Below are 53057 nucleotides of genomic sequence, written 5' to 3' on the forward strand. Positions count from 1 at the left end.
TTTCGTAATGAGACAACGTCATAATTGGTTCAATATTGTACTTATTCATTTCTTTAACTAGATCCAGATAATAATCTAGCCCAGCTTGGTTAGGTTCTTGGTCATCGCCATTGGGAAAAATTCTCGCCCAACTGATTGAAAATCTGAACGCTGAAATACCCATAGCGGCCAATTGCTTAATATCTTCATGATAATTATGATAAAAATCTACTCCGTGACGTTTAGCCCAATTCTTCGTTGAAAGATCAGACATAGCCTCTTTAACTTGCTTACTACTAATTGAATTAGCAGCTTTATAATTAGTGACATCTAATTGAGGACGATATCTTAAACAATCAGCAATTGACATTCCTTTACCGTCTTCATTCCAGCCACCTTCCACTTGGTTGGCAGATGTAGCAACTCCCCATAGAAAATTAGGATCAATCTGATAACTTTTCATAAGAGCCTCCTACTACGCTAACATCAATAAATTATTATTTATAGTGACTTCATTCTCTGCTTTTGGAATCGGCGATACCTCTAAGAAATCATTACTGTTGAGTACAATAACCATAACTGTGGGATCATAACCTGATTTCTTAATACCTTCAACATCGAATTTTAATAATTCTTGACCAGCAGAAAATCGTTCACCTTTTTGGACTAATGTTTGGAAATACTTTCCTTTTAATTCTACTGTGTCAATTCCCACATGAATCAACAAATCAGCATTATTATCTAGGTGAATCCCGATGGCATGTCCAGTTGCAAACGAAGCTGCTACTTTACCATCAGTTGGTGCAATCACTTTTCCAGAACTAGGGATAACTGCAATTCCTTTGCCCATAATGCCACTGGAAAAAGTTTTATCATTAACTTCACTCAAGGCAATTACTTTACCTTCAACCGGACTCTTGAGTGTTTGTTTCGCATTAGTTTTTTTATTAGCGTTATTTTTTTCAAATTTAAGATCCGGGTCATCTACCGGATCCTCAAACCCAATCAGCCAAGTAGCCACAAAAGTTACTAAACTGGAAACCACAATTGTCATAATGGCAGGCAATATGAAATTTTCAGTCTTTAAATAATTCATAGGTAAACTTAACAGACCGGGTGTGACATAAACAAATGCCTTCATTTTCATAAATCCGGCAAATATTCCGGCAACGGCGCCACCAATCATGGCTCCATACATTGGTTTCTTTAATTTTAAATTAACACCAAACATTGCCGGCTCAGTGATACCACCCAAATAAGCGGTAGCGCTGGATGACAAGGCCAAACTTCTTAACTTTTTATTCTTAGTCTTCAATCCCACTGCCAAATTTGCAGCCGCTTGAGACATGTTCGAACACAGAGCTGCTACTCGAATAATCGGATCATAACCTTGGGAAACTAACAATTGAATACTAATCGGACTTAGGGCTTTGTGAACTCCCATCGAAACTAGCCAAGGATAGAGTCCAGCTAACAACGGAATAGCAATCATACCCACATTGTTGTACAAAAACATACTGCCATTAGCTATGCCTTTAGAAATCAAATTAGCTACTGGTCCAATAATTAAGAATGTTAATGGTGCTGTAAATAGAATTACTAACATTGGCTCCGCAAACACCTTAACGACATCAGGCGTGAATTTCTTAACTACTTTTTCAATATAGGACATCGCCCATACTGACAAAATAGCAGGAATAAAAGTTGAGGAATATGATACAAGATCAACTGGTAAACCTAAGAACTGTACTGGTTTACCAGCAGCTGCCATCGCCACCCAATCGGGATTAACTGTTACCAATCCGATAAAGGCTCCTAAAATTTGATTAGAATTAAAAGCCTTAGCGGCGGAGAATCCAATAAAGGCTGGCATGAAATAATACCCAGTGTCAAATATCAGATTCAGCATAATATAGGTTTGGCCTTTGGATGATAATACACCCATCATATATCCTTGGCTTTACCAACTGCTTCTTGAACTTTACCCCGCCAATAAAGGAATAGCTGGCGAAAGTATTCCTGTAACCGTTTCGATTACCCTATCCACTAGGTTTTGTTTCTTCAACGTTTTCTGAGAATCACACGAACTATTAGACACATTGTCAAAATCTAACATATCAATTAATTTGTTATAAACGTCTTCAACTCGGCCTCCAATAACAATCTGATACTGTCCAGCACGTTTTACCAGTTGTAATATTCCTGGAATATTTTCGATCTTTTTATCATCTGCCTTTGATTCGTCGTACAAAACAAATCTCAATCGTGTGGCACAATGAATAACAGATTTAATATTCTTCTTGCCACCAACACCCTGAATAATTTGCTTATCCATCTGTTCATATTCCATGATCTTCACTCCCGGGTTTATAGTGATATTTTCACGGTAACAATAATCTTTTAAACGTTATTTCTTCAAGTAATACGCATAATACAATTCCATCAATATTTTTAAATTTTTACGCAAAAAAACCTACTCAGCCCTCGTTAAACTAAACGGACTAAGTAGGTTTACGTAGTTCCTACATATTTCATCGTGATCCCCAATCACTCATTTACTATCCAATTCGTATTTATGGTAGCGCTTACTTAATTTAGAGTCAATTATTTATTACTTCACCGATTATGAAAAATTTTTGTATTTCTAGTATCTTTTTACTTGCAAATTTCAATCTAGTTTTTCCTTGTAGACTTTCTCCTCAATTTAATACAATTAATAAAAACTTAAAGGAGGCAGATCATGCAGAGGCTAGGAATCAAAAAAGGAATATTCTCCTTAATAATCTTTATAGTCATCGTGGAATTACTAGGAAGCTTATCTTCGGCTTTTGCTGGTAACATAAAACTTAAATATAATATATTGAATTTACCACCACTGTCGCCACCAGACTACATTTTCGGTATTGTTTGGCCGATACTTTACTTTTTGATTGCAATCGCAGGTTATCTAATTATTTTCTCAAATCGGGCTCCTAATCGCGTGAAAACAGCCTCATCAATTCTTTTTTGGCTACAATTGTTTCTTAATTTCATTTGGTCAATTGTCTTCTTCAATGAACATTACATTTGGGGATTAATAATAATCTTAATATTAGATATCGTCGTTTTCCTGTGTATCGTATTTTTCAGACGGATCAATCGGCTTGCCAGTAACTTATTAGTTCCTTATCTGATCTGGATATTATTTGCTACCTACCTGACAATTGGCGTAGCCATGTTAAATTAACTGTGAAATGTCGAATAATTAATTTTGAATAATTAAAAATTATACCCATTTTAATCCGAAAAAAGACATCAATAAGCAAATATTGATGTCTTTTTATATATTTATTTAAACAAATTTATTTATAATTCATTGAAAATACACCATCTACATCATAATATATACGTAAACTATGAGTTTTAAATTGGGGTGAGCGTTTATTTATGAATAAACCTTTCAAATTTCAGCTAAATAACAAAATCATTTTTTCAATTTTATACTTATATTTCTTCATTACGTATCCCTAATTATTCCAGCTGGTGACGATTTCTTTTGGTGGGGCAAACCGGGACAATATCTATTAACACATCTTTTCTACGGATTGGATTCTTCCTTTGGAGATAGTTCTGATGGTCGCCATCTAGGTAACCTTTTAGAAATTTTAATCATGCATAGTTCTATTTTTGCAGCTATTTTTATGCCAGTATCATTACAACTTTTATCTGGTGTTTATAGTACTTAACTGGCCGCACTAAAATTTCTTTGATTATGGCTTTAGCTTTGTTTACTCCCTTTCTATTCATCTTGTCACCAATATTCATTCGTGAATACTTTAGTTCATTTGTTTTTTGTATATTCTAGGAATTATTTATGTCAACAAGGTTATCGCAATTGTCGATTTAACCACTTTGGCTCATAAAATTTTTCAAATTATCATGATTGGCATTGTTCTTCCTACGCATTAGTAATGTTTATGTTGATTGCTAACCACCAATCCAATATGAATCGTGTCCAGGATCCTGATTTTCTCTATGAATACGAGACCTTAAAACACAAAGTTCCGTACCCAGGCTTTGTTTCACAAAGCGATGAATTGATGATGCAATCCCCGGTCTATTGGCATAACCGTTTGAATTATAAGTTCAATGATTACTTTTTCAACGGTAATTATAAGTAACATTTAAAAAGCCGTATTCCCTTGTATTTAAGGAATACGACTTTTTGAACACATCTAATAACTTGCTGTTACATTAATATCATCAAGATTTAACCATTGATTATTACCAATTCTATAAGCTACAAAACTCAATGGTATACCTGAACCATAAGAATAATATCTGTCTGTTAACCATGAACTGTTAGCAGGTAAAGTCTTATCCGTTTTATGTCCATAAGAATCATAGATAGGTGCATTAACACCATTCTTTACAGTGATCACTTTAGCATCTGATGGTGGATAATTATCTACTTGTCCTGGCAACTTTTGAAGTCTTACTTCAAATCCGAAGGCTGTTCCATCGGAATTATTTGCCATCCATTCGTTTGTAGCAACTCTATAGAAAGTTGTGTGAGTTCCATCATCTTTTACACCATTGTAAATTTGTTTATCTGTTGCCCATGAAGATGATGACCCTAAAACCCTATTGCTAATTACTCTAAAGACTCCATCACTACCTTTGGCATAAAGCTTAACCATGCTATCTCTAGTGTTGATTACTGTTTTATAGTCACTCTCACTAGTTTGATATGTATCGGTTTCGGCTGCTTGTACAGATTGTGACTTAATACCAAATAGCATAAAGAGACTTAAAGAGAGAAAAAGGACGATTTCTTTTTTCATTTTCATATTTCAGCCCTCCTATGTAAGTGATTACATTCTATGATGGTTTACTAAAAAGTTCAAGAATTAATATCATTTTGAATTCAATTAATAAAAAAAGAGACACCCTTTTTAAAGGCATCCCATCTTTTACACACTCATCCGTACAATATGTACTTCAAATAATTATTTAATTCCAATAAGGAGAGTACAGGATTTTAAAAAGCCTATATATCAGACCCTATTTGACATATGCGCAAAATGTGCGCAAAGCCTTATCTTTTGTTATGTTTTCCTACCTATTATATGGTGAAAACATTTAGAATTGATAGTCTTTCAACAGCTCAAATTATATCACAGCTATATCTTTAAAATTAAGTTTTTTAAATAGCACAAAAAAGCCCACCACCTAAATTAATAGATGATGGGCTCTTCTAACACTATCAAAGTTAATCCAAAACCAAGGTAATTTACAGTATTGTCCACGTCAATGAACACCTTTAAATTAACGCATATTATTTAATTTGTCTAGTCTTTACTATTCAAATTTTGATCCCGATGTGTACTCGAGTGGAATAAATTCATTAGTTGCAATCTTAGCCATTGGAATATCATTGATAACTTTGAATCCAGCGGTTTTAAAGGATTTACCAGTGCTGACAGACGCATTCTGTACCCTGTTTCCTTTTGAATCAAAGACAGGTGCCGGTGAATCGCCCATATATTTAACGATGATAAAATCCTTAAAAGTCGTCTTTGAAACGGGAACAAAAATATCGGTAGCAATTTGGTAATTTGGTTCATCATTAATCATAACAATATTTGAACTCTTCCAAGTTGAGCCAGCTTCGTAAATTTCAGGTCGTTCAATTCCTAATCTATCTACTGGATGAGTTTGTTCAGTCAATTTGATAACGTTTTCTACTTTTGGGTGTTTAGGTTCAACTGTAGGTTGCGTGGTTGCTTCAATTTTAGCTGGTTGTTTATCAAAGATTCCCCAGTCGTAACTCATGTCTTGAGAGCCACCGCCCCAATTCGAAGTGTACTGCCAAGCTACAATGTTACCTCTTGCTCCACAATCACTTGATCCATAACTTGCTACCCAAGTCGGGTGCTTATTAGCATTTAAGATGCCTTGATTGAACCAACTAGCCATGCTATATTGAAATACATTTGTATAGCCTTGTGTTTCAAGGTAATTAATGAAAGTATCAACATAGCTCGCTACGTTTGAAGTATTTAATGTGGAATCCTCAACATCAACACAAAGTGGTGTATCTTTTCCAAAGCCTAAATTAACAACCGATTGTTCAAAGAATTTAGCTTCATTGATCGAATCGGCAACACTTGAAGCTAGAAAATAATGATAGAAACCAACATTCATTCCAGCTGCTAAAGCATTCCGTGCTTGATTGGTAGATTTAGGATTTAAATAGTTATCTCCATCAGGACTACCTTGGGTAGTCTTGATCATAATACCAGATACGCCAGCATTAACTACTGATATTTGCGTTGCTAATATCCTGATTAACTTTAGCCATAGCTGTACTCTGATTGCTTTGCATATCCTTGATAGCCGCATTTGAGCTATTCTTTAGATCTGGAGTTTTAACTTCGGTCAAATCAGATTGAACGGTATTAAGATCGTTAGTTTTATCTTTCGACGTGTCATATACTAGTCCGAGTGAACCCGCTATAGTTAACACCGTATTGACAATTCCCATAGCTTGATTTAATTCTTCTCCTGTAATCTCCCAGCCAAATAGATGCCCAACTTGTTGTACCAATACTCCTACAAGTGACAATGTGGCCTTGATAGAAACTGCTGAATGTGTATCTAAAGTTAATTTATTTTTCAATTTTTATCACTCCTATTTCTTAGTTTCTCCAAATTATCTGTAATCCAATTTGGAAGTGGAATACCCATAATTCCTAAATTTTCTACAATTGAAATACCATATTGTCCGGTAAAATTTGTTAAGCACTGGAATATCAAGTCCACTAATTTGCAACAATCTACTAAAGGATAAAAAGTACCAGCCATTTTCGGTATCAGTTAAGAACTAATTGATATTTTCCTCCCCGTAGTTGAGTTTACTCGCTCATTAGAGCTCTTAAAGAATCCTTTTAAAAATCCAGTAGCTAGATCAACTAAAATAATAATAATGAATGTTGTGAACCAAGGATTCTCAGTCAACTTTTCAGCAGCAACCCACCATTCCATAAACCCGATGTGCGGTGCTGGTGTTGGTGCATACATATATATTTCATCTCCTAATTTTTTTGTACTAAAAAAGGAACCAGTTTTAGCTAATTCCTGTAATTTTTATTGAAATATCTTTACCAGCCGTATCTTCACCTGTCACATCTTTTTCGCCTTGTCTCAAGATAATTGGTTCATTAATGCACGAACTCCAAACTAAAGGAGTCCCACGAGTTCCACGCATATATAATGCATCTGGCGTATCAACACAATCGTAATATATTTTCATATACTAGCCCGAGTGATCCTGCAATTAGTAGTACTGTATTAACGATTGCCATAATCTGATTAATTTGATCTGAAGTTATTTCCCAACCTAGCAAATGTCCTACCTGTTGACCAAATACTAGAATCAAAGAAATTAGTGATACCCACCATGTCTTTGAATGTGTATCCAAAGTTAATTTATTTTTCATTTATTCATCTACCTACCTTATCTTCCACTCTTATTAGTCTTTTCTCATGGTCTGTAACCATTTCGGAAAGCGTATGATTATCACTCTTTGTTTCTTCCTTAAATGATTTAAATTCACTAGATAAATCTTTGATGTCGTATCTTAATGGTTTAATAATTGTAATATTTACAAACCAGGTTAAAACTCCAATAAAAATTGAAAATAGTGAAAAAAGTGCCAACCATTCAGTTAGTGAATATCCCATTATTACGTGTGGTGGCATATATTCATCTCCCTAAAAAAAGACTAGCCAAACGGCTAGCCTTCTTTGTTTTCTTGATATTCTTGTCCAGTGATGTATTTATAATCATCTTTAGATATAATCATAGGAACATAATCCACGATGTCAGCAGCCTTGAGTGTTCCCCATCCGAATTCCATCTTTAGTAATTCCGTCATTTTTAATTACTCCTTAAAATTATTCCAACCTCCACCACTACCAGTAAGGGAGCATGCTTTTATTGGCTACTTAGCTGTAATGGTTGCTCCATTAGTTGTAGCTGTGGATGTTACATCTGTTGGTGCTTCAGGTGCTGGTGTTAGAACTGTCCAGCCTTTTACATCAACTTTTTCTGATTCGAGACCTGTAACTGAATCCTTAAAAGTGATTTTATAATCGCCATCAGCAACTACTGTACCTGCTGCTAGTCCTGTAACAGCAACACTAGCTACACCGATTTCACTTTCGCCAACTTTATTTCCTGCCTTATCATAAATAACTTCAATATCCTTTGAACGATCTACTTCTGCCATAATTAAATACTTCCTTTTTTTATTTTTATTGTGCTGAAATTACTGCTCCGTCTACTGTTGCTACAGACTTAACTTCTGACGGTGTAGTTGGAGTTGGATCAATTCCCATTACTTTATCTAACTTGATGGTTAGATCTGCTATCTGCCTAGTTAATTCAGTGGTAACCAAGTTTGAATTAGCTTTATCTTCGATATATTTTTTGGTTAAAGTTGTCAAGGCCATTTGAAGTTGATCTTTGGTTAAACTGTCATTTAATTGTTCTTTAGTTAAATTGGTTAGTGACTTTTTAGTTTCTTCATCTGGTGTCATGCCTGTTGAAATGTGAACTAATTTATTATCAGATTGTCTGACTGTCCACTTAAACATTTCATCGATTGAAAAGGCTGGATCACTATTCTTAATTAGTGTCCAGCCTTTTTCCTTTGCTTGATTTTCTGCTGCATAATTGCTCGTGTTATTGACTCCGACAATATTTCTATCATCATCTAAATAAACTGAAATTTTCATTATTGTACCTCCTAATTTTTATAAGTATTCACTTGAATTACTGGGATTTTGAAATCACCATCCGTGTAATCACCAAATATATGTGCAGTAAGATTAATACTAAGCGTTGTATTAGGAAGTACCTTAATTGATGCTCCTCCAAAGCTTTTAATGGTGAAACCTGAAATGTTATTATAGAAGTCATCAATTTTTTCCCAAGAGTTTCCATCACTAAGTTGGGCTTGAACTTTTTTACCAATATATTGTGACAATTGGTCAGAAATATCAATTGAGCTATTAACAACTAATTTTTCTTTAGGAATCTTAATTGGTGTTAAACCGACTGATGATAAATCAAAACGAATATTACGATTTCCAAAGCTTGGGCCACTGAGAGTATCTGAAGTTAGATTGCTTAAAGTGATTAAAAGGCTACTTAGCTGTAATGGTTGCTCCATTAACTGACCCGATAGCAAAAACCTTCCAACTGCTGAACCACTAAACAGATTTAAAGTGGATGGCAATTGTGTTACTTTTCTCTAAGAAGAGCCCCCACACCAATTGCTTCTACAGGAGTAGTTCCTCCAGCGTTACCGCCTGTACTGCCACCAGTATTGTTTGATGAGGAGCCAAACCATTTTGATTCTAAAGAAATATAGTTTGTATCTATATCTTTTTTTACAGTGTGAGATACGTCTTTTTTCTCATCAATTATTTTATTTCCAACAGGCATCATGTTACTGCTTTTTTGTGCCTCATTATCAATTACATTTACCATTAATCTGCCCCCAATTCTGATTCTATATATTGCCAATGCTTTTCAATATCAGGATCAACTTGACCAATAGCGAAATCACTATTTAAAGCTGTTTAAATCGCTTGTAAAAAATTTTTGTTTTTGATAGTCTTCTATATAACGGATATACGGTTTTTGTAGTGAGATATCTTGGCCAACACTATATCATCTATATTTTAAATATTATTTATTAACAAATCTGTATATGACTTTTGAAGCTGTCCTAACTCGTATAAAGCTCTTTCACCCTCCCCCCAATATTCTTTATGAGGGAGTTCATCAGGATAATAATTACTATCTTCTAAAATTCGCACATTGAAAAATAAAGTTTTAACAACATTTAAATTCTTATCTCTAAATTTGAAATAGGCGTTTCGATTATCTCCCGCATAAATTGTTGCCTTTTTTGGTTAAGAAAAACTGAACAAACCTGATTGTAGCTCTTTAGTATCAAAATTATTCACTTGTATTATTGGAATATCTGCAGAATCTTCCCCAAAAAAATCTACATGACAGCCTGTTAGATCAATTTTAATCGTGTAATTCAGCATCAGCACAACAACAGTAGCCAAACCACTTTCGCTGTTCTTAGCCAAAAGAATTGGCATAACCCGTTTTGTGATCTGTCGCATATAAACACTTTGAGGACTGTTCATATTGTTTTCGTCAGATGAATCTAATCTGTCTAAATAAAATGCTTCTTCTTTACCAATATCAAAAATCATAATTTGAAGATTTGGTAAATCTGTTGTTACATATATTTTTTCACTTCCTTTATAAAATTCTCCTGGCTTTTTAACTCTGAGAGAAGTAGAATTTACATTTTTTAAATTATCTATTTGTCACTGCAAGACATGTTCTTTGTTGGCTATCTCATCTTTTATAAAATTTTTATCAAAAAATTTACTAAAAAACTGCGCTGTTTTAGCAGAAAAAATTGTTACAACACACCCTTAAAAGTCGCTTAACATATCTTTAAGCTTTGCAAAAAAGTTTCTTTGATCAGTTTCATATTCATACAATGAATTGATAGATTTCTGAATCTGATCATTATTGCTATTTAAGCTATCTTTAAAATTGCTATCAATTACACCATTCCATTTATCTAAATCAACATCATGCCAATAATTAGAAGACTCAGGAACTGGTGGGAATACCGTTTCATCAGTTACAGCTTTAAAGTTATATACTTCTGAATCAGTAGTGCCATCAGAATTTTGCTTTGAAATAATTACTTTTTCACCATTGTCAAAACTTAAAACTGCTGTCTTTCCATCTTTAGACTGCATACTCAAGCCTGGAAACTCTGATTTAACTACTCCGTCTGGTAAGTACAATTTATCACGCCCCCTGTCATCTAATATTTAATTTCAAACAGACATTTTAATAGCGCCTCCCCTTTCTGTATTATCTCACATTTTTACTTTTAATTTGCCTCATATTCTGATTCTATATATTGCCAATGCTTTTCAATATCAGGAACCACTTCACCAATAATAAACACACTTTCTTTTAATTCAGACATTTCACCGTCTGAAAATTCGTAATATTCGTTAGTTGTAATAATTTCTACAATCCCATTTTTTGAATCTATAAATGTTGCCCGTAGGTATCCTTTTGGGATATTTGCGGGTTTATTTAATGTATTTTCATCAAAATAAAAAGGACCCGAAGTATCAATTAACTCCATGTCCTTAACGTATTTCGCATAAGTATTATTTTGATTCATTAAATCTTTAATATGATTGTCTAAGTCAATCACGGCTAAATAATGTGTCTGTGGATAATAAAACTTTTTAGTAATTGGATCAGCAATTATATGTATATTTTCCACTATACCTCGTATACTTTCTGTGTAAAATAGGGACTTGCAATAATTCCATTTGAGATTGAAAGCGCTCCATTGTATCTAGCGTTAGCTAAAGAACTTTGAACTGATAACTCATAGTCTGATAGTGTTTGGGACGTATTATTTAATGTAACCTCATAAGTATTTGCAAAATATAGCGGTTTATATAAAATACTCACGAGTGTGCCCCAAAGAATAAAATTCTGTGTTTCTATATCACAATACACCATATCCACAATATTGAAAGTCTCATCTCCAGAATAAGTCATTGTGATATCCACAGTTGGCTCTGTCTTCATTTGAGATAGTGCATATTTTCTCATTTCTTCAGGGTCTTCAATATCGTTGTTCGTAACGGCTGGGCCAGGACGTTCACCCCACTCTTGAATAGATTTTTCATCTCTAATTATAAAAGGATGAAAGTAATCAGTAGAATGGTCATCTTCTGCATTATCATCATCTGACTTCTTAACTTCCGTTGGTTCAACATCTGTATCACCAGTAAATACGAAATTATCGGCACATACCCACTCATTAGTTGCTACACGATCCCATGTCTTACCGTTATCCCCATCAGTAATCTCACCGTCTTTTTCCCATTGTGTTCCGTTAGCAATTTTTCTACCCACTTCATGCCGCGGAGTCCAAGGAGAATCATAAACGATATATAGAGTGGGTGTTTCTTCTGATGCACATACAGCGGTTTTTGCTTTGAAATCTTATTTATCCTGCATTACATATAGATGGTTTCAGTTTTGATCCCATGATTTGCCTTGAGCACCATCGGAAACAGATGAACTAATTACCCATTGAGTTCCTGGTGCTAGTTTTCCACCCGTTTTGTTTTGATGTGTAAAGTGTATATCATACACATAAACGTTATATGCAATATCAATTCGAGACACAGCCTCAGGTCCTTAAACAATACCCTGTCCTTTTACAGGTTATATAGTATGATTCTCGGGTTACACGCTTCCCTCTTTATCAATTTTTGTGTTTTGAAAATCAACCCACTTATGAGTATCTTTCGCGTTATATGAAATATCTTAAAAAACTTTTTTGTTATGAATTGCCCATGTTGACCCATTGACCAAGTGATTAACTATTGAATCAGGTTTCAATGGATCACTTAACACAGGTGCACCCCCTGAAACCATTGTATTGACTGTACCAATAGCATTTCCTACTGGTAGAACTTTGCCACTAGAAGTATCTTCCTTTAGTGAGTCTGTGGAAGTCTTAATTGTTCCTTGTCCGGTCACTTGAGTAATAATGTGATTTTCTGGTTGAACATCGCCGTTCTTATCAAATACAATGTACTTTTCGTTAACCCAACCATTGTTTGATACACGGTCCCATGTTTCACCATTAGCTACTACCTTAGAATCCATTACCCATTTAGTTCCGTTAGGCAAGTTCTGGACTGCATTAGTAGGCTTATTAGGATCATCCACAACAGGAGCACCATTAGTTTCCATCGTATTGATAGTCCCAATAGCTGTACCAATAGGAGAGGTAACTGGTGCGTTAGCTTTGCCGTAAACCCTAGCAATATTTTGAATTTCTGTGGTATCAATGTTAGCTGTGAATGTAGGCGTGTTGTTAATGTATCTAAATGACTTATTAACCTTATGCTGCCAATCATTCATAGGAATTAAAGTAATATTTTTGTTATCAGCTACAACAACTAAATTAAATTTTTCAATACAATCATTTACACATTCAAGCCCTGATTTTTCACCGTAGTCTGTGAATGTTAATTTATCAGTTGTACCAGAAACTTTCCAAGTAAACCCATGATTACCGAGTTCGTTTTGATCAAAAACGAAGCTCATCAAATCGTTGGCTGAAAGTTTTTTAGTACCTTTGATCTTATCGTATTGATAAACATATTGGCAATCAAACCAGATATGTGTGGCTGAAACAGTTCGTTTGAAGTCATACCCCTCATCGTCCTTTTCGGCCTGCTTGATACGATATCTTTGACCATCAAATACAATATAATTTTCATTTTGCAATAATTGATAGCCTATAGAATTATCGTTAATCGCTGTGAAATCAATTTGATTGGTCTTATTCATTTCTTCTGAATTGCTCAATGATCCTCTATCAATGCAAGTAAGAGTTTCATCATACTTGTCTTCTCTATCCTGAACTCTATATTTTTTAAAATTAATCATAGATATATAAAAGAAAAATCATATGTGACAGTGCCACTAAAGCCTGCCAAGCTGAAATCATTCCAACCTTTCTTTAAATTGATGTGACCGTGATTAGTTTCTATTTCGCAAGAATCACCATTAAGCAGTGGGTGCACACCTTTTAAAACTAGAGAATCATTTGAAAAAATATTTGAGTTCATAGAGAAAACATCTTGGGTGGTTATATTAGTCAAGCTAGGACTACCAGACCCCTTAAAAATAATATTTAATTCATGATTCTGTTCATACGGTTGGATATCAAAATCGCTGGGATTAAATATTTTAAAGGTTCCTTGAGAGTGAGTGTAATTCAAATCAGTTGTTGAAAGGTTTAAATTATTAGAAATTAAATCTTCCTTACTTGGATCAATTGGAAAGTCCGTTGATCTAGCCACTGAATACATATAAGCACTAGGAATATCGAACTCTACTGAAAAAGTTTTATCGTAAAATCCAACATCTGTATATGAAAAGGGCTTAGGTATTCCATAAAAGCAACGGCCAATATCATAGCTTTGAAGAACTCTCTCTAAACCTATTTAAAAGCACTTTTTAAAAATTACATGGAAGCGATTTTATAAATCAATTCCATCATCAACTCTCAATAAAAAGTCGGCTTTTGCTGTGCGTGAGGTATACAACAGAGGGCCTGTGTGGACTTGCCCATCTACATCTATATTTCTCTTTAGATTAAGACCCGTCTGTGGTGAACCTTCTATAAGTCTAGTAAATATCAAATCATGATAATTACTAATTTCAAATTCATTTTGTCCATCGGATTTAATTAGTAATGAGTTCTGTCTGTAATGTCCATCTGATAATCTTTTAGGCAAACGCTGTACCTCCCTTTCCTTGGAACTTAGTCATTTTTCGATTAGATAACCCAATTTTATCTAAAGCATTTGATATCACATTTTATTATATGACACCATTTGAAATCTCAGAAGCCATTGAACCATCAGCAATTTTACTCAATAATTTAACCATGACTTGTGTCATCATCAATTGTTGTTGTTGGTTGCTTTCAACTCTGGCCGTATCAACTGATGTAGTTACATTATTATCATCAGGACCGCCAATTGTATCTTTAGCTTTTTGAAGAATTTGAATTGCTCTCATCTTATTATTAAGTGGAATCATAACTTCCGGACCAGCATCGCCACCGATGATACTTGTAGGTTTAGTAATAAATCCACCGTCGTACATAAACCTTGGACCACTTGGACCTGATGCTTGCCCACGCTATTCCCCGATTCCCCCATTATAGCCCATCCCCATATCCATACGCCATGTTGTAGTGTTATATCACACAAACAACATCTCTAATAGTGTGTAGATAATAGTATGTCCTGGCATAGCGTAGTTTAAAGAGGTGGGTGGTATATATTGGAGAATCACAGGTGAGGGGAGATCTGCTTTAGTATTCTTATCACAATTTATTATAACGTTAGTATCAACCTCTTTTTTAATAGCTATGTTTCTCTCTATCATATCCATTTTGAAAGCTGATATTTGCTGGTGTATAAGCGCAGCAGCGTTTTTAATCATTGGACTATACTTTAAAAGTGCTCTAGCACCAACAGCCACTATAAAGTCTATATCCGATAATGTTTTTTAAAATGGCTGTGAAATAGCCTTCAGGAAACCATTTGAAATAGCATTTCCAAAACGACTAATAAACTCATTTCCATTAAAATTAGCCTTTTCAAAGTAAGGTTTCTTTAAAAATGGAACTGGGTCTTTTTTTAGTTCATCCAAATGTTCAAATACATAATCGGTCATGTCTTCGGACGTTTTATTTGTATCACCTTTACCAGTTGCATGGTGTGGAAGGTTAGCTACCATTCCCATAAATTGCTCTGATAAAAGGTGTGGAAGGATCGCTGTGTCATCCCATAAATAGAGCTCTTCTTCGCCTTATAAGCCAACGGGAAAAATTACATTAGTTTTGACATGAGCGATCACATATCTGCGCACACCCACAAGATCTAATACCCCCCCAAGAATAACAACAATACAAACAACATATTTTTCTATTTTCAGTGATTTCACAGCGAAAACTACAATCAATGATATCTCCCCGAAAATCCCTTTTTTAATTTCTGATGTGACCTTACTTAGTGTTATTCTTGCGACCCCATGTAGAAAATTAAAAGGGGTCATAAAAGAACTTGTAACAGATTTTAACCACGAACTCCATTTATTTAAATAGTCGCTAGAAAAACTAGTCTCTTTCTTAGAAATCGAGTTCATTTTAGAGCTGTAATTACTTACAACTGTGGCTAATGTCTCTTTTTCTTCAGAATCTATATGAGCCCACATCTTTTTCCAAGTCTTCTAAATGTTGATCTAAAAAGTTTTTAAGATCTCCACAACATTATCCGTCACAGTCTTGAAATCTTTATCAAAGGTAACATTAGAGGTTGCCTTATTGGCCTCAGTTATCTGCGATTTTAGAATTTTACCGATATTCTGATTATTTAAAGTCTTAGTTAAGTTTTGAATATCTTTATCCAAATTGGCAAATGGATCAGATTTACTATACGTCTTAGTAAATTTATTAAGCTCTTGAAAAGTTTTTTGAACATCTATAAGTGGTATCGCGAATATACTCCGCGTCTTTATATTACTTTTAATAAAACTCGCCACTGTCTTTATTTCTCTCACAAGTATATTTTTCTTTAAATCTTTTGCCATGGAATCTAATTTATCTGTAATATTACTATCTTTAAGGGTTTTCTTTAACTTCTTTAAATCACTATTCAACTCAGAAAATGGATCTTTCTTCATAAATTTAGTGGAAGATGAAAGCTTCTTAAATGCACCAGCTACATTATTAACTGGTTTTACCATATTTTTCCATTCTTTAGACTTACCCTGAATTGACTTATCAATTTTAGATAGTTCCTTAGAAGGACTGTTATTTTTAAGGTTTAACTTAAGGCTTTTAATAGCTTTTTCGTAATCTTTGATAGCTGGCACCATATCTTTAACATTCTTAATATCTGTTTTAGATACATGTGTCGTTGCTACATCTTTGATTGCTTTCGCAGTGGAAGTCGTCTTTGGCTTTTTCTTATCATTCTCAACACTTATACGCTGGTTCTCATATCTCTTTATATTTTTATCATTTAGATCCAAAGCATCTTTACTAACGGATGAATGAAACCAATTATATTCTCGCTTATTTGCCTTATATTGATCCTGAGCTTCTTTCAGACGCTTCTTAATATCTGATTTGGAGCCCTTAGGGGATGTATTTCCATGATCAAGATAGTTGCTAATACCTGGTCCAACATTTTTACCAATTAAATCTCCGAGTTGTGCCCCTAAGACTGCTGCTTCTGGTCCCAAAAAAATTCCTGCAATACCTGCATCTAACGCAGAACCAATACCTCCACCGATATTTTTAGCTTTATCAGTAAGATTTAGAGCTTTTGTCGCACCTATAACAACAAATCCGACGTGTTCTACTCACATAGCGATAAAATTTTTTCACCTTCGAGAACCAAAAAGCGTTTTTTATATAATTCATATAGATCTGTTTTCAGCTTTTGTTAAAGTGCCCTTAGAAATATTCTCACCTGTTTTTTCGACTTTTTCACTAGCAGCATTTTGAATTCCTGAGTTCTTAAGTTTCTTACTTAATCCACCGAAAGCATCCGCAACATCGTTGATTTTAACTGCAAAATTAGCTACTTTATCCGCTACCCAAATGCCAGCTAATAGACCCCCAATAGTTTTTAGAGCCTTTACGTGCATAGCTATGCCACTTAAATACTCGTTTAAATTTTTTTGTAGCTCCTCGGCCTTTTTGCCATTTGTAAAAACTTGTCCAAATGCTTTACCTATACCCATAATAATTCCAAAAAACGTATCCCAAGCACCAGGGTCTATATCTTTAACTTTTTTTCCACACAAATGTGTAATACCTTTTAGATCATTGGAATGTTTGCCTAAGTAAGTAAAGAAATCAGCTACTTTATCAGTTAGATTTCCAACCCATTTGCCAACACCTTTTACAGCATTTCCAAACTCTTTAGTACCTGCTGCTTTAGCTAACTTGTCACCAATTTGTGAAATGGCTGACTGCGGCGCTCTCAAAAGTGTCATTGATATCGCATTGACAGATTGCTTTACTATATCTAATGCAACTTTACCTGTTTCACTATTCTTTTTAGCTAGTTTACCAACATAGTCATTCTTTGCGGAATCAGCAACCTTTTGGTTCAATTCGCCTAACTGTTTAGCATTATCAGCCAAGATTAAACCAGCTTGTTGACCTGTTATACCAAATAAATTATGGAAAATATCGGTTTGCTTGTTCTTACCCATGCCTTGCATCTTGTCATGCAATAAACCGAATATGTCAGTCATGGACTTCATATTACCTTTATTATCGGTAAAATCTTTGGTACTTAATCCTAATTCTTGAAGTGCAGAAGCACCTGTCTTAGTTGGCGAAATCAAACTATTAATTTCTTTTCGTAACAGTATACCCGCTGTCTCTGTCTAAACCACATTTTTTTATAAGATCCCTATCGCTCTCGAAGTTTCACTTAAACTGTATCCGGTTATAAGAGCAATAAAACCAACATACGACATACCAACACCCGACTCTATAAATTCTGTGTCTGTCATATCGGCTGCATACGCTAAATCATTAACAACTTTTTTAGTATTCTTGATCATTCCTGATGTAGATGTTGTTTTCATACCGAATGCTTCAAGCGTTTGTGATGATACTTTTACAACGTCCTTGAAATCATCACCAGAAGCTACAGAAGCCTGTTTTTCAGATCTTATAACACCCAATGCTTTTTTTGTCATATATACACGTTAGATTAAGTCTTTGTACACATGTGCTATTTCTTGTTGAGATATCATACACTATAGCGTGTATTTTTGACCGTCCTCTCGCACTCTAGACACTTTCATTGTAGCTTCCGCTATCTTTTCGACCCCCGTCACAGCCAGTATAGTAATCTGTTTGTAGCTATTTACAAGTTCAACAGATTTTTTAGCCCCTCTAACGAATATAGCAGTAACTGCTGCACCCGCTATACCTGCTGTCATAGCCATATTCTTCATATGACTTATACTATTTTTAATACTGCTATTCATATTGCCAATAGCAGTTTTAGAAGTAGCAGCCGCTTGCCTAATACCAGTGAAATGTGTACCCATTCCACCTAACTCACTGCCTAACTCACGATAGCGGATGAGTTTTAGAGAATTTTGTATCACAAGTTTTATAACACGTTTAGTCTGTGTAGCATATTCCTTAGATGTTTCACCAGATTCTTTTTTAACACGTTCTAGCTCGCTTGATTCCTTTGAATACAGAGAGTTTAGCTCTTGAATACGTGCTTTCAGCGGCGTTCTTTCTGGCGCATATCTCATATTTTTTATCTCTTGCGTTTTGTAACGCACAACAAGTGATTGAGAAATGTTTATAGCATTTTCCATTGCTTGTTTTTGGTCTTTAATACCAGTCGTATACAAGTTCAAAGTAGATTTAGCACGTTCTTGTTGCATAACCATGTTATTTAATTGACGTGTAGCCGTATTGACCTGATTAGTATATTGACTAAACTTTTGACTACCTTCTGTAGTAGTTCTATCGAGGTTACTCATTTCAGACTTTAATCGGTTAAGATAATTAGTCTGTCCTTCAATAGCTCGCCCTAATCCTTGGGCCTTTGCTTGATACGCTGATAGATAATCAACATGCGCTCGTTGCACTTGCTCTTTATTTTTCCTCACAGATTTTAATTCTTTCACTATATTTTTTAGAGACTGGAGGGAGCCTTCAGCTTGTATTGAATCAATATGGATCCCTGTATTCAGTTCCATATCTTTTGCCATTTATATTTATCCTCCTTTCTCTAAAATTGAGGAAACACCACCCGTTTTAATAAAGTCGGTCAAACTCATAGGACCAACAGAATTATTGGTGTTATTAGATTCACGTTTATCGTCTAAAATTTCTGCAAGTACAAAAAATGGCTGAGACTCAACTGTTTCTAAGTCCCAACCTGTTTCTTGCATAATTTGTTTTTCGTAATTTAAGAAATCTTGATAGACGGTAAAAGGATCTACTTGCTCCTCTTGTGTGGCTTTTTTGGGTCAATATCCTCATCATCCGAAGTAACACCGTGAGCGATTCGGCCTGCCAAAGCACCTGTTTCTGATGTAGTCATGTCGTCAAGCATTGATACTTGCTTAGGAGTCAATTTCAAAATTTCCTTAATAAAATTAACTGGAACATTTTGTAAATCTAATGCAGCTTTAGAAGCTGTATCGAAACTGTTCATAATTTGCTCAGCAACTTCACGTTCCCCCAAATCTTGAGTTTATATTGTGTCTGTTTTATCCTCTACAGCTATCATTTTTTTTCTTTTAACTCTTAAGTTTGTGTAATATGCGTAAGAAAGTCTCAAATTTTTGTTACTTTTCTTGACCGTAAAGCGACGGCCGAACGCATTGATGTATACGAATTCTTTAGACATTGATTAATCTTTCCCTTCTATTTTCCTGTTGAAGCGGCTGGTGTGCTTGGAACATTTGGAGCAGGAGTAGCACCATTTGTTGTTAGTGGCATAACAAAAATCTTTGTTTCCCACTTGCCTGCATCGTAATTCTTTCCATCCTCCAAGGCTTCAAAGTATGCGAATCCATCAGAATCACGATCAGTAGCACTGAATGTAAGTTGTTCTTTATTATAAGCTGTTGTATTTGTGTTTGTCTTTGGAGCAACTGTTGTGATATGAACTCTTTCTATAACAAACTCTAAATGAGCCCCTATGTTTTCGTCTGTTGCGTCATGTGAAATCATTTCAAAAACACTATATGGAGATTCTGTTTTTTTACCAACATCAGAAATGCCCCCGTAAAATGGTGTCTTTCCCAAAATCTTTTGTCTGACCTTTTGTGATATTGCGATAGAAAGAAATTATACAAATATCGCACCATGACCTTTAAAACCTTCTTTCCATTCTTGATCAGACCCATAAACAGGTGTGATAGTTGGTGATAAATTTGAAATTGTCGCACTAACTACTGAACCCCCTTCTTTGGGTTCAATTGTAAAAATTTTGTCCTTGTCAATTGTTTCAGTTTTATCGGTATAGATACCGACATGTTCTTTTTCAAAACCTGATAATGCCATTTAAATGCCCTCCGTTTTTTCGTATTTCATGGTTCTAGTCAAAAAGCCCGTATCTGGATCAACGTTCGGATATGAGTCGTATTGATAGAACCAATTTTTTTCTAATTCTTGATTAATGATTGATTCTGTAATATCTGGGCTAGTATCTCCACGATAAAAAATTTGTATTTCTATCCGGCTATCTTTAGTGGTAGAAACATCACTAGCTCGACCTGAGTAGATACTGTTAATCTCAGATATAAGAACCGCTGTTTCGTCAACTTCCGTAAAATCCTGGGGAATGTTTTGGATAAAAATGTTGGACGGGTTAATTTTTAACTCATCCAATTTTTTTAATAAAATATTTTTAACATCTTTTGAAATCATGCTAGTCTCCTAACATTTCTTTATATTTTCTAGCCTCTGCTGCTAAAACTAAAGCCTTCGTTTCATTTATAGTTCGTTCTTGAAAGTGCAATCCCGATATATATTTAGTGGTGTGCTCACTGGCACCTTTACCACCATGACCCATGTAGCCGTCATTAAGAATTCTAGCTACATAGCCAAAATGACCAGGAGTTTTCTTGAAGCCTACATAAGTAGCGCCATCAGTGCTCTTGTATTAAAGACAGATCTCATCCGCTTATTTGATATTTGCTCTGCGTGTGTGTGGACCCTTATGTAAACTACTGTTCAAATTATTTTTAAGACTCTCTTTATAAACTTCTGCTCCTGCTTTAGTCATAGCTTTCTTTTGACTAGGAGTTAAAGATAAATTAGATAGTCCTCTCTCTATTTTTACGCCCCTCTCAAGATATTCCATTTTTATCTATTTTCTTTAGTGTTATTAACTCAAAAGCACGTGGTGAATCGTCAAAGTCGGGGGAACTACCAAAATATATATACAACTGGTTCATAAAACGCGTATATTTAACGCTTTTTAAACTATCACACTGATCTATAATTATTAACTCTAAGTAAAAAGTATTTGGAGAACCTAAAAGAGTAATCTGCTGTATCATCGACATCGTATATATTCCACACCAAAGACTTTTAATTTCTTTAAAATCGGGTCTATTAGTCCCCTGTGGTGTTTCTACGAATCCTGCTTTGCCTAAACAAACTCGATATTTCAATCTACTAGGTTTTATTTTGTACACTATCGGTCTCATGTTTTTCTTTTTCTTATAAATATTTGCCGCGAAATTGAGCTATAATTGAATCAAGAGTCATAAAAAGTGTTGTTATACGTCCGGTCATACCAGATGATCTAAAAGTATAATACGAGCTTGCCAAAGCGATTACAGCAATCTCATAAGACTGTTTAACAGAATCAAGCTCATAAAATCCTTCCATAAGACCGTCATCATTACCAATTGCACCTTTAACATAACTTTCAGCAGCGATTAAATTGCGATTCAAAATCATATCCTCTTCTTCGTCAGGATCAAGTCTTAAACTTAATTTCAAGTCGCTTAATAGTGAATCATCCATGATTACTTACCAGCTGCAGTCGTAGTACCAACATTAGAAGTATCAGCAGCAGTAGCAGTTTTATTATCAACTGTTAAGAAGTAACCAGCGTTTTCATCAGCCTTCACGATGTCATAACGAGTACAATCTTAAAGATAGTGACCGTAGACAGTATCATCAACCCATCTAGCAGTAATTTGTGCACGATCGGCATAGAAAACGGCACGATTCAAATCGCCAATAAACGCATGAGCATCGCTCTTAGCCCAAAATAGATCATCATCTATTTTATATACTGGAATACCGAAAATAGATGCCCCAGAAGCAGTCTTAACATCAGTTTGTAGTAGGTAACGACCGTTTCCGTCTTTTAAAGTGTCTAGCCATTGATAGAAAGAACGTGGTGCAACAATTGAGCTATTATACGCTTTCTAAAACTACATGTTAATAATATGTATAATATCATCAAGTGTCTTAACAGTTAGTGGTTTAAATGATTCAAAGATTGCTGCAATATCGGCATTAGTTGTATTAATCTTTTGTTCGTTAGCATCGTTTACTAAGAATGGAATCAAATCTACGGCTGAATCATCGATACTTTTTTGAGAAACTGGTTCTGCAACATGTCTTGTTACAACCTTGAATCAAATTTCTGTAAAGTTTGGTTTTGCTAGTTCAGTTCTCTTCCACATTTGAACAAGTGTGTTAAATTTAAGTATAGTCTTCATACAGTTTGGATGAAAACCAATAACAGTAGTGACACTCTTATTATTTAAATATCCACATAAATCTACAACATTTTTAACTTTATCGTGTGGTATATAAGAAATCGATGTAGGAATTGTTGGATTAACATCAGCAGATTTAATACCATCTAGTGCATCACGTGTTAATTCTGTTGGAATAATTAAATTTTTATCCGTGCCTTCTGAATTTTGATGTTTATGAGAACGAAGAGTACCGCCAGAATGTAGATAATCATTGTTTTCTGAACGCTTTCCCTTATGTGGTTTTTTCTCTTCTTTCATCATAGTGCGCTTGTCGCCGTGTTGGGGACACCTTTTTGAGCTATCTTCTTTGTCGTCATTTTTAAATTCACCCAATTCATCGTAAAAATCTATGAGACTTTGAGTTTGTTAGAAACTTCTAGTAATTTCTTTAAGTACATTGCCCTTTTTGTTTTTATTTTCGTGAGTATTATTCTTAGAAAGAATAAATTCTTGAGCTTCTTTAATTTGTTTTTGAAGTTCTTCTTTTGTCATATAATTCTGTCTCCATTCTTAAAAGCTCCAATTCGTTATTTAAATTGGAGTCTTCTTTCTTATTTTTTTTGCTCTCAAATTCTGAAAGAGAACGTTTAGAAACTGATTTCTTTTTGTATGCGGGCATTGGTGTAATTGATAACTCGAATAAGTCGCCAATCTGCGTGATACGACGTGTAGCGGTATCTTTATCCAAGTTAGACCAATCATCACCATCAATAGTGAAACCAAAGCTACATCCCTTTATATTCCCTTTTCTAATTTTCTCGGAAACATCTTTTCCAAGCGGTGTTATAAGAATTTGAGCTATAAAAAACAGCTCTGTGTTATCCAGTGAATGAGACAAAGTGGTTATCTCTGCTCTTTCAAATATTTTCTCTATATTGATATTATAGAGTCGCTGTATTGTGCATATATCCACATTGTCTAATGCTGAACGATCAACGTACTCAATGAATCCGCCTAAGTTTTCACTTGGCTGGACAAAAACAATTGCATACCCTGACAACGTATTAAAATTATCATCTTCTGAGCGTTTTTCAATCTTGAAATTACTGTTATTGATCGCCCGTTGTTCCACTGTTTTCTTTGTCATCTGTATTATCACCTCCTTTCAGTTTAGATACTCCCGATTGAAACGGAATATCCACAAAAACGATGTCTTCTTGTGTAAACAAATCAGTGACACCACGAATTAAAATCTTTTGAGCAGTTTTATAACCAATAACTCTATCAGCAACAAGCCCTCTAACACGTTTCTCAACTTGTTGCCTGTCAATATCAGAAATATCATTAATATCGTAGTCAATCTCACCATAAAATTTCTTCTTAATTTCTGAAACAACTCCACGAATATAACGACCAATTGTTTGAGCATATTGGATAGCCACCATTTCAATATTTGAATGTTCCGATTCACTACCTAAATAATCTTGAGGAACTCCATATACCTTAGCTATCTGCTCACTGGTCCAATCTGTGGAAGAAAGTAATTTAGAAATATCACGATTTACTTCAAGTGCTTGATAATCCTCCAAGTCATCTAAAACAACGATATGACCACTCTCCGCCCGCCTCTCGAAATCTCTGCGAACACTCTTTTTTGTCACACCTTCAAGAAACCCACTTATATTGATCTTTAAAAGACCAGTAATGTTTAGCCCATTCTTCATCGCTCCTAACGCCAAGCCTTTATTAGCGTCTTGAAGTTGCATTTCTTTAGATAACGCTCGTAATGGTGAAATACCAATCAAACCACCATCTAGCGAAACACTTTTTAAATGAATAATTTGATTAGCAGGAACTGTATTCAAGTTTCGCTTTTCTGTGTCAGGAAAATTAATGTCATAGGTTAGCTGAGTCCCATCTGCCGATTTATAAATATCGACTTGTTATGTTTTCAAATATTCTAAGTGATCACTTCTACCTGATTTATCGCCCCAAATTAATGCATAGGCGTTACCAGATAACAGCATTTGAGCGTACATTGATCGCCAAAAAGAAAAACTATTAGTTAATTGACTAGTATTAGTTAACACCTTTTTTGTGTATATAATAAGATTTTTAATATGTACGCTAGCCATGTCTTCCGCCAATTTATTTACAACTGCGAATACATCAGAATTTTTTAAAGCATCCCTAGCAGATACAAAATCAGAATTAAAAACAATCTTGTTATCTTTAATCGAATAAGTTAATCCTGTATATCCACTGCCTAAAGATGTATAAGGCTCCTTAGATGGTCTTAATGATCTAAATATCATTTATTCACCTCCTTTCTATAGTAGGCGGTTACTTAGTAGGCTTATTCAAAATTAATGAAACAATTATTAAAGTAGCACTCAAAACATATTTACATATCAGCTTCACAAAGTGGTATGTATTTATATCAACAATTAAAATTGCCAATAAAAAAAGCACTGTCTCTAATTTAATTAGAAGCCAGCGCTTAAAAATATTAAGTTTTGCTATTAGATTTTTAAACATTTGTTTCTTTTTTTAAAAACTAAATTTACCTGAATTCAAATATTTCTTAATATCGTCATCAGAATATCTAGAGAGTGGATCGTCACGATCTCTCATGTCATTGAAGTAATACATTGCTTGATACATCGCATCAATTAAAGCATCAACCACATCAATCTTTAATGACTGTTTGGACTTTCCAATCTCCATACCTGCCCTATTCTCACCAACTTCAGCATTCATTAACGCTTTCTTCATAATTTCATCGTCTTCATGAGAAATATTTCTGTGGAAGAAACTATCCTGAATATATTTAATTGTCTCAGAAAAAATGTAAGATGTGTTTTTGATCGCCATAATTTTCATAACAGTCTTATTGTTAAGTGTTAGTGAGGAGTTAAGAGTTTTTAACACAATATACCCAAAGTAAAAAACGTTCATTTTGTTCTCTTATACAAATGACATAACCCATGTGTAGTCTTTATCTATAATAATCAGTCCACTCTCTTTGTTTAAAATCGTAAAATAGTCTAATTCAACAATTTTGCGATACACTATACCATCTGACTTTTCCTTTGCTGAAATGGAACCCATTAACTTCCACGGAATGAATGAATGCTGCATGATGTGGTAACGTTCCATTCCGTTTTCTTTATAAGGAAATATAAATTAAAACGATGTTTTATCGGATGTAAGACTGGCATCAAAGCCGATATATACGTCTCTACCTTTAATATCAAAATCAGTAGTAGAAGTAGTAGCTTCCCAGTCGTCTAAATCAATATAGGAATTGGTTTTGTAATCTAACCATAGATTTAAATTTTTGTTAGCAAATCTAAACTCTTCACCCGACAAGCGCTTATCATCAAGTTCTTGCTTCAACCCTCACATCAAATTATTATGTTCGCTTGGCAATAATAGCAAAGGAATACTTATCGCCCAATTTTGAGGCTCATTCATTTCATCTTCACTATCTTGAGACCAAATCAAAACTAATTTACGGTCGCCCTCTTCATGTTCGTCACGTTCCATAATTTTAATGATGGAATCTTCTTCCTGCTTAAAAGGAACTGTAGAATCGGGATAAGCAGTAGAAATTTGAGTGAACTGCGAATTAGGAACTTTAACTTGACCAGATGTAATTTTACTAGAAACAACAGAATGATTTGTCTCTCCAGCTTCATCATAAACGGCAAACAAAAAGGTGTAAGAATCAAATTTCCCTCTCTCTGCTGATAGCTGTAATAACCTATTATTAGTTTTGCGCTGGATCACTTTATTATATTGAACGTCTAAATCAGTTTGTTTCTTTAATTCATTAAATACAACATTCTTATCAATGATTTTATTCATCATCGTTGAAATATAACCATAGATCTTTCTTGCCTGATCAGTGATGTTTGAAGTAACCATGAGATCTTGATTATCCAGTCCCATAGTTTCAATTAAATATGAATAGCAAGCAATGATAGACATTAAATGACTCATCTCTTGTCCACGAGAAACAAAAATAATAACTGACCCGTAACGTTTATTTTGTGTTTTGATTTCTCGCCAGCCGAACATTAAGCAAAGTATAAAATTTTGCCAATCCATTAAAGGAACTGGCTCTCCTGTATCAACGTTGGGACAAATGTCCGCAAAGTTTAAAACTTGTTGACACTTTTCAACATCATAATAATAAGGATAGTTATAAGTTGAATCTTCAACGCATTGAAGGTCTCTCAACTGTCTATACGCTGCAAGTTTCATATTGTACCCAGAAATAACTTCCAAATCTAGGACCTTAAAAGCATATTTTGTTCCTTCGTCTTTATACTTTTCTTTTATATCTCAGATGTCTCTTGACCGGTATTTTCACAAAAGTTCATGTGACCGTAGTCTACGTTATTTTTTAGATAAGTCCATCTACTGGCCCCCAAACTTCTTCAATTCTTTTTGAATGTCAATGCTGTTAGAATCATTTCCATTAACTCCTATACGTTGAGAGTAAGAGTTAAAATCAATTCCCAAAGTCATACCTAAACTTCTTAAAGCCTTCGAACAATTGTCAACAATACCAACGGCTGGGTTCTTTTTGAGATTTCCATTCTCATCCATGTAAACTTGACCATGCTCTGAAATACTATTGACTGCATCTAAGTATATAGCATTGTGTGTACAGAATAATTCGAGATGATTTTGATCTAAAACACTCACCAATCCGACTGATTCAAATTTGAAAAATAATCTCTTCCACAATTTCTTAGTTTCTGGCAATAAGTATTTTGGCTCTCTTTTAGGAAGCTTTTTAAGCCCTTTTCTAGCTTGTTTAACGGCTGTGTGGCGTGTTTTGTTTTCTGTGTGTTGAGTGTCTAAAACAGATAAATTAGGCTTTCTACCTGCTTTTCTTGTGTACAATTTCTCACCCCCTGCGTTAAATTTTTAATTTTCGGACTTTTTTTAAAGCTCATGCCCACTATGCGAGCTGTCTCCCTAGAGACAGTAGGCGGGGGTCTATTTTAAAGAGTTCGGCAATTCTGATATGTCTTATTATAAAATCTCTTTTTGTATTTTTTGATTATTTTTTTTGTATCCTGTGTGATAGAACTTATGTTCCCAATCTGTCTTACGGCTATGACATCCACGACAGATTACTGCAAGGTTGGAAGTGTCACGAATAAGTTCAGGTGCAATTTGTCCTGGTAAGATATGGTAAACTGTTGTGGCTGGTCTCAATACTACAAAAAGATAACAGTATTGGCAAACGTAGTTGTCACGCTCAAGTACAGACAATCGGATGTGCTTCCATTCTCTTGAATGATAGAAGCCGTCACGTTTTTTGCTTTCATCATGAACAGCACGAACTGTAGCTTTATACTCTCTCTTATGTCTCTTAGTGTGTGCGCGTTGTTTCGCTATGCGATATTCATATGCTGATAGGTCTGCTGTGTGTTCATTACAGAATGGACTGTTACCACTCACTAAGTTATGACAGCCACTATGCTTACATCTTCTAACGAAGGACATTATGAATACTGTTTTCTCTGGTAATAGAACGATCATGTTTTATCTTCTCAAGCACCTCAAAGTCTCCCTTAGTAAGATACGCATTAAAATTGTTGGGAACATAATGAAGTATTCCTTGTGGTTTAACCTTTGGTGTAGTCACATATTCTTTACTGTTATATTTATCCCAGCCTTGATGTAACATGCTTTGGTAGTTAATATCATCATCGGACCAGTAATAAAGTCTCAGTATAATTGTAAGAGGAGGGATAGTGATAGCACCCTGAGTCGCGTTAAGATAATCAAAGTTATATATTCCCTCAATACGTTTACCTAAGTCGTCATATATAATTGGTGCTTCATTAGGATGTATGATTACTTTCATATTTATGCCTCCCGTTACAACTTAAACTTATAACCTAAATAATCTGAAATTTTATTTAGACTCTTTTCTTTAACTGAATAAGTATTTCCATCAATATTCACGTAATAAAGTTTCCTATACTTTTTATATCCTTTAGTAATTGACGAAATAAGATTAGGGTTAATGTAAGCATCGTCTGAAACCAATGAACCTTTTTCAAAATAATAATATTTAATCTTTAACATATTGTTTCCTCCAAAATAAAAAGCCGATAGGAATTAACCTACCAGCTAGTGGCGTGCAAGCACACGATCAGTTTTAATATAGTGTGAGTGGGAGTGGGAATCGAACCCACAAGCGCATTAACTAGTATACGTTTCACCATGTCACACCTTAGAGTCAGGCATGGAATCGAACCACACACCCCCGTTTTCACAGTTATCCCCTTTGCCACACTGTCTACCGTTGTTTTTTCAAAAAATAAAAAAAAGAATAAAAAGCTCTTTCTTTTATTTTATAAGATCGCTTTCCGACAATCAAAGCTTCGAGTAGGGTTTGAACCTACAGTCTTTTGGTTACAACCAAACGCTCTACCGTTGAGCTACCGAAACATAAGACTGGGATTAACCAGCCAAATTATACCCGAAAGGAGGATTTTAATATGGAAGCTGCCATTTCCATAATGTAAGAAATAGGTCTCGAACCTAACATCAATTTGAGCAACGATATAATTTGTTGGTATCGTTTTGTATTGTTTGGTCTCTACTGATTCGCCCATGCGTTCTCACAGAATGCAGAGGGTTTCCACACCACTCTGTAATATTTTTAATGTAGCTGTTGGTTTTTTTTAAGAGTTAATAAACCTATATAGGAATCTGTGTTTATCTCAATTTCTTTGAGAATTTCTAATTGTATATCTCTATTGGTCCTACCACATATTTTTTAAAAAAACCCACTTTTTTTTTTTCGTTTTTCTTGTTTTTTTTTATAAAATATTTATAGCGGAGGAACCAACCTCTATATGTCTTTTTATATCATATTGATGGGTATCCTAATAACCTCCCAGACAATCTTTTTTTTGTTTTACTCATTCATAATCGCTATTTCTTTTGCAGAATCTTTAACAATCTGGAACTTATGCAGTCCACCGTCATTTTCCAATGATACTTTTTTTTGTGACTAAAAAAAATAAACTTTATTATTTAATATTAGATTTAGAACTTGTGTATGTATTTTTTCTTTTATAAGCTCCATTGCCGCCATCATTTCTTGCGATGATTGAAATTTTTTATAATCACTCATTGCCTTGTCGTAAAAAATTTGCTCTTTTTAGAAATATATATTTATTTTATATTTCTTTTTAATGCTTCTGAGTGCCTTGTTCCAAAAAATTTCCATCCGATTTCGATTGTATTCATCGTAAAGATCATTCTCATATTCCTTACATGGTTCTAAACATTTTCTATGCACCAAAAACCTGTTAGACTCTGTCTCTTCAGATAAAGTGTTTTTGACCTTTTTTATACTATCCCAACAATATCTTGCGCTCATTTTATATACCCACTTTTGGATTACATATCTTTGCTATAATACTATTCTATTTTTTTTTTGATGGTAAATAGTGCCATATTCGTGCCAATTATGGTTCATAAATATCTAACTCACTAGCTAGTCTTCTTAAAAAAGCTCCTTACATTCTTTTAATAGTGCGAATTGAACAATTTACCACATGATTTAATGATAATCCTTCAGTAGTATATTTTGGATATCTTCTAAAATACAGCTCTTTAATAATTATTTGTGTATCAGTATCAGATTCAAAAAAACATTTTTCAATTGCTGATTTTTCACGTTCAAGACTTTTGAGACGGCTATCAGCGTAAAGCGTAATCATCATTTGTTCTTGTGTTTGAGAAATTTTAGAAGATTTCCCGCCCTATATTTTCTCCTCTATCACACGATGTGGAATCATAAACCTGTTTTTGCGTTTCATAATAAAAGTTTCTAAGTCTGGATAATCTCTTAAGACTGCCTCTACTCTAATGCGAATATCAGGTCTAATCTTTATGTCTGATCTAATAGTGTTCACTCTCCCCTTCACATATTTAAAATCTTATATCACAATTAGAAGTATCTATTCTCAAAATTTAAATCATCACTTGACCTCCACATAAGTCTTCTTAAAAATGTCATCCTGAATTATCCAATGCTCTCCATCTATTCCGGTAGCAATCCAATTACCTATATAGAGGAACTCTCCATCTTCTAAGGTTTAAAAAGTGATGTCGAAATTTACTCCTCAAATGAGATATTTTTCGCCTGTTTTAATGTCATATCTATTAACCATTTCATTAGAACCGTCAAATTGTTCGGCCTTGATGGTTGCTACTTTTCTGTATGTTTTAATCATCCAAATCCTCCGCTAAATCATAAATTAGTTTTAACAACTCTTTATATATCTCTCCAACATTGCTATAACCCAGTATTTCTACCGCCAGTTGTAAGGCCCATCCTGAAATACTATCATCCATTTTTAATCTTCCTCCGCAATCATAAGAATATATTTAGCTAGTCTAACGGCTTCATTTTTAGTTATCTTCACTGGCTCATTAGTAACGGCAAAGCCGTGAACTAAAGAGAACTCTAGCCGTTCCTTACTAGAAATATGTAGTCTCACAAGATTGCCAACTTTCATATTTCCAAATCCACGATCAATCCAATCCTTCATCATCTTCAACCTCATTCGCATCAGTATGTACTATCAATCCCGACTGATTAATTGAAATTTCAGTACAACTTCCATCAATAAAAATCACTTGATAAGCAAGCAGTTCTAGACTGAACTTAATTTTTTCTATTTTTTTGTCAATATCATCTAATAAAAATGTGCTGTTCTCAATTGCATATGTTGGAGTATTGCCCACCTCATAGCCTCTATATCTATAAGGATTCTCAATTTCTAAGCCCGTTATTTTTTTCATTTTTCTACCTCATAAATTACGACATACGCAAGCATTGGTGTACCATCCATTCCAACAAAAACTTTAGGAATGATATCGGCAACGCTATTTTGCTTACAAAAATCATTAACTTTATTCAAAACATTAGTCTCAGCCCAAATTGCTTGATCAGGAATAAATTCTTTTACTAATTTCATTTTTCCACCTCATAGCCGTATCGAATGGTGTAAATACACTTTAAATACTTGTCAATGTCTTTATTCATTGTTATTCCTCTCTCTCATTCCTTATTTAACTTTTACTAATTTGTAAACATGTTCATGCTTGTATTTTTTATAGCTGCTTAATGTACATCCACGAATTGTACTGGGACTTTTGCCTAGCTTCATAGCTATTTGATTAATCGTGCCTTCGGCAATTAGTTTGTCATCACAAAAATATTTATAATTATGAAGGTGTTTTCGATTGATATACCACTTGCTATCATCCAGGAAGCCATCTACACATAATGCTCCAAAATAATCTTTGTTATAACCAGCCTTTTCAGCAATTTTATATTTAGGAAGGTTGGTATTATCAAGTAGTCGTTGTGCCTTACGTAGTCGGTCACTTTTATATACCTTCTTGGGATGCTCAATCGGATCAGAGAAACGTCTTTGTAATGCTTTCAAGCGAGGATCATTGGAAGCTTCTTTGCAGTTAACTGTCCCATAATCAGCTTCAATAGCTTGAACCATCTTTATTACCGAATTAGTCATTTTCTATTTCCTCCACAATCATTATGATTCGAATCCATACCCGACCAGCTCCTCATCTATTATTTTCAATGCATCTTCTGAACTTCGTGCTATACCGTGAATAATCCCATGATTAGCTAACATGTAATGAAACTGTTTCTGATCTTCACGTGCACGGCCACTCGGTCGCTTTACTTCTATAAAGAATATTTTTCCATTGCTATCTTTAAATCCAGTTAAGTCTGGGAAACCGCTGGGTGGTCCAGCACGGAAATATCCGCCCCTTTTCATCTCCACGGTACCTGTATTAGTTCTAAAGATATGACAGTGATGTTTACTTACATCAATCATAATTTGTGACTGAATTTCGTGTTCTTCTGCTTTATTTATAAAATCACCTCAAATGTGACGTGTTTAGTGACGGGTAGTCAAACGTCCACGAGCCTTACGGCTGTAAGGTTTCAGACCATATTTTTTTATATGTGACGGGTGACTCAAAAACTTTTTATTCTATGCTTATATATACGTGTTTCTTATATATATATATATATTATTTTCTTTATTACTTTTAAAGAAGTAACCCGTCACAGTATATATATAGCTGTGAAACACTTACAGTACCAACCGATAGCCTGTGAAACATACACATCACAATCCCGTCACATATTTATTTTTGATCCATCCAGTTCAATCTGGTGTCACTTTTAACTTTTAGTCCTTTGTATATTGCTCCTGCACGGGTATGAACTTTCTTAAAGCGATTAGTCATTTCTCTACCAAACTTCGTATTACTCATTTGATATTGAACGTTGTCTTCAGCCCATGACTTATAAAGTTTGTATAACTGACTAGCGTTTATCGTGTATTCGGTACCTGTATCACATGATTCTGATACAAACTGACTTAATACATCCATTTCTTCACGATAACCTTCACTTGCACTCTCTATCACTCTTGGAGTGTGGAGGCCATGTTGTTGCCACTTCAATGCTCCGTCAACAGCCCAGTTGAGTATTCCAATTGATTCACGAGCTAATTTGTACTTCAAGTCTTTATCAACTTGATCATCAGGAATCTGCACCGTAAATGGAATCAATCTGATACGTCTCCATATACCATCGTCAGTACCACGGATAATAGGCTTGTGGTTAGTTGCTAACCAGAGTTTAAATTCAGGTTCAAACTCAAATTCCTTACCGTACAATTGACGTGCTACAACTTTATCTCCACCAGTCAATTGCTTAACTAATCCTTCGTCCATTCTTAAACCTTCATTTGGTTCAGAACTGGTTACCAGTCTAGCTCCCGCCAGTCTGGCAATGTCCGAATTCGGACCACCAGAGTTTTGCTTGACCATGATTGAACTTGCTTGAATAGTCTTTGCATATGTTCCTAAAATATTGCTGATCGTTTCTAGGAATACTGACTTACCATTTCGACCATTCCCGTAAAGGATAAACATAATTTGTTCTTTGATTGAACCAGTCATTGAATATCCGACAGCCGTTTGAACGTAATCAATTAGTTCTTGATTGTGGTCGAATATTTGATCTAAAAACTTAATCCATTCATCACAACTTGCTTTATCGGAATACTCTACATTCGCTTCTTTGCTAAACAATTTATTTATATCATGGTCATGTAGCTCTCCACTTGCTAAATCGATATAACCGTTACTTGCGTTTAATAGTGTTTTATCAATATCAAACTCATTCGGTGCGACTGGCACTCTGTGTTTTAATTCGTCCATGACAGCCTTTTTAGCTGAATTACTACGTGAGTGCTTAACGAATTTATCGAATGCTTTTTTGATAGCAGCTTCTTCTTTTTCCTCTGCATTAGCTGGGATTTCAATTTTTTCTTTTCCAATGCTTTCTGTCATAGCATCAATTAATTGATGTATCTTGCCTGATTGGTCAACTTCCCAATAACTGCCATTGAATATGTACCAGCACTTGTTGATATAAGAGTATTTAATTAAATCACCAAACTGATCAATTACTCTATCGGCTTCACCGGTATCGTCCCATGAACGTCTTGGCAATTCCTTGTCAGGTTCTTTCATGAATTCAAGGTTGTAATGTTTAACTGTTCTATGTTCAGGATTGGTGAAAACATTGTTTGTATCATTGATAGCTTTGTTCAGAGTTGCTACGCCGTATGTAGTTTTACCGTGTTTCTCGTCCCACTTCTCTCGATACAATACCGATTGACGGAATATAGCATCCATCTTTCCAAAATCTCTACCAGTCCAAAATGCTAGGTAGTTTGCTAGTGCCAAGTCCGCTTCTGATTGAGAGCCATATAGTGGTTCCCAACCGCCATACATTAGAGCTTTGAAATTCTGACCGCTTTTACTATCGATAGCCTTTTTAATGATCTCGAATTCCGATAGATTATTAGGCTCTAAATCTGTGGAAGTTCTTAGTGGAACAATCTTCTTCTCAGCTAAATATCTGTCGTACAGAGCGTTTATATTAGCTTTGCTTATAGTTTTACTACTACCAAAACTATTGCCTGTGAGAGCGAAGAAACGACCATTATCGTACATCTCAATGTTATTCTTACGTCTTCTGCTCCCAGGTATCTCACCCTTGATAATGATGTGAATTCCTGCGCCTGATTGACTGATTTCTGTATACGATCTGGTGGCGTTCATGAACTCTGCAACGATGTTTTCTTCATAGTCACCTTGTCTGTATCTGAGAATGTCGTCTTCCACATGGTCAATATCAATTCCGGCATATCCGTTAGCAAAAAAGAAACTCAATCCGTCAAAATCCTTATTCAATTCCAACTCTGCTCTAGCTTGATCAAAAGTGGTCCACGTGTCTGCATTATTGCTCTGGGCTTTTTCACCATTGATAGCGTTGTAAGGAATTTTAGTATTTTTCTGACGTTCGGGAACCCACTTTAGTTTGAATAGTCCCCATTGTTTTAAGTCGCGTATTTCTTGTGGTATTTGGTCATAGTTTGTTACTAACTTCTCTGCCATTAGTTACCTCCTAGAATGGAAGGTCGCTGTCTGACACTTCCGGTGCTTTCTCATTTACTGGGTTAGGATCTTTAAATTTGTGTTGAACGTCTGGGAACTTAGTTTGACTGATTCCCCATGGTGCAATTTGATTGATTTCTCGTTCTTTACCGTTGTACGTATCGGTTGTCTTTTCAACATGAACAAGTACCGGCTTTCTTGAAATGATATCCATGAAAGACTGAACATCTGGAATATCTGTACCTTCTGGAATCTTGCAAGCGTCTAAGATATATTGGAAACCTTGCATATCGTATTGATTGGTTGCTTTACGTTTCCAGTTATCCATGAATACGCTTCGGTTATGATGTTTCTTTTGCAATTCACTTGCACCATCAAGATCGTTACGAACAACTAGTTTTAATTGAAGTGATTCCGCACCGTTCTTAGTTGCTCTTTCTTGTGCTGACTCGATAATCATTTCATAATCGCCTGTTGGCAGCGGTGTATATTTCTTTTCTTGGTTCTTTGAGTAATTTGTTTTGATAAATGACATTTAATTGTTTCCCCCGTTATATTGATCGTTTAATTTATTAAGAATGAACTTTAATCCATCACGCAAATTTTCAAATTCTATTGTTCCGCGAAATACTAAATGTGTTTTTCCTTTTGAATCAACGTATGACCCAAAATTTCCGCCATCACTATCTATTGTAATTTCAGTTAAACAGCTGTCGCCATCGGATGGATATTCACTAAGTACTTCATACCCGATTTTTACCCCATTCTCTATATCTATTCTGGACATTTAATTTGTCTCCTTTGTTATTGATGTACGAATCCACGTACCTTTGCTTGAAAGAATGACCAACCAGGCTTATAACCACGGGCTTTGCCAATCTTCTGTAAATCTCTAAAACTCGTTGCATCTTTCGGGTCCATCTTGCTGTATCGGACCTTTTCATAATCAGTTTTAAAGTGAAAATCTTTACCAATTTTTTCAACTTTCACTGACTTGTCTACTTTTAATTCTTTGTTCTCTACTCCAATTTCATAGCCACATATGGGACAAGTGCTATAAGCTGCTGATATTACGGCAAAGCAATGTGGACATGTTCTGATAGCAATTGAACTATTCCCACTATTTTTCTTCTTGTCTCGTCCCTCTAAGCTCCATTTTCTAGGAGTATCAGGTAATCCGAATCTTGTATAGTTTGCAACGTGATCAATAATCGTTGCCGTTTTATTTGGACGATATCTCATGCAACGCATTGATTGTTGGATGAATAGTGATAGCGATTCGGTGGGACGTAGCATTATTACTGTTTGACAATCTGGAACGTCCACACCCTCACCGTATAGCTCAGCATTGACCAGGATTGTTACTTTGCCACTTCTAAAATCATCCATGATTTGCTTGCGTTTATCTTTTGGTGTCTTACCATCAACTTGTAATGCTTTAAAACCGGCATCATTAAATTCCTTTGCGACCTTGATACTTGATTCAACGTTGTGTGTATAGATGATAGTTTTAGTATTGCTAGCGACTCGCTTGTATGTTTTGATGACATCCCCATAGATAATATTTTTAGATGCACTATCCATAGATTTAGAACTAAAATCTCCAGTTGAATTTTTCTTCAATTTCTTATCATCAATTAACTTGACTGAATAGTATTCATAAGGCGCCAAGAAATTATTATCAATTAACCAATCAATCTGTGGACCTAGTATTAAATCATCAAACACTTTTGATAATCCTTGTCCGGATAATCTAATAGGTGTAGCTGTGAATCCCACAACGTTAGCTTGCTTAAAATAATCAAATATTCGAGTGTATGATTTAGCTAGTGCATGGTGACATTCATCAACAAGAATTAACTGCGGTTTGTCTAATTTTTCCAATCGCCTTGTTACTGTCTGCACCATACCCACATAGCAGAGAGTCATATCAACTCCGTATGCTTTAAACGTCTGCTTAACTTGTTCAACAATCTCTCGTCTATGAACAACGAATAGAACGTTGTTGTGCTTGTCAGTAGCACTCTTAGCAATAGCAGCCATTGTTACTGTCTTACCTGAACCAGCTGGGGATTGAACCACTACATTGTGATTACCGTGAACTAAGGAATTCTTTAAGTCATTGATCAGTTTGTTTTGATAGTTTCTAAGAATGAACATAATTGCCTTTACGTGGTGGTGTTAACACTGCTTTTACGGGATTCCAACCACGTTCAATTCTTGAGGGTATCAGTCCCCGTCTATATCCCTTTATAGCTCCCCACTCTTTTAAGTTGTGTGTTTCGCCATTAATAGTTATAAACTTTGGATGCAAATTGCCTTTTGTTATAGCCTCATTAACACTCATTCCGTTTTTAATTCTTCTAGCCAAAGCCACTTCGGTTACTTTTGCACTATCAGCCCATTCTGCTAAGGTTTTTGTAACTCCATTCTCATCTGTAATTAAATGGTTGTTACTTCTATTGTTTTGCTGTACTTTTTGACTGACCCATCTACAATTGTTTGGCTCATAATTTCCATTCACATCAATACGATCAATGGTTAACCCGTACGAATATCCGTTTAATATTGACCAATTGAAGAAAGTTTCAAAATTATTTTGCCAGTTCTCACATAAATGAATTCCTCTAGCACCGTAATTTTTATATTTAGTTTGATTGGGATTATTGCATCTCTGTTTCATTCCATTCCAAACTCCATAAAGTGGATGCTTACTCTTTAGATGTGTTTTCGTCATCAGTTGTTTCACCCCACTTAAACAAATCACCTTGTAATGCAAATGAACGATTATCAATTTGATTCTTAACGTAATAAGCTGGTGTCGGTGCTAGTAAGTAACCACGTTTCTTTGTCTCATCATTGATAACTAATCTAGCGACGACGTTCATAAGTCCCATGATTTTATTAACTGACTTTTCTCTAATATCAGGAATCAGTTGCGTGAACGATTGACCTTCTGGGGAAATAATTTCTCGATTGCCTTCCCAAGCTGTGTAAATCTTATTAACATTTTGCCAACTGTTAATATACTGAATCATATCGTGGAGATAATATGTGTATTGGTTGTAATCTCCTTTCTGTGGAGTTCCCATATCTTTACCAGACTTAGTTTTACTTTCATTAGCCTTTTCACCGAACCATGATTGTTCAAATTCCGAAAGGTTATCAAAGAAAATATTGTCATACTTATCTAAGTAGTTATCATGAATGTCTTTCAACAATTGCTTTGTCTTAATTGCTGGATGAATTGTATCAAGGTAAACAATATCAATATTTGGTAGTCCAGATAGGACATTGGTTGTTCTATCCACATCGATTACAAGTGTTTTACCAGGCAAATACTTAGCAGTGGTTGTCTTACCAGTTCCTGGTTGTGCATAAATCAACACTGAAAAATCTTTTCCTTTAGTAATATCTGCTGCTTTTACTATTTCCATTTATCTAATTGTCATTCGTAACGATTTAACTAATTTACCGTCACCAACAACTTTTCCTTTCAACAAGTCTTCTTTGATCAATGCATTATCAGTTTGTGGTTTCATAACGAAATAAGAACTTGGTAATGTATCTTTATTAACTACTACTTCGTATTTGAATGTTCCCGGAACACTGTAAGTGTGACTAGCAGTTTTAACCTTAGTCTGGCCACTTGCGTTAATACTTTGTGCAATTATGTTACGTAGATATGCAATGTTTTTGTTAATTGCATTTTTTCGTAATGTAAGACGTTTTTTCTCGGAGTCAATTCCATCTACATCAGATTTGAGATTAGTAATTAAATTCATTACGTCATCGTATTCACTGCCTAAGTTAAGCTTGATTGAATCAGCAGTGTCATCAAATGTGGTGGGATCAATATCATCAGCATGATTTTGTAAATCTAACAATTTTCCTGTTAATTTATAAACGCTCATTTTCGTACTCCTTCTGTGGTATAATTTAACTAAATGTTAGTTAATGTATGCGCCCATTCTGATTGCCGTCAGACAGGCGTTTTTTTGTTGCTTTAATTTTCTAGCAGTTTCGTGGTATTTCTCACGATTACGATCAGACATAATCCAATGAAACAATAGTTGCCTGTTGCGGTAGTGGATGGATGCCATAATTACACGATTTACGTGCTCACTGATTGTTACCACACTCTCACTTCCCTTCTATGAGTAGTAGTGCTCAAAAGCCCGTTTGACGTCTTCTCGTGCTTTAGCCTGGTCGTCTTTGATCATTGCTTTCATGGCGTCTGTACGTTCAATCATATTTGAATACGCTTCTTTATCGTCTAGATTATTAGCATTGTCACGTTCACTCATTACTTCAGCAATCGAACCATCAGCATATCCAACGGACTCGCTTGTGTCCTTATATCGGTTCAATGCCTCATTGATATCTAAAACATCTTGATTAATTTCTGTCATCGTTTTCCTCCATTTTTTCGTCCTCTAAGTAGTCGTATGGTTCACAGTCACCTACTTTGTCGTATTCTTCTTCTGGCAATGGCTCATTTCTTAGCCACGCATCGAAGTTATCCATGTACTCATCTTCTTTGATATAATTTTCCTTGAGAAAGGAAGTGATAATAATGGAGCTTTCTAAAGAACAAATGAAATTGTTAAAACAAGTTAAAGAAAATAGTATTAATACTGATCCGGACTACTATTACAACAATCAAATACTTCAAGATTTAATGTATAAAGATGAATTAATCCTTGCGACAATGGAATGGGATGATAATAAAGAGACACTGTATCCCACATCTTATGTACTAACCGTAGATGGTAAAAATGAATTATCTAAAGCGATTGAAAAACGTAAGAATCATTGGAAGGATAAAATTCTTTATCCAATAATAACTGGAACAGTAACTGGTGTTATTGGTTATTTACTTGGTAAATTTGGCTAGTAGATAGCCTAAAATCAACCATATTATTCCCGATATTATGCTTGGTAACACTTTGCTTAATTTATTTTTCATATGGTTACCTCCTCATAAGTGAATTTCAATTCTTTGAGAACCATCGCTTACCACGAGATCAATGGAGTTCGGAAAATGATGAAACTCCTTCTCATATGTTTTCATAATATATTGACTAACTTTATCCCAATCGTCATTGAATTCCTTACTACTATCTATTAGTTCTTTCTTCATTTAATACTCTCCATTACGGCCACTGCAATCCAGCAAAGTACTGATATTCCTTGTAAAATCATTCCTACTACTTCCCAGTCAAAATCAAAATCTCTAAGCCACTCATGTATTCCTGTGATGACTTTTTTTAATGCACTCATAACATCCCTCCTTACATATAAAAGTCTGTATATTTATGTAAAAACTTACTGAAATTATCGCCAATCATCATGTATATGGTTAAACTGACAATCGCAATTATTGCTACTGGCACCCACACGATTGCTGGTATTGATATGCTTCTCATAAAACTCGCTCCCACACTTGTTTTTTTTTTATAAATCTTTAATGTAATCGTCTATTTCATTCGGATCATAAAGCTTGATGCCATCTATTACATGGAATGGTAGCCCTGGTAAATTCTTGCGAATCGTACTGTCAGCCATGCTTAAATAGTTCGGTAAGTCTTTAGTTCGTAGCCATTTACGTGTTAAAGCTTTAATGACTTGATCTATCAATATTTGAAACTGTCGTTCGCTTAGCAACATTTCAATTGGTCTAATTTCTCCCATTGTTTAGACCTCCTTTTTCTCAATGCTATAATTTTATTAATTAACCTAAATATGAGGAAAAATAATTATGGAACAAAAATTAGATATAGCATCTATTAGAATCATGAATTACATCGTTTCTGAAACCAAAAATGGAAATAAACCTAATGCACTTGATATTAGAAAAAAATTTCCAAAATATGATGATCAATTAAATTTGGAATATTTATATAGACTTGGTTACATTGATTCCATTAACGGTTTTTTTTCTGGTTTTATGACAGCAACTGGGATATACGGGTTTCGTCCAACTGCTAAGTTAATGAAATTTTTTGAATCTTGGAAAACTACATTAGTTCTTTTCTTTTTAAAAAGTATTCTTGTTCCAGTAGCGGTAACTGTAATTACTACACTTCTTATTCTTTTATTGAATTTAAAAAAATAAGAAAAACATCATCAAAAGTAAAATTATTATTATTCCTATTTCAATAAACGGATAAAATACTATGAAAATTGCCCATATCCAGCCTTTAAGGTTATCCATTGGTTAGACCTCCATAAGTTGTTCAATCATAGGATAAATATTGTGCTGCTTAAGAACTTCATATAGTCCTAAACGACCTTTTTGAGTCCACTTAGTGTTTAAAACAGCCTTTTCAGTTCCATCTTTTCGTTTAACCATCGTTGTATCTGAATGAGTCCAACCATTATGTTGATATTTAGAATAAAGCAACCACGTTTTACCTTGTTTATATTGAATTCCAAGTTCATGAAGTTTAGCGTTCATTTCTCTACCACTCATCCCATAATCTTTAGCAATGATAGTTATAGTTACTAATGATGGATTAGCAAGAACTTTGTCATAATAAGTAACTTTTGGTCTGTCCTCTGCTACTTGTTGTTCAGCAATCAATCTGCCTTCGCGTTCAGTTTTTAGCTGTGTGGCTAATTTGATTAAGTAATCAGGATCAGTCAACGTTTGCTCAATTGCGGAATCAGTTAAGTAAGCACCATGTTTTCTGATAGTTGGTAGGACTTCTGATGTAACCCAACGTTTGAATTCTTTTGCGGCTGGTAACTTGCTGGAAAGAATCAAACTGTAAAGTCCTGATTCATTAATGACTTTCATTTTTTGAATACCAGAGGGTGTAACGATTCGTTCCTCCCTCACATCTTCGACATCAACGTGATCGCTTATGGCTTTACGTCCATTTTTATATTTCAAGGTATTTGTAATGTCGTTACCAACAAAATAAGGTGCGTTATCAATTTGTACCGTTCGTACATTGTTTCCTTTAAAATTAAACTCCTGTAAGTTATTCATTATTTACTTCCCTCTTTTTTATAGATTTAAAACTCGTGCTACTTGTTCACGTAGTTCACGTGATTTAGGTGTCATGTCACCTTTAATAGCTCTATTTAGTTGCTGTGGATTAGCATGAATCAATTCAGCTAACTCTTTTTGAGTCATATCTCGATTAAGCAATGCAATCTTAATTGATCGTTCAATGTCATGTGCTACCTTTGCAAATTGTTGTTCTGGCATGTAATCAACTCCTTTCTATTGTTATAATTTGTTTATTCCATATATATTCGAGGTGAAAAGTATGACTGAACAAGAATTTGATAAAAAATTTGATGAATTCATAAAGCAATTTAATGAATCATTTGATTCAAAAGATAATATGGATCAAATAGGTAAAATTGCTTTAAAAAATACTGATAGTGAAGAGGATATCGCCTTTAATACTGAACACATCTATCAGCAACAACGTGTAGATAACCTAGTTAGACTTGCTTTAAAGAACTTTTTAGAGCTTGATTAAGGGCCTTTATTGATTTTTCTGATTGTTTCTCATCAATCAATATATCCAAATTAAATTTGTTGAAGCTTTGACTATTAATGGTAGTTAAAGCTTTTTCTTGTTCTTCCATCTTTCTCACTCCTTTCTATTGTTATAATTTGTTTATTCCATATATTCGAGGTAAAAATTGAAACCGATTTCGAACCTTATGAAGTTAACCTATCAACTGCAGAATGCCTAACACCAGAGCAAATATTGAAAGAATGGTAGATATTCCTAACATGAACCAATACTTTTGATCATTCATCTTTCTCACTCCTTTCTATTGTTATAATTTGATTAATTCATATATATTCGAGGTGAAAAATATGACCGATTCAATATTAGATTCTGTTGCATTTTTTCAAAAAGATGCATTGAAAAAGAACAAAAGAATAATTATTGGAATTGATTCAACCTTTGTTACTGGGCTGCCATTGAAAAATGATTTAGAAAAAATTGATAACCCATTAATAAAAGAGTTTTCTGAGATGCGTGCTAAAAATTCAAATTCTAAAGATTTTATAATCTTGAACGATGTATCTATACTTGGTACTGAAAAACACTTAGATTTTCTAGTGATTAGAATCCAAAAGGTTTCTGCGATTTCTCTTGATGACTAGTATCTCGTGTATTTGAATTAACTAATTCATAGAAAAGCATTTCATTTACCAGATGGAGTGCTTTTTCTTTTGTCTCATATGATTTACCAGATCTGTTTACCACTGTTAGTAGCTGATCAACTAAATCTTTATCAGAGAACATTTCGTATGAAAGGTATGGATTCATCTTTTGATATGAATACAATTTCTTTTCCCCCTTTACTGTTATTTTTTCATCAAGTTATTGACCTCAATTAGCACAGGTGCTAATATGAAGGCATACCAAATAAGCAATTTAAACCCTATTACTACCGCAATTCTCGCCAAAGCATTGTATCGGTGGTCGTTTGTTTTTGTTGCTCAATTACTTGATGAATTAATTATTACGCACAAATGCTAATTTTGCAAGTGTATTTACGCATTTGTGCTAATTAAATTCGTCAAACTTATGGAGAACATTGTTATGACAACGTTTGAACGAATTAAAAAAGTTTCAAAAGAACAGGGGTATTCCCTAACAAAACTAAATGACAAAGCTGGCTTAGGCACAAATTCCATATATCATTGGAAAACTAAAACGCCTAGTACTGAAAGCCTATCTAAGGTTGCTAATGTTTTACACGTATCTGTAGACTACCTATTGGGTAAAACCGATGATCCGGATGTTAACACTAAGTCTAAGAAAGTAGATATCAAAGATGCGATGCAAGACGATTACACTGTTATGAGTTATGGTGGTAGAGAAATACCACCGGAGGAATTAGAAATGATTAGGCGTATCTTAGACGGGGGAAAATAATATATGAGTGATGTTACAACTTACTTACTGAATTACGCACTAGATCATCACATAGGATTCGAACTACTTAATGGAATAGATTCTGATTGGCCTTCCTTAGCTATACCAGAACGTAACATGATGTTTATTAATACGAATTGGTACAAGCAAAAGGAACTACCAATGGTGGTAGCTCATGAGATTGGTCATATGCTTAATGGTGATTCTTGCTATATGTATGACAAGTCTAGTGTGGGAAAAATTAATGCTGAAAGTGCTGCTAATAAGGTAGCCATAGATTTACTACTACAATATTGTAAAGATTATGATATCCACTTCAATAGCTATATTATGTTTCTACAGCAATTCTGTATTCCATTGAGATATGAATACATTGCCAAAAGAAAAATGGCTGTAATGTGATTTTTAATCCATCCCTTCTGATATACTTATACTGATTAAATATATATTTATGGGGGAAATTATGAATAAGTATAACAAACTATTAATCACTGGTATGGCTATATTAATGAGTGCGACGGCTAGTTTAGAAACCATATCGACAATAAATGTTTATGCATCGGATGATACTAAAACGGTTAAAAAGTTGTCACCAAATTCTGATTATCCAAATATTAAATCTAAATTTGATATAACAAACATGTCTCAATATTCAGACAATGACTTATTTGGCACTGTTACATTGAATAAGTTCTATGTAAAAGATGTAGGTGCTGATTCAATGAAACAATATCATGTATTGTTAACGCCCACTAAACATAGTAGTCAATACTTCTTACTAGTTACAAAATCCAAGAAGAAAATTCGTTTACATAATAAATTGACCGCTCAAGTTGCTTTGAATGGTTCAAGTAAAATTAACGATGCTCAAATAAATTCAGGTATTAGTGAAAGCTATTCGGACAAACATGTTATTTTAACAATGCCTGATAAAATTGCTGTCTATCACAAATGATGTTAAGGGGAGATTATTGTGAATGATGATGAAAAACGAAAATATGAAGTAACAAAAAAGGCATATAAAGATGGTCGTGCTGAATATGAAAACAAAATAAATCGCGGTGGATGCTTTCTTGTGATTGCAATATTTGCTCCAATATTTGCAATTACGATGTTCCATAGTGGACTTCTGGCGTTGGCTATATTTGTTATTTTTCTTTATCTAGCATTTAAAAAATAAATCTAAGTCTCAAGTAGGCTTTCAGTCCAAATACTGAACGACATTAAAAGCTGAAAACAAAGGGGACATTTATAATGATAAGCTCATATAAAAAATTCTGGAATAATATTTTTAATTTTTCAAGCACTAGTTCTCGCTCTGATTATTGGTGGCCAGTAATCATAAATTATATCTTGTCTGGTTTGATTATTAGCATCATTCAAAAAATGATGGGGCACCCAATTGAGGACATATATAACCTCACCGATTTGACAGCAAACTGGGCGCTTTATATTATAAGTATCATCGTTTGGATAGGAACATTTACAGTAAAGGTTCGTAGATTACATGACACCGATCGTTCAGGCTGGTGGTTATTAATCGATTTGATTCCAGTAATCGGTACAATTTGGTTCTTTATATTAATGATATTACCTTCAAAAAGAAGCCGTTGGAACTAAATAATTGTAAATAAGTCTCATGTAGGCTTATTTATTTTTACCAAAATTAAAAAAGCCACGCCATTAAGCGTGACTGGAAGGGCTCTATTATGAGCGATGATAATAATTTAAGAAAAGATATGAATACTCGCCACGACGATGTGGAGAAAAGAGCTAACTTTGGTATCAAAAGCAAGGTACCAGATAACGTAAAAAATAAACCAAGTATCAATGATCCAAAGAAAAAGGACTAATACAAATCTATTATTTTTAGTCCAAGGTCGGCATTAAATAGCTCTCTCGATTTATACTTTCTAGCATCCCTTTTTACTTCAGCATAATTCTTTTCATAATCTTCATTTTCAAAAGGAACCAATACCAAACTATTTTCTGAGAAATCTGTACTAGGAGAATACTCCAAGTATCCACATGTTACTAATTCATTTTTTAAATTAAATACATAAATTCTTTGAACCTCACTAGACTGGAAGAAATAATCATTAGCTGAAAGGGTGTCTATTTCACCGATACCCTTTCTATCTCTAATTTTATTTATAATATAATTAGCAAGCCGAACAATCCATGGGGCAATTGCAAAAGAAATTAAAAGACTTACTAAAGCCACATATAAGATATTCAGTGATATCGCTAAATAATCACCTTGTCTTACATTTGAATTAAAACTACCTATTAACAAATACAAAAAATAGTTCATTCCACCAAAGAAGACCAGTAGTATCTTCTTCTCGTCGTTATTATTTTTATAATAATTTATGGTTCCTTGTTTGAGTAGAATAACAAAATTTAAATACCCTAAACTACCAGAAACTATAAGTGATGATATTAATGATGTTAAATTCATATAGTCCTCCTAATATATTCCATATAATATTATATCACGTATAGCATGATGACTGTGTATATTTAACATCAAAATTAAGGAGGTGATGCCCTTACTTACTCTCTTAAACTCTGCTCCCACGCAAACTTAGGAGAAAATAAAATGAGTGAAATAACTAAATATAAAAAGAAAAACGGAACCACAGCATATAAATTCAGAACATTCCTTGGCTATGATGAAGTCACTGGAAAACAAGTACGAGTATCTAAAAGCGGTATTGCAACAAAAAAAGAAGCTTTAAAATTATTAACCCAAGCACAATTGGAATTTAATAATAGAAGCTTCTCTCAATATAGAAATTTATCGTTTAAGGATATTTACCTTAAATGGTTCGATCAGTACAAGTTAACAGTCAAGGAATCTACCTATTCCAAAACTGATGAACATTTTACACTTCATATTTTACCAGAAATTGGTAAAACAAAAATATCGAAATTGACTACTGTACAAATCCAACTAGCAATAAATAAATGGTTTAAGCAAAGTTTAACACGATATAAAAGATTCTATAACTACATTAACCGTGTTTTAACATGGGCTTACAAGATGCAAATAATTGAAAACAACCCAGCTGATAGAGTTATCTTGCCTGTTAATACCTCTCAAATAAAAACTATGGCTGAAAACTATTATGATCTACCCGAACTCAAACATTTCTTTGAATGTCTTCATGATATGGATAATAGTATTGCAGAAGTTTACTTTAGAGTTCTTGCGTTTACAGGTATGCGTAAAGGTGAATCTCTTGCCCTCTTGTGGACTGATGTCAACTTTGAAACTAACCAGATTAGTATCAATAAAACTCAGTCACAGGGCGAACATGGACGTCTGTTAGTTAATACTCCTAAAACACCCACAAGTATCAGAACTGTGGATGTTGACCCTAAAACTATGGAGATACTAAAGCATTGGCGTAATGAACAAAGAAAACAATTGTTGATGTTAGGATTCAATGCTACTGGCAATAATCAATTAGTCTTTTCAAACACAAAAAATGAAATGTTCGTACCAACCACACCACGTAAATGGTTAGTAGATACCATTGATCGTTTTGATTTGAAATACATTACAGTTCATGGATTTAGGCGTACTTTTGCTACACTGGCTTTTGAAGCTGGTGCAACCATTAAAGAAGTACAATCACAGTTAGGCCATAAAAACTATAAAACAACCATGGATATTTACACGGAAGTTACTTCAAAGCAAAAAAAAGAAACCGCCCAGAAATACGCGAATTACGTAAATTTCTAGCTGTGCCACAATTTGTGCCACATTTTCGGTTTCAAGCGCTGAGACCCTTGATATAATAAGGGTTTCTTGGTGTATACATTGGGCATATTGGGTTCGAACCAATAAATTGCGGATTCAGAGTCCGCTGCCTTACCATTTGGCGAATGCCCATTAATGATTAAAAGTATTAAACAACAATAAAATGTTATAAAAAAAACGCTGTAATGTCAATAGTAATCAGCTATTCCTTATAAATATAACCGTATTTTTCCCGAAAAAAAGAACATCCCTACTGAAACAACAGCCAAGATGTACTTTTTTCGGTCAAGCTCATCCTTATTTACTTTGTTTCTTAACGTTAGATTCCAAAATGTCGATGGATTTATCGATTGATTCAAAAATCTCAGTATTCAAAAGTTCGATGATCGGACTCAGTCGTTGATATTCATGCGACACCATATTTTTGTTGATTTGATCATCATTAATGCGCTTGATTTTCAAATTGTAATCCATCAAAGCATTGATTCTGATCTTCGAGTCATCCAGTTCGCACAATAAATCGTCGATATCGTCCATATCATAAGTTCTAGTTAAATCTTTCTCCTTACATTCGTCCATAATAAATACTCCCTTCAAATTTCAAGTGAATTGACATAGTTTCTATTTCCTATATGTAACTCACTTCTTTGACCCCCATTCTAATAGCTTTAAAATTTAAAACTAGTCAATTATCCAGAATGTAAAGTTTTATTTTGGTGAAGCCGTTCTTCTTCGATATTCCAAAATTATATACTATTTATTTTAAATAATTATAATTGTATGTTAAACTAATCTCGTTTTGCTGAAAAGATATCAGCTATTTACATTACGGAAGGACGAAACAAACATGCATTTAAGTACTATTGAGAAGAGAAATTATCTAATTGGATTTTCATTCATTATTATCATGGTAGCCAGTGCTACTTTACTTAACGATATGGAGATCATTTTACCCGAAATTGGAGCATTAACAGCTGGAACATGGATTTATCAAAATGGTGGCTGGATCAATCAACCATTGAAGATTTTCTTAGCTCCGTCAGGAACGGCCATTATTGGTTTTCTAATCAACCAGTTAGCTATCGGTTATGCACAAAAAGTCCTTCTGGGTCTTCTCTTGATGCTAATTTTGTTACGAGTTCTTCACTCAAATTTGGCTCCATCATTTGCCACTGGACTATTGCCGATCATCATTAACGCTACCCATTGGTCCTTTATCGTTGCTATCCTACTATTTACACTAGTTTTGACAACCGGCGTCTTCATTCAGGGTAGTTATAAGGAAACAACTCCTAGCTCCATTATCAAAAAACATCACATGCTGATTTTTGCCATCATGGCCCTTATCTGGGTTGGTGCTGTTTGGTTCTTTGGCTTTTCACAAATGGCTGCCATTCCACCGGTTATGGTCGTTTTCTTCGAAGTCCTACAAAAACCACAATACAGTTGGAAAATGGCCATTAAACATTTCATTGCTTTAGTCGGTGCAGCCAGTATTGGTGTTTTAGTTCACACCTTCATCAGTTCTTGGTTGATCTCGGCCATCATTGCTTTACCACTAGTTTTCGTATTACTACAACTTTTAAAAATCAAATTGCCAGCTGCCTTTGCTTTTCCACTATTGGCCTTAGTTTTACCTACTAGTATGTTTCACATGTTGCCACTGACAGCTGTTCTAGCAACTACCTTTTTCTTAGGTTCGATCGTTATTCTCAAAAAATATATTGCTCCTCTAAAAGTCGAAAATGACTCTCAAATTTAATTGAGAGTCATTTTTTTATTTGACGATGCCAAGATCAATCATAGATTGTGCTGTTGCAATGATAGCTGTTTTAGCAGAACGAGGGTTCCAACCTAACAACTCCTTAGCCTTCTTATTGCTAGTACCAGCGTACTTACCAACAATGGAAGCAATCATCTTAAGTTGGGGATTAGTTAAAGCAGCAGCTTTTACAACTGCATTCGGTATAGTTCTAGTTGGAATTTTACTTGCATAATCAGGAAAAGCTTCACGTAAAATGTCGGCTACACCCATCATTGATAGAGTTTCACCTGTTGTAGCCAAGAATCTTTCGCCATCAGCCTTAGGTGAAGTCATTGCCAAAATATGTAAGCTAGCGACATCACGAACATCGACGTAACCTGAATCAACTTTAGGCAAGGCTTTGATTTTTCCTTCTAACATTTCTTGAATTTGAACATTAGAGTGGGAATATTTAGCTGACAAAACTGGTCCCATAACGCCAACCGGATTAACCGCAGCTAGTTGCAAACCGTCGCCTTCCTTTTTGATGAAGTCCCAAGCGGCCATTTCTGACATAGTCTTTGATTTTTGATATGGATGTATATTTTTAGCGGAAAGATCTGACCAATCCTTTTCAGTATATGGTGTTGTACGATTCTTGTGACCTGCAAAAACGGCACCATAAGCTGATGTCAAAACAACTCGTTTAACTCCAGCATCTTTAGAGGCTTTAAGGACACGCAAAACTCCATCTACAGCTGGACGAATCATCTCATCCTCATTTTTAAAGTTCAATTTAGGAGTTGGTGAAGCCACATGAATAACATAAGTTGCTCCTTGCATCGTTTCTTCCCAATTCTTATCGGAAGTCAAATCTGCTTGTGAGAAGGATAAATCAGAAAAATCTTTCACTCCACCCGTATATAGCATTTCTTTAATAACATCTTCTTTTTTGGCTGATCGAACCGTTGTTCTAACCGCATACCCTTGTTGCAGTAATTGCAAAATAATGTGTACTGCAATAAAACCACTACCACCTGTAACGACTACTAATTGTTTTTTCATAATTGATATCTCCATTTTACTTTAACTGACGTTTCACTTGTAACGCTTATGAATGTATCCTACTATGTAAGAAACAGCTTCTCAAGCAAATCAGAAGCATCTGTGACAGAATGGAGAAAATGTAATGGCAGCGACCGAACATTCACAAAAAATTAAACAAGATTCCCAAGAATATCTCATCACCGCATTATTACAGCTATTGGAAACAAAGGATTTCAATGATATCACGGTTACCCAAGTCGTCAAACGAGCTGGTGTTAGTCGTATGGCCTTCTACCGAAATTTTGATACTTTAGAGGATGTCCTAATTGCCTATATTCAACCAAAAATAAGTGCTGGCTTTGATAATATCATTAACAGAATTCCACAAGATCAAAAAATAAATGCCTTAGGCTCCTTATTTGAAGAAATATCCTGTACCTTAAAAATGGCAGTCGACAAGCATTATGAACTGATCATCCAAAATATTTTTAACGAGAACATGGCAAAATTTTATGATCAAACAATGGATTGGAGTCAATTCACAACCATGCAACGTAAGTACTGGATCAAATTCATGGGTGCCGGTGTCTATGCCATTTGGCGTGAATGGCTAATTAGTGGCCAAGTTGAAACCATCAACGATATCCATGTCCTTTTGGCTGATTTTCAAATTTCGACTTTAAAAGCTCTGAAAAATGAAACGACAAAATAAAAGACACTATCAATTAAATAAAAATTGATAGTGTCTTTTATATTTATTCATGTAATTTTGCTTGAATTTTATCGCCGGCCTTATCGATGCCCTTTGCAGTTAAAATAGTTCCACCTACAAGAACACCTCCGACCACTAATGTACTAACAGCCATGAACTTAAAAATTGATTTAACAGTATCCATAATTATTTACCTCACGACATTTTTTTGACAACGAATGATACCACTAAGACTAAAATAATGGCTCCGATTAATGAAGGAATAATTGCCATTCCTGCAAGTTGTGGACCCCAGGCACCTAAGATTCCCTCACCTAAGGCTGATCCCACAATACCAGCTAAAATATTGCTGATCCATCCCATTGATTTACCATTATTAGTAATTGCACCCGCAAGTGCACCAATAATAGCTCCGACAATAATTACCCATAACCAATGCATAATGTTAATCCTCCTTAATAATATTTATATTCTATATATTATTAAATTCCAGTAAACTATGCACGGAATATGCTGTTAGAATGGATTACCATATTTTTTACAGTATTCGTAAAAACCATTGTCATACAATTCAATCAAAGGCTTCAGTTGTTTATCAGGTAGAAATTGAATTAATTTTAAAACAGCCTCAGTGAATTCTAAAGCGGCAGTACCGTTAGCAGTTACTAAGTTCCTATCACTAACCACTTGTTGAGGTAGGAACTGATCAGGATTATTATATTCTGAATAATTTTTCCAAATTGCTTGAGAGTTCCCCGTATGTTGGTAACCTTCCAATAAACCATTGCTAGCCAAATAATCGACAGCACCACATATAGCGCCAACCGGTTGACTATTTTTCAATCTGTCAGAAATTAATTTTTTCAATGTTTCATTCTTAACATCCCAAGAGTTACCACCAATCAGAACTAACAAATCGATCTTTTCAGGTAATTTATCGATTCGATAATCAGTTACCGTCTTAAATCCACCAATAGAAGTCACTTCATCGGAAAATGAGGCGGTCTTAACCGTCCATTCAGAGTTTTGATTCAGTTGACTAGACAAATAAGGGCCTTCCCAATCTGCATATTCGTTTAATATAAAAAATATTGCTGTTTTCATTAATAACTCCTCTGATAATTAAATTTTCATATAGCAGTTATTTAACTGTAATATAATCTCTTGTCCTTAAGCAAGGATTTACAAAAGATTTTAATGTAATACTTTTTGATTAATAACAAGGCACATACTTGATTAACTATAATGTAATATCGGCAATTAATTCACTATTTTCAAATGGAAAACGTGATTCAGACAATTCAAACGGTTGACCATCATCTAAATAACTTAATTGAATAATAACTAACACAGGATCCACTTTGTCTTTAGCTATTCCAGTTTCAAGA

The 53057-nt window shown here is 34.5% G+C and carries 92 protein-coding genes, 2 tRNA genes and 2 pseudogenes (2 of these 96 only partly in view); 14 read left to right on the forward strand and 82 right to left on the reverse strand.

The features are described 5' to 3' along the window. Positions 1-442, reverse strand: partial view of a glycoside hydrolase family 1 protein gene (locus tag ATN92_RS10745; RefSeq protein ID WP_158106733.1) — the beginning only. The gene continues 1076 nt to the left of window position 1, outside the view; 442 of the gene's 1518 nt are visible here — the first part of the coding sequence; it begins with the start codon at positions 440-442; the stop codon falls past the left edge of the window. 12 nt (positions 443-454) lie between these two features. After that, a pseudogene (locus ATN92_RS10750) lies at positions 455-2329 on the reverse strand (PTS beta-glucoside transporter subunit IIBCA). Between the two features lie 390 nt (positions 2330-2719). On the opposite strand from ATN92_RS10750, the gene ATN92_RS10755 reads away from it, so the two are divergent. Next, on the forward strand, positions 2720-3205 hold the full coding sequence (locus ATN92_RS10755; protein WP_056952942.1) for a TspO/MBR family protein: 486 nt from the start codon (positions 2720-2722) through the stop codon (positions 3203-3205). A gap of 988 nt (positions 3206-4193) precedes the next feature. Here ATN92_RS10755 and ATN92_RS10760 read toward each other — a convergent pair. The 64 genes and pseudogenes from ATN92_RS10760 to ATN92_RS19110 form a co-directional block, all read right to left on the reverse strand. Next, a complete protein-coding gene (locus ATN92_RS10760; RefSeq protein WP_056952947.1) occupies positions 4194-4808 on the reverse strand; it encodes a hypothetical protein in 615 nt (204 codons plus the stop codon). Between the two features lie 511 nt (positions 4809-5319). After that, positions 5320-6255 (reverse strand): GH25 family lysozyme, encoded by a 936-nt coding sequence (locus ATN92_RS10765; RefSeq protein WP_158106734.1) that lies wholly within the window; start codon positions 6253-6255, stop codon positions 5320-5322. A 19-nt stretch (positions 6256-6274) separates the two neighbouring features. After that, positions 6275-6640, reverse strand: a complete 366-nt coding sequence (locus ATN92_RS10770) for a phage holin (RefSeq protein WP_158106735.1) — start codon at positions 6638-6640, stop codon at positions 6275-6277. Further along, positions 6637-6825: a phage holin family protein gene (locus ATN92_RS19545; RefSeq protein ID WP_158106736.1), complete on the reverse strand. Its 189-nt coding sequence runs from the start codon at positions 6823-6825 to the stop codon at positions 6637-6639. Before ATN92_RS19545 ends, ATN92_RS10770 begins: the two co-directional genes overlap by 4 nt. Positions 6826-6837: 12 nt before the next feature. After that, the gene (locus tag ATN92_RS10780; protein ID WP_158106737.1) at positions 6838-7041 is read right to left on the reverse strand and encodes a hypothetical protein; all 204 of its coding nucleotides are present in this window, start codon (positions 7039-7041) and stop codon (positions 6838-6840) included. Positions 7042-7087: 46 nt separating this feature from the next. Then, a complete protein-coding gene (locus ATN92_RS10785; protein ID WP_158106738.1) occupies positions 7088-7273 on the reverse strand; it encodes a hypothetical protein in 186 nt (61 codons plus the stop codon). Beyond that, positions 7248-7460 (reverse strand): phage holin, encoded by a 213-nt coding sequence (locus tag ATN92_RS19550; RefSeq protein ID WP_158106739.1) that lies wholly within the window; start codon positions 7458-7460, stop codon positions 7248-7250. Before ATN92_RS19550 ends, ATN92_RS10785 begins: the two co-directional genes overlap by 26 nt. Positions 7461-7464: 4 nt before the next feature. After that, a complete protein-coding gene (locus ATN92_RS10795) occupies positions 7465-7722 on the reverse strand; it encodes a hypothetical protein (RefSeq protein WP_056952957.1) in 258 nt (85 codons plus the stop codon). Between the two features lie 35 nt (positions 7723-7757). Next, positions 7758-7898 (reverse strand): XkdX family protein, encoded by a 141-nt coding sequence (locus ATN92_RS10800; RefSeq protein ID WP_082604543.1) that lies wholly within the window; start codon positions 7896-7898, stop codon positions 7758-7760. 66 nt (positions 7899-7964) lie between these two features. Next, positions 7965-8252, reverse strand: a complete 288-nt coding sequence (locus ATN92_RS10805) for a flagellar hook assembly protein FlgD (protein WP_056952959.1) — start codon at positions 8250-8252, stop codon at positions 7965-7967. 25 nt (positions 8253-8277) lie between these two features. Beyond that, a complete protein-coding gene (locus ATN92_RS10810) occupies positions 8278-8760 on the reverse strand; it encodes a hypothetical protein (protein WP_056952961.1) in 483 nt (160 codons plus the stop codon). A gap of 11 nt (positions 8761-8771) precedes the next feature. After that, entirely contained in the window at positions 8772-9197 is a 426-nt protein-coding gene (locus tag ATN92_RS10815; protein WP_158106740.1) for a hypothetical protein, read from the reverse strand. Positions 9198-9268: 71 nt separating this feature from the next. Continuing rightward, a complete protein-coding gene (locus tag ATN92_RS10820; RefSeq protein WP_158106741.1) occupies positions 9269-9517 on the reverse strand; it encodes a hypothetical protein in 249 nt (82 codons plus the stop codon). A gap of 428 nt (positions 9518-9945) precedes the next feature. Continuing rightward, complete coding sequence (locus ATN92_RS10825) at positions 9946-10260, reverse strand: hypothetical protein (RefSeq protein ID WP_158106742.1); 315 nt, start codon at positions 10258-10260, stop codon at positions 9946-9948. A 228-nt stretch (positions 10261-10488) separates the two neighbouring features. Then, positions 10489-10872, reverse strand: coding sequence for an LXG domain-containing protein (locus ATN92_RS10830; protein ID WP_158106743.1), 384 nt, complete (start codon positions 10870-10872; stop codon positions 10489-10491). 89 nt (positions 10873-10961) lie between these two features. Continuing rightward, positions 10962-11369 carry a hypothetical protein gene (locus tag ATN92_RS10835; protein ID WP_158106744.1) on the reverse strand — a complete coding sequence of 136 codons (408 nt, stop codon included), beginning with the start codon at positions 11367-11369 and terminating at the stop codon, positions 10962-10964. Then, positions 11369-12013, reverse strand: coding sequence for a phage tail protein (locus ATN92_RS10840; RefSeq protein ID WP_158106745.1), 645 nt, complete (start codon positions 12011-12013; stop codon positions 11369-11371). Before ATN92_RS10840 ends, ATN92_RS10835 begins: the two co-directional genes overlap by 1 nt. 120 nt (positions 12014-12133) lie before the next feature. Then, on the reverse strand, positions 12134-12289 hold the full coding sequence (locus tag ATN92_RS10845) for a hypothetical protein (RefSeq protein ID WP_158106746.1): 156 nt from the start codon (positions 12287-12289) through the stop codon (positions 12134-12136). 141 nt (positions 12290-12430) lie between these two features. Further along, positions 12431-13564 (reverse strand): phage tail protein, encoded by a 1134-nt coding sequence (locus tag ATN92_RS10850; RefSeq protein WP_267901950.1) that lies wholly within the window; start codon positions 13562-13564, stop codon positions 12431-12433. Next, complete coding sequence (locus tag ATN92_RS10855; RefSeq protein WP_325063710.1) at positions 13561-13980, reverse strand: phage tail family protein; 420 nt, start codon at positions 13978-13980, stop codon at positions 13561-13563. Before ATN92_RS10855 ends, ATN92_RS10850 begins: the two co-directional genes overlap by 4 nt. Before the next feature lie 180 nt (positions 13981-14160). Next, positions 14161-14418, reverse strand: coding sequence for a hypothetical protein (locus ATN92_RS10860; RefSeq protein ID WP_158106748.1), 258 nt, complete (start codon positions 14416-14418; stop codon positions 14161-14163). Positions 14419-14503: 85 nt separating this feature from the next. Then, the gene (locus ATN92_RS10865; protein WP_158106749.1) at positions 14504-14791 is read right to left on the reverse strand and encodes a hypothetical protein; all 288 of its coding nucleotides are present in this window, start codon (positions 14789-14791) and stop codon (positions 14504-14506) included. A gap of 408 nt (positions 14792-15199) precedes the next feature. Beyond that, positions 15200-15436 (reverse strand): hypothetical protein, encoded by a 237-nt coding sequence (locus ATN92_RS10870; RefSeq protein WP_158106750.1) that lies wholly within the window; start codon positions 15434-15436, stop codon positions 15200-15202. 66 nt (positions 15437-15502) lie between these two features. Beyond that, the gene (locus ATN92_RS10875; RefSeq protein WP_158106751.1) at positions 15503-15907 is read right to left on the reverse strand and encodes a hypothetical protein; all 405 of its coding nucleotides are present in this window, start codon (positions 15905-15907) and stop codon (positions 15503-15505) included. A gap of 27 nt (positions 15908-15934) precedes the next feature. After that, positions 15935-16939, reverse strand: coding sequence for a hypothetical protein (locus tag ATN92_RS10880; RefSeq protein ID WP_158106752.1), 1005 nt, complete (start codon positions 16937-16939; stop codon positions 15935-15937). A gap of 177 nt (positions 16940-17116) precedes the next feature. After that, positions 17117-18415 (reverse strand): annotated as a pseudogene (locus tag ATN92_RS10885) (phage tail tape measure protein). Between the two features lie 60 nt (positions 18416-18475). Next, entirely contained in the window at positions 18476-19453 is a 978-nt protein-coding gene (locus ATN92_RS10895) for a hypothetical protein (RefSeq protein ID WP_158106755.1), read from the reverse strand. A gap of 6 nt (positions 19454-19459) precedes the next feature. Further along, positions 19460-19636 (reverse strand): hypothetical protein, encoded by a 177-nt coding sequence (locus tag ATN92_RS10900; RefSeq protein WP_158106756.1) that lies wholly within the window; start codon positions 19634-19636, stop codon positions 19460-19462. Positions 19637-19683: 47 nt separating this feature from the next. Next, positions 19684-19902, reverse strand: coding sequence for a hypothetical protein (locus ATN92_RS10905; protein ID WP_158106757.1), 219 nt, complete (start codon positions 19900-19902; stop codon positions 19684-19686). Positions 19903-20114: 212 nt separating this feature from the next. After that, a complete protein-coding gene (locus tag ATN92_RS10910) occupies positions 20115-20498 on the reverse strand; it encodes a hypothetical protein (RefSeq protein ID WP_158106758.1) in 384 nt (127 codons plus the stop codon). 42 nt (positions 20499-20540) lie between these two features. After that, the gene (locus ATN92_RS10915) at positions 20541-20756 is read right to left on the reverse strand and encodes a major tail protein (protein WP_158106759.1); all 216 of its coding nucleotides are present in this window, start codon (positions 20754-20756) and stop codon (positions 20541-20543) included. Continuing rightward, the gene (locus tag ATN92_RS10920; protein WP_158106760.1) at positions 20757-21122 is read right to left on the reverse strand and encodes a DUF806 family protein; all 366 of its coding nucleotides are present in this window, start codon (positions 21120-21122) and stop codon (positions 20757-20759) included. A gap of 798 nt (positions 21123-21920) precedes the next feature. Continuing rightward, on the reverse strand, positions 21921-22229 hold the full coding sequence (locus ATN92_RS10925; protein ID WP_158106761.1) for a head-tail connector protein: 309 nt from the start codon (positions 22227-22229) through the stop codon (positions 21921-21923). A gap of 128 nt (positions 22230-22357) precedes the next feature. Continuing rightward, positions 22358-22621, reverse strand: coding sequence for a phage major capsid protein (locus ATN92_RS19555; protein ID WP_158106783.1), 264 nt, complete (start codon positions 22619-22621; stop codon positions 22358-22360). Positions 22622-22645: 24 nt separating this feature from the next. Then, entirely contained in the window at positions 22646-22783 is a 138-nt protein-coding gene (locus ATN92_RS10935; RefSeq protein WP_158106762.1) for a hypothetical protein, read from the reverse strand. Positions 22784-22852: 69 nt separating this feature from the next. Continuing rightward, complete coding sequence (locus tag ATN92_RS10940; RefSeq protein ID WP_158106763.1) at positions 22853-23239, reverse strand: hypothetical protein; 387 nt, start codon at positions 23237-23239, stop codon at positions 22853-22855. Between the two features lie 105 nt (positions 23240-23344). Further along, positions 23345-23470, reverse strand: coding sequence for a hypothetical protein (locus tag ATN92_RS19100; RefSeq protein WP_267901951.1), 126 nt, complete (start codon positions 23468-23470; stop codon positions 23345-23347). Beyond that, positions 23439-24065, reverse strand: coding sequence for an HK97 family phage prohead protease (locus ATN92_RS10945; protein ID WP_158106764.1), 627 nt, complete (start codon positions 24063-24065; stop codon positions 23439-23441). The genes ATN92_RS19100 and ATN92_RS10945 overlap by 32 nt, the downstream gene beginning before the upstream one ends. Further along, a complete protein-coding gene (locus tag ATN92_RS10950) occupies positions 24028-24852 on the reverse strand; it encodes a phage portal protein (RefSeq protein ID WP_158106784.1) in 825 nt (274 codons plus the stop codon). Before ATN92_RS10950 ends, ATN92_RS10945 begins: the two co-directional genes overlap by 38 nt. Positions 24853-24861: 9 nt before the next feature. Beyond that, positions 24862-25233, reverse strand: coding sequence for a hypothetical protein (locus ATN92_RS10955; protein WP_158106765.1), 372 nt, complete (start codon positions 25231-25233; stop codon positions 24862-24864). Between the two features lie 235 nt (positions 25234-25468). Continuing rightward, positions 25469-25801, reverse strand: a complete 333-nt coding sequence (locus ATN92_RS10960; protein ID WP_158106766.1) for a terminase TerL endonuclease subunit — start codon at positions 25799-25801, stop codon at positions 25469-25471. A 303-nt stretch (positions 25802-26104) separates the two neighbouring features. Continuing rightward, on the reverse strand, positions 26105-26317 hold the full coding sequence (locus ATN92_RS19320; RefSeq protein WP_158106767.1) for a terminase TerL endonuclease subunit: 213 nt from the start codon (positions 26315-26317) through the stop codon (positions 26105-26107). Positions 26318-26320: 3 nt separating this feature from the next. Further along, positions 26321-27187 carry a terminase large subunit domain-containing protein gene (locus ATN92_RS10970; protein WP_158106768.1) on the reverse strand — a complete coding sequence of 289 codons (867 nt, stop codon included), beginning with the start codon at positions 27185-27187 and terminating at the stop codon, positions 26321-26323. 156 nt (positions 27188-27343) lie between these two features. Continuing rightward, entirely contained in the window at positions 27344-27835 is a 492-nt protein-coding gene (locus ATN92_RS10975; RefSeq protein WP_158106769.1) for a phage terminase small subunit P27 family, read from the reverse strand. 132 nt (positions 27836-27967) lie between these two features. Then, positions 27968-28480 (reverse strand): HNH endonuclease, encoded by a 513-nt coding sequence (locus ATN92_RS19560; RefSeq protein WP_411762963.1) that lies wholly within the window; start codon positions 28478-28480, stop codon positions 27968-27970. Continuing rightward, a complete protein-coding gene (locus ATN92_RS10985) occupies positions 28431-28808 on the reverse strand; it encodes a hypothetical protein (protein ID WP_158106771.1) in 378 nt (125 codons plus the stop codon). Before ATN92_RS10985 ends, ATN92_RS19560 begins: the two co-directional genes overlap by 50 nt. Before the next feature lie 14 nt (positions 28809-28822). Further along, positions 28823-29032 (reverse strand): hypothetical protein, encoded by a 210-nt coding sequence (locus ATN92_RS10990; protein WP_056950747.1) that lies wholly within the window; start codon positions 29030-29032, stop codon positions 28823-28825. 295 nt (positions 29033-29327) lie between these two features. Next, positions 29328-29398: transfer RNA gene (locus tag ATN92_RS10995), tRNA-OTHER, on the reverse strand. Positions 29399-30477: 1079 nt separating this feature from the next. After that, complete coding sequence (locus tag ATN92_RS19565; RefSeq protein WP_411762969.1) at positions 30478-30705, reverse strand: hypothetical protein; 228 nt, start codon at positions 30703-30705, stop codon at positions 30478-30480. Between the two features lie 484 nt (positions 30706-31189). After that, positions 31190-31318: a hypothetical protein gene (locus tag ATN92_RS19105; protein ID WP_267901952.1), complete on the reverse strand. Its 129-nt coding sequence runs from the start codon at positions 31316-31318 to the stop codon at positions 31190-31192. Between the two features lie 2 nt (positions 31319-31320). Continuing rightward, positions 31321-31518 (reverse strand): hypothetical protein, encoded by a 198-nt coding sequence (locus tag ATN92_RS11010; protein ID WP_158106773.1) that lies wholly within the window; start codon positions 31516-31518, stop codon positions 31321-31323. Further along, positions 31499-31768, reverse strand: a complete 270-nt coding sequence (locus ATN92_RS11015; RefSeq protein WP_056950804.1) for a hypothetical protein — start codon at positions 31766-31768, stop codon at positions 31499-31501. Before ATN92_RS11015 ends, ATN92_RS11010 begins: the two co-directional genes overlap by 20 nt. After that, positions 31765-31944, reverse strand: a complete 180-nt coding sequence (locus ATN92_RS11020) for a hypothetical protein (RefSeq protein ID WP_056950808.1) — start codon at positions 31942-31944, stop codon at positions 31765-31767. The genes ATN92_RS11015 and ATN92_RS11020 overlap by 4 nt, the downstream gene beginning before the upstream one ends. Before the next feature lie 90 nt (positions 31945-32034). Further along, complete coding sequence (locus ATN92_RS11025; protein WP_056950138.1) at positions 32035-32505, reverse strand: helix-turn-helix transcriptional regulator; 471 nt, start codon at positions 32503-32505, stop codon at positions 32035-32037. Positions 32506-32526: 21 nt separating this feature from the next. Next, complete coding sequence (locus ATN92_RS11030; RefSeq protein ID WP_056950141.1) at positions 32527-32835, reverse strand: VRR-NUC domain-containing protein; 309 nt, start codon at positions 32833-32835, stop codon at positions 32527-32529. A 316-nt stretch (positions 32836-33151) separates the two neighbouring features. Continuing rightward, a complete protein-coding gene (locus ATN92_RS11035) occupies positions 33152-35479 on the reverse strand; it encodes a phage/plasmid primase, P4 family (RefSeq protein ID WP_056950144.1) in 2328 nt (775 codons plus the stop codon). A gap of 10 nt (positions 35480-35489) precedes the next feature. Further along, positions 35490-36014 (reverse strand): DUF669 domain-containing protein, encoded by a 525-nt coding sequence (locus ATN92_RS11040; RefSeq protein ID WP_056950147.1) that lies wholly within the window; start codon positions 36012-36014, stop codon positions 35490-35492. Next, complete coding sequence (locus ATN92_RS11045; RefSeq protein WP_056950151.1) at positions 36015-36266, reverse strand: hypothetical protein; 252 nt, start codon at positions 36264-36266, stop codon at positions 36015-36017. It lies immediately after the preceding gene. 17 nt (positions 36267-36283) lie between these two features. Beyond that, complete coding sequence (locus ATN92_RS11050; protein WP_056950153.1) at positions 36284-37639, reverse strand: DEAD/DEAH box helicase; 1356 nt, start codon at positions 37637-37639, stop codon at positions 36284-36286. Then, positions 37626-38216: a hypothetical protein gene (locus ATN92_RS11055; protein WP_056950156.1), complete on the reverse strand. Its 591-nt coding sequence runs from the start codon at positions 38214-38216 to the stop codon at positions 37626-37628. Before ATN92_RS11055 ends, ATN92_RS11050 begins: the two co-directional genes overlap by 14 nt. Further along, positions 38191-38916, reverse strand: coding sequence for an AAA family ATPase (locus ATN92_RS11060; protein WP_056950159.1), 726 nt, complete (start codon positions 38914-38916; stop codon positions 38191-38193). Before ATN92_RS11060 ends, ATN92_RS11055 begins: the two co-directional genes overlap by 26 nt. Beyond that, a complete protein-coding gene (locus tag ATN92_RS11065) occupies positions 38917-39393 on the reverse strand; it encodes a siphovirus Gp157 family protein (protein WP_056950162.1) in 477 nt (158 codons plus the stop codon). 240 nt (positions 39394-39633) lie between these two features. Further along, the gene (locus ATN92_RS11070) at positions 39634-39891 is read right to left on the reverse strand and encodes a hypothetical protein (RefSeq protein ID WP_056950165.1); all 258 of its coding nucleotides are present in this window, start codon (positions 39889-39891) and stop codon (positions 39634-39636) included. After that, positions 39878-40006 carry a hypothetical protein gene (locus ATN92_RS19110; RefSeq protein WP_256970566.1) on the reverse strand — a complete coding sequence of 43 codons (129 nt, stop codon included), beginning with the start codon at positions 40004-40006 and terminating at the stop codon, positions 39878-39880. The genes ATN92_RS11070 and ATN92_RS19110 overlap by 14 nt, the downstream gene beginning before the upstream one ends. A gap of 49 nt (positions 40007-40055) precedes the next feature. Here ATN92_RS19110 and ATN92_RS11075 point away from each other — a divergent pair, with 49 nt between their 5' ends. Further along, positions 40056-40376 (forward strand): hypothetical protein, encoded by a 321-nt coding sequence (locus tag ATN92_RS11075; protein ID WP_056950168.1) that lies wholly within the window; start codon positions 40056-40058, stop codon positions 40374-40376. A gap of 84 nt (positions 40377-40460) precedes the next feature. Here ATN92_RS11075 and ATN92_RS11080 read toward each other — a convergent pair whose 3' ends face one another. From ATN92_RS11080 to ATN92_RS11090, 4 genes are read right to left on the reverse strand one after another with little or no spacing between them, the layout of a single operon-like run. Next, positions 40461-40622 carry a hypothetical protein gene (locus ATN92_RS11080; protein WP_156638734.1) on the reverse strand — a complete coding sequence of 54 codons (162 nt, stop codon included), beginning with the start codon at positions 40620-40622 and terminating at the stop codon, positions 40461-40463. After that, complete coding sequence (locus tag ATN92_RS11085; RefSeq protein ID WP_156638735.1) at positions 40619-40762, reverse strand: hypothetical protein; 144 nt, start codon at positions 40760-40762, stop codon at positions 40619-40621. Before ATN92_RS11085 ends, ATN92_RS11080 begins: the two co-directional genes overlap by 4 nt. Positions 40763-40773: 11 nt before the next feature. Beyond that, positions 40774-40908, reverse strand: a complete 135-nt coding sequence (locus ATN92_RS19115) for a hypothetical protein (RefSeq protein ID WP_256970480.1) — start codon at positions 40906-40908, stop codon at positions 40774-40776. Between the two features lie 28 nt (positions 40909-40936). Beyond that, a complete protein-coding gene (locus ATN92_RS11090) occupies positions 40937-41173 on the reverse strand; it encodes a hypothetical protein (RefSeq protein WP_056950171.1) in 237 nt (78 codons plus the stop codon). A gap of 67 nt (positions 41174-41240) precedes the next feature. On the opposite strand from ATN92_RS11090, the gene ATN92_RS11095 reads away from it, so the two are divergent. Next, a complete protein-coding gene (locus ATN92_RS11095) occupies positions 41241-41597 on the forward strand; it encodes a hypothetical protein (protein WP_056950174.1) in 357 nt (118 codons plus the stop codon). 102 nt (positions 41598-41699) lie between these two features. Here ATN92_RS11095 and ATN92_RS11100 read toward each other — a convergent pair whose 3' ends face one another. Both ATN92_RS11100 and ATN92_RS11105 read right to left on the reverse strand, forming a co-directional pair. Further along, positions 41700-42476 carry a phage antirepressor gene (locus ATN92_RS11100; protein WP_056950178.1) on the reverse strand — a complete coding sequence of 259 codons (777 nt, stop codon included), beginning with the start codon at positions 42474-42476 and terminating at the stop codon, positions 41700-41702. A gap of 18 nt (positions 42477-42494) precedes the next feature. Further along, positions 42495-42698 carry a helix-turn-helix domain-containing protein gene (locus tag ATN92_RS11105; protein ID WP_054642070.1) on the reverse strand — a complete coding sequence of 68 codons (204 nt, stop codon included), beginning with the start codon at positions 42696-42698 and terminating at the stop codon, positions 42495-42497. A 61-nt stretch (positions 42699-42759) separates the two neighbouring features. Here ATN92_RS11105 and ATN92_RS11110 point away from each other — a divergent pair, with 61 nt between their 5' ends. Further along, positions 42760-42978 carry a hypothetical protein gene (locus tag ATN92_RS11110; protein ID WP_056950181.1) on the forward strand — a complete coding sequence of 73 codons (219 nt, stop codon included), beginning with the start codon at positions 42760-42762 and terminating at the stop codon, positions 42976-42978. Here the strand turns inward: ATN92_RS11110 and ATN92_RS11115 are convergent. After that, the gene (locus ATN92_RS11115) at positions 42941-43087 is read right to left on the reverse strand and encodes a hypothetical protein (RefSeq protein ID WP_156638736.1); all 147 of its coding nucleotides are present in this window, start codon (positions 43085-43087) and stop codon (positions 42941-42943) included. The two genes, ATN92_RS11110 and ATN92_RS11115, sit on opposite strands and share 38 nt — an antisense overlap. A gap of 238 nt (positions 43088-43325) precedes the next feature. Here ATN92_RS11115 and ATN92_RS11120 point away from each other — a divergent pair, with 238 nt between their 5' ends. After that, on the forward strand, positions 43326-43619 hold the full coding sequence (locus ATN92_RS11120; RefSeq protein WP_056950184.1) for a hypothetical protein: 294 nt from the start codon (positions 43326-43328) through the stop codon (positions 43617-43619). On the opposite strand, the gene ATN92_RS11125 is transcribed toward ATN92_RS11120, so the two are convergent. Further along, positions 43579-43803, reverse strand: coding sequence for a hypothetical protein (locus tag ATN92_RS11125; RefSeq protein WP_143444271.1), 225 nt, complete (start codon positions 43801-43803; stop codon positions 43579-43581). The genes ATN92_RS11120 and ATN92_RS11125 overlap by 41 nt on opposite strands. Positions 43804-44061: 258 nt before the next feature. On the opposite strand from ATN92_RS11125, the gene ATN92_RS11130 reads away from it, so the two are divergent. From ATN92_RS11130 to ATN92_RS11155, 6 genes are all read left to right on the forward strand, one after another. Beyond that, positions 44062-44397 (forward strand): helix-turn-helix domain-containing protein, encoded by a 336-nt coding sequence (locus ATN92_RS11130; protein ID WP_056950188.1) that lies wholly within the window; start codon positions 44062-44064, stop codon positions 44395-44397. A gap of 3 nt (positions 44398-44400) precedes the next feature. After that, entirely contained in the window at positions 44401-44799 is a 399-nt protein-coding gene (locus tag ATN92_RS11135; RefSeq protein ID WP_056950191.1) for a M48 family metalloprotease, read from the forward strand. Positions 44800-44860: 61 nt separating this feature from the next. Next, on the forward strand, positions 44861-45352 hold the full coding sequence (locus tag ATN92_RS11140) for a hypothetical protein (protein ID WP_056950193.1): 492 nt from the start codon (positions 44861-44863) through the stop codon (positions 45350-45352). An 18-nt stretch (positions 45353-45370) separates the two neighbouring features. Beyond that, entirely contained in the window at positions 45371-45577 is a 207-nt protein-coding gene (locus ATN92_RS11145; protein WP_056950196.1) for a hypothetical protein, read from the forward strand. Between the two features lie 74 nt (positions 45578-45651). Continuing rightward, positions 45652-46017 (forward strand): DUF805 domain-containing protein, encoded by a 366-nt coding sequence (locus tag ATN92_RS11150; protein WP_056950199.1) that lies wholly within the window; start codon positions 45652-45654, stop codon positions 46015-46017. Between the two features lie 89 nt (positions 46018-46106). Further along, positions 46107-46250, forward strand: a complete 144-nt coding sequence (locus ATN92_RS11155) for a hypothetical protein (RefSeq protein WP_156638737.1) — start codon at positions 46107-46109, stop codon at positions 46248-46250. Here ATN92_RS11155 and ATN92_RS11160 read toward each other — a convergent pair. Continuing rightward, positions 46247-46858 (reverse strand): hypothetical protein, encoded by a 612-nt coding sequence (locus ATN92_RS11160; RefSeq protein WP_056950203.1) that lies wholly within the window; start codon positions 46856-46858, stop codon positions 46247-46249. The two genes, ATN92_RS11155 and ATN92_RS11160, sit on opposite strands and share 4 nt — an antisense overlap. A 141-nt stretch (positions 46859-46999) precedes the next feature. Here ATN92_RS11160 and ATN92_RS11165 point away from each other — a divergent pair, with 141 nt between their 5' ends. Beyond that, complete coding sequence (locus ATN92_RS11165) at positions 47000-48148, forward strand: site-specific integrase (protein ID WP_056950206.1); 1149 nt, start codon at positions 47000-47002, stop codon at positions 48146-48148. A 78-nt stretch (positions 48149-48226) separates the two neighbouring features. On the opposite strand, the gene ATN92_RS11170 is transcribed toward ATN92_RS11165, so the two are convergent. Together ATN92_RS11170 and ATN92_RS11175 are read right to left on the reverse strand one after the other, a co-directional pair. Beyond that, positions 48227-48298 (reverse strand) — tRNA-Gln (locus ATN92_RS11170). A gap of 165 nt (positions 48299-48463) precedes the next feature. Further along, positions 48464-48745, reverse strand: coding sequence for a hypothetical protein (locus ATN92_RS11175; protein ID WP_056950210.1), 282 nt, complete (start codon positions 48743-48745; stop codon positions 48464-48466). A gap of 268 nt (positions 48746-49013) precedes the next feature. Between ATN92_RS11175 and ATN92_RS11180 the strand changes: the two genes are divergently transcribed. Next, entirely contained in the window at positions 49014-49928 is a 915-nt protein-coding gene (locus ATN92_RS11180; RefSeq protein ID WP_056950213.1) for a hypothetical protein, read from the forward strand. Between the two features lie 15 nt (positions 49929-49943). On the opposite strand, the gene ATN92_RS11185 is transcribed toward ATN92_RS11180, so the two are convergent. Then, positions 49944-50975, reverse strand: a complete 1032-nt coding sequence (locus ATN92_RS11185) for an SDR family oxidoreductase (protein ID WP_056950217.1) — start codon at positions 50973-50975, stop codon at positions 49944-49946. Between the two features lie 124 nt (positions 50976-51099). On the opposite strand from ATN92_RS11185, the gene ATN92_RS11190 reads away from it, so the two are divergent. Next, positions 51100-51669 (forward strand): TetR/AcrR family transcriptional regulator, encoded by a 570-nt coding sequence (locus tag ATN92_RS11190; protein WP_056950220.1) that lies wholly within the window; start codon positions 51100-51102, stop codon positions 51667-51669. Positions 51670-51712: 43 nt separating this feature from the next. Here the strand turns inward: ATN92_RS11190 and ATN92_RS18630 are convergent, their stop codons facing one another. The 4 genes from ATN92_RS18630 to ATN92_RS11205 all read right to left on the reverse strand — a co-directional run. After that, the gene (locus ATN92_RS18630; RefSeq protein ID WP_087721299.1) at positions 51713-51853 is read right to left on the reverse strand and encodes a hypothetical protein; all 141 of its coding nucleotides are present in this window, start codon (positions 51851-51853) and stop codon (positions 51713-51715) included. An 11-nt stretch (positions 51854-51864) separates the two neighbouring features. After that, a complete protein-coding gene (locus tag ATN92_RS11195; protein ID WP_025084941.1) occupies positions 51865-52110 on the reverse strand; it encodes a GlsB/YeaQ/YmgE family stress response membrane protein in 246 nt (81 codons plus the stop codon). 75 nt (positions 52111-52185) lie between these two features. Then, positions 52186-52773, reverse strand: coding sequence for a type 1 glutamine amidotransferase family protein (locus tag ATN92_RS11200; RefSeq protein ID WP_056950223.1), 588 nt, complete (start codon positions 52771-52773; stop codon positions 52186-52188). A 136-nt stretch (positions 52774-52909) separates the two neighbouring features. Continuing rightward, positions 52910-53057, reverse strand: the end of a protein-coding gene (locus ATN92_RS11205; protein WP_056950226.1) for a GntR family transcriptional regulator. The gene runs 569 nt beyond the window's last position; only the last 148 of its 717 coding nucleotides appear in the window; the start codon falls outside the window, past its right edge — the gene reads right to left on this strand; the stop codon is at positions 52910-52912.

The organism is Companilactobacillus bobalius, from assembly GCF_009764355.1.

Coding starts and splice junctions, on each gene's coding strand:
- ATN92_RS10895 (WP_158106755.1), bottom strand. CDS start 19,453: ATGGCAAAAGATATGGAACTGAATACAGGGATCCATATTGATTCAATA.
- ATN92_RS10960 (WP_158106766.1), bottom strand. CDS start 25,801: ATGAAAATTATGGCGATCAAAAACACATCTTACATTTTTTCTGAGACA.
- ATN92_RS19545 (WP_158106736.1), bottom strand. CDS start 6,825: ATGGCTGGTACTTTTTATCCTTTAGTAGATTGTTGCAAATTAGTGGAC.
- ATN92_RS11095 (WP_056950174.1), top strand. CDS start 41,241: ATGGAACAAAAATTAGATATAGCATCTATTAGAATCATGAATTACATC.
- ATN92_RS10760 (WP_056952947.1), bottom strand. CDS start 4,808: ATGAAAATGAAAAAAGAAATCGTCCTTTTTCTCTCTTTAAGTCTCTTT.
- ATN92_RS10875 (WP_158106751.1), bottom strand. CDS start 15,907: ATGTGGGCTCATATAGATTCTGAAGAAAAAGAGACATTAGCCACAGTT.
- ATN92_RS19105 (WP_267901952.1), bottom strand. CDS start 31,318: ATGGATGATAGTATTTCAGGATGGGCCTTACAACTGGCGGTAGAAATA.
- ATN92_RS11180 (WP_056950213.1), top strand. CDS start 49,014: ATGCATTTAAGTACTATTGAGAAGAGAAATTATCTAATTGGATTTTCA.
- ATN92_RS10985 (WP_158106771.1), bottom strand. CDS start 28,808: ATGAAAGTAATCATACATCCTAATGAAGCACCAATTATATATGACGAC.
- ATN92_RS11185 (WP_056950217.1), bottom strand. CDS start 50,975: ATGAAAAAACAATTAGTAGTCGTTACAGGTGGTAGTGGTTTTATTGCA.
- ATN92_RS19550 (WP_158106739.1), bottom strand. CDS start 7,460: ATGAAAAATAAATTAACTTTGGATACACATTCAAAGACATGGTGGGTA.
- ATN92_RS11130 (WP_056950188.1), top strand. CDS start 44,062: ATGACAACGTTTGAACGAATTAAAAAAGTTTCAAAAGAACAGGGGTAT.
- ATN92_RS11160 (WP_056950203.1), bottom strand. CDS start 46,858: ATGAATTTAACATCATTAATATCATCACTTATAGTTTCTGGTAGTTTA.
- ATN92_RS10915 (WP_158106759.1), bottom strand. CDS start 20,756: ATGGCATTATCAGGTTTTGAAAAAGAACATGTCGGTATCTATACCGAT.
- ATN92_RS11135 (WP_056950191.1), top strand. CDS start 44,401: ATGAGTGATGTTACAACTTACTTACTGAATTACGCACTAGATCATCAC.
- ATN92_RS11115 (WP_156638736.1), bottom strand. CDS start 43,087: ATGGAAGAACAAGAAAAAGCTTTAACTACCATTAATAGTCAAAGCTTC.
- ATN92_RS10780 (WP_158106737.1), bottom strand. CDS start 7,041: ATGTATGCACCAACACCAGCACCGCACATCGGGTTTATGGAATGGTGG.
- ATN92_RS11020 (WP_056950808.1), bottom strand. CDS start 31,944: ATGAAATTAGTAAAAGAATTTATTCCTGATCAAGCAATTTGGGCTGAG.
- ATN92_RS10865 (WP_158106749.1), bottom strand. CDS start 14,791: ATGTACGACGGTGGATTTATTACTAAACCTACAAGTATCATCGGTGGC.
- ATN92_RS10870 (WP_158106750.1), bottom strand. CDS start 15,436: ATGGGAATGGTAGCTAACCTTCCACACCATGCAACTGGTAAAGGTGAT.
- ATN92_RS19115 (WP_256970480.1), bottom strand. CDS start 40,908: ATGAGAAGCATATCAATACCAGCAATCGTGTGGGTGCCAGTAGCAATA.
- ATN92_RS11025 (WP_056950138.1), bottom strand. CDS start 32,505: ATGACTAATTCGGTAATAAAGATGGTTCAAGCTATTGAAGCTGATTAT.
- ATN92_RS10940 (WP_158106763.1), bottom strand. CDS start 23,239: ATGATGAAAGAAGAGAAAAAACCACATAAGGGAAAGCGTTCAGAAAAC.
- ATN92_RS19560 (WP_411762963.1), bottom strand. CDS start 28,480: ATGATCGTTCTATTACCAGAGAAAACAGTATTCATAATGTCCTTCGTT.
- ATN92_RS10795 (WP_056952957.1), bottom strand. CDS start 7,722: ATGCCACCACACGTAATAATGGGATATTCACTAACTGAATGGTTGGCA.
- ATN92_RS11075 (WP_056950168.1), top strand. CDS start 40,056: ATGGAGCTTTCTAAAGAACAAATGAAATTGTTAAAACAAGTTAAAGAA.
- ATN92_RS11050 (WP_056950153.1), bottom strand. CDS start 37,639: ATGTTCATTCTTAGAAACTATCAAAACAAACTGATCAATGACTTAAAG.
- ATN92_RS11120 (WP_056950184.1), top strand. CDS start 43,326: ATGACCGATTCAATATTAGATTCTGTTGCATTTTTTCAAAAAGATGCA.
- ATN92_RS11045 (WP_056950151.1), bottom strand. CDS start 36,266: ATGTCCAGAATAGATATAGAGAATGGGGTAAAAATCGGGTATGAAGTA.
- ATN92_RS11190 (WP_056950220.1), top strand. CDS start 51,100: ATGGCAGCGACCGAACATTCACAAAAAATTAAACAAGATTCCCAAGAA.
- ATN92_RS10825 (WP_158106742.1), bottom strand. CDS start 10,260: ATGATTTTTGATATTGGTAAAGAAGAAGCATTTTATTTAGACAGATTA.
- ATN92_RS11030 (WP_056950141.1), bottom strand. CDS start 32,835: ATGATTGATGTAAGTAAACATCACTGTCATATCTTTAGAACTAATACA.
- ATN92_RS10765 (WP_158106734.1), bottom strand. CDS start 6,255: ATGATCAAGACTACCCAAGGTAGTCCTGATGGAGATAACTATTTAAAT.
- ATN92_RS10955 (WP_158106765.1), bottom strand. CDS start 25,233: ATGATATTTAGATCATTAAGACCATCTAAGGAGCCTTATACATCTTTA.
- ATN92_RS11010 (WP_158106773.1), bottom strand. CDS start 31,518: ATGATGAAGGATTGGATTGATCGTGGATTTGGAAATATGAAAGTTGGC.
- ATN92_RS11140 (WP_056950193.1), top strand. CDS start 44,861: ATGAATAAGTATAACAAACTATTAATCACTGGTATGGCTATATTAATG.
- ATN92_RS10925 (WP_158106761.1), bottom strand. CDS start 22,229: ATGGATGATTCACTATTAAGCGACTTGAAATTAAGTTTAAGACTTGAT.
- ATN92_RS10800 (WP_082604543.1), bottom strand. CDS start 7,898: ATGACGGAATTACTAAAGATGGAATTCGGATGGGGAACACTCAAGGCT.
- ATN92_RS19110 (WP_256970566.1), bottom strand. CDS start 40,006: ATGGATAACTTCGATGCGTGGCTAAGAAATGAGCCATTGCCAGAAGAA.
- ATN92_RS19100 (WP_267901951.1), bottom strand. CDS start 23,470: ATGACAAAAGAAGAACTTCAAAAACAAATTAAAGAAGCTCAAGAATTT.
- ATN92_RS10755 (WP_056952942.1), top strand. CDS start 2,720: ATGCAGAGGCTAGGAATCAAAAAAGGAATATTCTCCTTAATAATCTTT.
- ATN92_RS10920 (WP_158106760.1), bottom strand. CDS start 21,122: ATGATTTCAAAAGATGTTAAAAATATTTTATTAAAAAAATTGGATGAG.
- ATN92_RS10850 (WP_267901950.1), bottom strand. CDS start 13,564: ATGATTAATTTTAAAAAATATAGAGTTCAGGATAGAGAAGACAAGTAT.
- ATN92_RS11200 (WP_056950223.1), bottom strand. CDS start 52,773: ATGAAAACAGCAATATTTTTTATATTAAACGAATATGCAGATTGGGAA.
- ATN92_RS10810 (WP_056952961.1), bottom strand. CDS start 8,760: ATGAAAATTTCAGTTTATTTAGATGATGATAGAAATATTGTCGGAGTC.
- ATN92_RS11150 (WP_056950199.1), top strand. CDS start 45,652: ATGATAAGCTCATATAAAAAATTCTGGAATAATATTTTTAATTTTTCA.
- ATN92_RS10820 (WP_158106741.1), bottom strand. CDS start 9,517: ATGGTAAATGTAATTGATAATGAGGCACAAAAAAGCAGTAACATGATG.
- ATN92_RS11105 (WP_054642070.1), bottom strand. CDS start 42,698: ATGCCAGAACAACAATTTGCAAAGGTAGCACATGACATTGAACGATCA.
- ATN92_RS11080 (WP_156638734.1), bottom strand. CDS start 40,622: ATGAAGAAAGAACTAATAGATAGTAGTAAGGAATTCAATGACGATTGG.
- ATN92_RS18630 (WP_087721299.1), bottom strand. CDS start 51,853: ATGGATACTGTTAAATCAATTTTTAAGTTCATGGCTGTTAGTACATTA.
- ATN92_RS10905 (WP_158106757.1), bottom strand. CDS start 19,902: ATGAACAGTTTCGATACAGCTTCTAAAGCTGCATTAGATTTACAAAAT.
- ATN92_RS11070 (WP_056950165.1), bottom strand. CDS start 39,891: ATGACAGAAATTAATCAAGATGTTTTAGATATCAATGAGGCATTGAAC.
- ATN92_RS10900 (WP_158106756.1), bottom strand. CDS start 19,636: ATGCAAGAAACAGGTTGGGACTTAGAAACAGTTGAGTCTCAGCCATTT.
- ATN92_RS11175 (WP_056950210.1), bottom strand. CDS start 48,745: ATGGACGAATGTAAGGAGAAAGATTTAACTAGAACTTATGATATGGAC.
- ATN92_RS11040 (WP_056950147.1), bottom strand. CDS start 36,014: ATGTCATTTATCAAAACAAATTACTCAAAGAACCAAGAAAAGAAATAT.
- ATN92_RS11015 (WP_056950804.1), bottom strand. CDS start 31,768: ATGAAAAAAATAACGGGCTTAGAAATTGAGAATCCTTATAGATATAGA.
- ATN92_RS11155 (WP_156638737.1), top strand. CDS start 46,107: ATGAGCGATGATAATAATTTAAGAAAAGATATGAATACTCGCCACGAC.
- ATN92_RS11035 (WP_056950144.1), bottom strand. CDS start 35,479: ATGGCAGAGAAGTTAGTAACAAACTATGACCAAATACCACAAGAAATA.
- ATN92_RS10970 (WP_158106768.1), bottom strand. CDS start 27,187: ATGAAACTTGCAGCGTATAGACAGTTGAGAGACCTTCAATGCGTTGAA.
- ATN92_RS11110 (WP_056950181.1), top strand. CDS start 42,760: ATGACTGAACAAGAATTTGATAAAAAATTTGATGAATTCATAAAGCAA.
- ATN92_RS11100 (WP_056950178.1), bottom strand. CDS start 42,476: ATGAATAACTTACAGGAGTTTAATTTTAAAGGAAACAATGTACGAACG.
- ATN92_RS11165 (WP_056950206.1), top strand. CDS start 47,000: ATGAGTGAAATAACTAAATATAAAAAGAAAAACGGAACCACAGCATAT.
- ATN92_RS10805 (WP_056952959.1), bottom strand. CDS start 8,252: ATGGCAGAAGTAGATCGTTCAAAGGATATTGAAGTTATTTATGATAAG.
- ATN92_RS11085 (WP_156638735.1), bottom strand. CDS start 40,762: ATGAGTGCATTAAAAAAAGTCATCACAGGAATACATGAGTGGCTTAGA.
- ATN92_RS10785 (WP_158106738.1), bottom strand. CDS start 7,273: ATGAAAATATATTACGATTGTGTTGATACGCCAGATGCATTATATATG.
- ATN92_RS11060 (WP_056950159.1), bottom strand. CDS start 38,916: ATGGAAATAGTAAAAGCAGCAGATATTACTAAAGGAAAAGATTTTTCA.
- ATN92_RS11065 (WP_056950162.1), bottom strand. CDS start 39,393: ATGAGCGTTTATAAATTAACAGGAAAATTGTTAGATTTACAAAATCAT.
- ATN92_RS11195 (WP_025084941.1), bottom strand. CDS start 52,110: ATGCATTGGTTATGGGTAATTATTGTCGGAGCTATTATTGGTGCACTT.
- ATN92_RS10815 (WP_158106740.1), bottom strand. CDS start 9,197: ATGGAGCAACCATTACAGCTAAGTAGCCTTTTAATCACTTTAAGCAAT.
- ATN92_RS11055 (WP_056950156.1), bottom strand. CDS start 38,216: ATGACGAAAACACATCTAAAGAGTAAGCATCCACTTTATGGAGTTTGG.
- ATN92_RS10990 (WP_056950747.1), bottom strand. CDS start 29,032: ATGTTAAAGATTAAATATTATTATTTTGAAAAAGGTTCATTGGTTTCA.
- ATN92_RS11090 (WP_056950171.1), bottom strand. CDS start 41,173: ATGGGAGAAATTAGACCAATTGAAATGTTGCTAAGCGAACGACAGTTT.
- ATN92_RS10945 (WP_158106764.1), bottom strand. CDS start 24,065: ATGACAAAGAAAACAGTGGAACAACGGGCGATCAATAACAGTAATTTC.